At 65.0% G+C, this 47,553-nt stretch carries 32 protein-coding genes, 2 tRNA genes and 1 pseudogene (1 of these 35 running past the window's edge); 12 read left to right on the top strand and 23 right to left on the bottom strand.

Annotated features, from left to right (window positions below; genetic code table 11):
* Window positions 1-52: 52 nt before the first annotated feature.
* The 5 genes from AC1RMD_RS24660 to acs form a co-directional block, all read right to left on the bottom strand.
* Window positions 53-3,061 (bottom strand): NACHT domain-containing protein, encoded by a 3,009-nt coding sequence (locus tag AC1RMD_RS24660; protein WP_492930333.1) that lies wholly within the window; start codon window positions 3,059-3,061, stop codon window positions 53-55.
* Window positions 3,062-3,230: 169 nt separating this feature from the next.
* Window positions 3,231-3,875, bottom strand: a complete 645-nt coding sequence (locus AC1RMD_RS24655; protein ID WP_492930331.1) for a DUF4102 domain-containing protein — start codon at window positions 3,873-3,875, stop codon at window positions 3,231-3,233.
* Complete coding sequence (locus AC1RMD_RS24650; RefSeq protein WP_492930329.1) at window positions 3,868-5,178, bottom strand: tyrosine-type recombinase/integrase; 1,311 nt, start codon at window positions 5,176-5,178, stop codon at window positions 3,868-3,870. Before AC1RMD_RS24650 ends, AC1RMD_RS24655 begins: the two co-directional genes overlap by 8 nt.
* A 230-nt stretch (window positions 5,179-5,408) precedes the next feature.
* Window positions 5,409-5,499: transfer RNA gene (locus AC1RMD_RS24645), tRNA-Ser, on the bottom strand.
* A gap of 76 nt (window positions 5,500-5,575) precedes the next feature.
* Complete coding sequence (acs, locus tag AC1RMD_RS24640; protein WP_492930327.1) at window positions 5,576-7,564, bottom strand: acetate--CoA ligase; 1,989 nt, start codon at window positions 7,562-7,564, stop codon at window positions 5,576-5,578.
* Window positions 7,565-7,788: 224 nt separating this feature from the next.
* On the opposite strand from acs, the gene AC1RMD_RS24635 reads away from it, so the two are divergent.
* From AC1RMD_RS24635 to murI, 3 genes are read left to right on the top strand one after another with little or no spacing between them, the layout of a single operon-like run.
* Window positions 7,789-8,415, top strand: a complete 627-nt coding sequence (locus AC1RMD_RS24635) for a YqhA family protein (RefSeq protein ID WP_492930325.1) — start codon at window positions 7,789-7,791, stop codon at window positions 8,413-8,415.
* 28 nt (window positions 8,416-8,443) lie between these two features.
* Window positions 8,444-9,973: a fumarate hydratase gene (locus AC1RMD_RS24630; protein WP_492930323.1), complete on the top strand. Its 1,530-nt coding sequence runs from the start codon at window positions 8,444-8,446 to the stop codon at window positions 9,971-9,973.
* Window positions 9,973-10,818: a glutamate racemase gene (murI, locus tag AC1RMD_RS24625; protein ID WP_492930321.1), complete on the top strand. Its 846-nt coding sequence runs from the start codon at window positions 9,973-9,975 to the stop codon at window positions 10,816-10,818. Before AC1RMD_RS24630 ends, murI begins: the two co-directional genes overlap by 1 nt.
* A gap of 6 nt (window positions 10,819-10,824) precedes the next feature.
* Here murI and AC1RMD_RS24620 read toward each other — a convergent pair whose 3' ends face one another.
* From AC1RMD_RS24620 to AC1RMD_RS24605, 4 genes are all read right to left on the bottom strand, one after another.
* Window positions 10,825-12,975 (bottom strand): xanthine dehydrogenase family protein molybdopterin-binding subunit, encoded by a 2,151-nt coding sequence (locus AC1RMD_RS24620; RefSeq protein ID WP_492930319.1) that lies wholly within the window; start codon window positions 12,973-12,975, stop codon window positions 10,825-10,827.
* Complete coding sequence (locus tag AC1RMD_RS24615) at window positions 12,972-13,433, bottom strand: (2Fe-2S)-binding protein (RefSeq protein WP_492930341.1); 462 nt, start codon at window positions 13,431-13,433, stop codon at window positions 12,972-12,974. The genes AC1RMD_RS24620 and AC1RMD_RS24615 overlap by 4 nt, the downstream gene beginning before the upstream one ends.
* 81 nt (window positions 13,434-13,514) lie before the next feature.
* Window positions 13,515-14,843 carry an ATP-binding protein gene (locus AC1RMD_RS24610; protein ID WP_492930317.1) on the bottom strand — a complete coding sequence of 443 codons (1,329 nt, stop codon included), beginning with the start codon at window positions 14,841-14,843 and terminating at the stop codon, window positions 13,515-13,517.
* Window positions 14,840-15,505: a response regulator gene (locus tag AC1RMD_RS24605; protein ID WP_492930315.1), complete on the bottom strand. Its 666-nt coding sequence runs from the start codon at window positions 15,503-15,505 to the stop codon at window positions 14,840-14,842. Before AC1RMD_RS24605 ends, AC1RMD_RS24610 begins: the two co-directional genes overlap by 4 nt.
* A 189-nt stretch (window positions 15,506-15,694) precedes the next feature.
* Between AC1RMD_RS24605 and AC1RMD_RS24600 the strand changes: the two genes are divergently transcribed.
* The 3 genes from AC1RMD_RS24600 to AC1RMD_RS24590 all read left to right on the top strand — a co-directional run bounded on the left by AC1RMD_RS24600 (window position 15,695) and on the right by AC1RMD_RS24590 (window position 17,900).
* Window positions 15,695-15,770, top strand: a tRNA-His gene (locus tag AC1RMD_RS24600).
* A gap of 313 nt (window positions 15,771-16,083) precedes the next feature.
* Complete coding sequence (locus tag AC1RMD_RS24595; protein WP_492930313.1) at window positions 16,084-16,782, top strand: VRR-NUC domain-containing protein; 699 nt, start codon at window positions 16,084-16,086, stop codon at window positions 16,780-16,782.
* 38 nt (window positions 16,783-16,820) lie between these two features.
* Window positions 16,821-17,900, top strand: coding sequence for a type VI immunity family protein (locus tag AC1RMD_RS24590; RefSeq protein WP_492930311.1), 1,080 nt, complete (start codon window positions 16,821-16,823; stop codon window positions 17,898-17,900).
* Window positions 17,901-17,949: 49 nt separating this feature from the next.
* Here the strand turns inward: AC1RMD_RS24590 and AC1RMD_RS24585 are convergent, their stop codons facing one another.
* The gene (locus tag AC1RMD_RS24585; RefSeq protein ID WP_492930343.1) at window positions 17,950-18,597 is read right to left on the bottom strand and encodes a hypothetical protein; all 648 of its coding nucleotides are present in this window, start codon (window positions 18,595-18,597) and stop codon (window positions 17,950-17,952) included.
* A 102-nt stretch (window positions 18,598-18,699) separates the two neighbouring features.
* Here AC1RMD_RS24585 and AC1RMD_RS24580 point away from each other — a divergent pair.
* The 3 genes and pseudogenes from AC1RMD_RS24580 to AC1RMD_RS24570 form a co-directional block, all read left to right on the top strand.
* A pseudogene (locus tag AC1RMD_RS24580) lies at window positions 18,700-18,879 on the top strand (helix-turn-helix domain-containing protein); the annotation flags it as partial.
* Window positions 18,880-19,025: 146 nt separating this feature from the next.
* Window positions 19,026-19,649 carry a pyridoxamine 5'-phosphate oxidase family protein gene (locus AC1RMD_RS24575; RefSeq protein ID WP_492930339.1) on the top strand — a complete coding sequence of 208 codons (624 nt, stop codon included), beginning with the start codon at window positions 19,026-19,028 and terminating at the stop codon, window positions 19,647-19,649.
* A gap of 52 nt (window positions 19,650-19,701) precedes the next feature.
* Entirely contained in the window at window positions 19,702-20,148 is a 447-nt protein-coding gene (locus AC1RMD_RS24570; RefSeq protein ID WP_492930309.1) for a hypothetical protein, read from the top strand.
* Here AC1RMD_RS24570 and AC1RMD_RS24565 read toward each other — a convergent pair whose 3' ends face one another.
* The 5 genes from AC1RMD_RS24565 to AC1RMD_RS24545 form a co-directional block, all read right to left on the bottom strand.
* Window positions 20,149-21,963, bottom strand: a complete 1,815-nt coding sequence (locus tag AC1RMD_RS24565; RefSeq protein WP_492930307.1) for a CHASE2 domain-containing protein — start codon at window positions 21,961-21,963, stop codon at window positions 20,149-20,151.
* A 7-nt stretch (window positions 21,964-21,970) separates the two neighbouring features.
* Complete coding sequence (locus AC1RMD_RS24560) at window positions 21,971-22,819, bottom strand: hypothetical protein (RefSeq protein ID WP_492930305.1); 849 nt, start codon at window positions 22,817-22,819, stop codon at window positions 21,971-21,973.
* 21 nt (window positions 22,820-22,840) lie between these two features.
* Window positions 22,841-31,591 carry a two-partner secretion domain-containing protein gene (locus tag AC1RMD_RS24555; RefSeq protein ID WP_492930303.1) on the bottom strand — a complete coding sequence of 2,917 codons (8,751 nt, stop codon included), beginning with the start codon at window positions 31,589-31,591 and terminating at the stop codon, window positions 22,841-22,843.
* 53 nt (window positions 31,592-31,644) lie between these two features.
* Window positions 31,645-33,219 (bottom strand): ShlB/FhaC/HecB family hemolysin secretion/activation protein, encoded by a 1,575-nt coding sequence (locus AC1RMD_RS24550; protein WP_492930301.1) that lies wholly within the window; start codon window positions 33,217-33,219, stop codon window positions 31,645-31,647.
* Between the two features lie 224 nt (window positions 33,220-33,443).
* Window positions 33,444-34,955, bottom strand: a complete 1,512-nt coding sequence (locus AC1RMD_RS24545; RefSeq protein WP_492930299.1) for a mechanosensitive ion channel family protein — start codon at window positions 34,953-34,955, stop codon at window positions 33,444-33,446.
* A gap of 171 nt (window positions 34,956-35,126) precedes the next feature.
* Here AC1RMD_RS24545 and AC1RMD_RS24540 point away from each other — a divergent pair, with 171 nt between their 5' ends.
* The 3 genes from AC1RMD_RS24540 to AC1RMD_RS24530 all read left to right on the top strand — a co-directional run bounded on the left by AC1RMD_RS24540 (window position 35,127) and on the right by AC1RMD_RS24530 (window position 36,760).
* Complete coding sequence (locus tag AC1RMD_RS24540) at window positions 35,127-35,840, top strand: hypothetical protein (RefSeq protein WP_492930297.1); 714 nt, start codon at window positions 35,127-35,129, stop codon at window positions 35,838-35,840.
* A 215-nt stretch (window positions 35,841-36,055) separates the two neighbouring features.
* The gene (locus AC1RMD_RS24535; protein ID WP_492930295.1) at window positions 36,056-36,508 is read left to right on the top strand and encodes a hypothetical protein; all 453 of its coding nucleotides are present in this window, start codon (window positions 36,056-36,058) and stop codon (window positions 36,506-36,508) included.
* A 126-nt stretch (window positions 36,509-36,634) separates the two neighbouring features.
* Complete coding sequence (locus tag AC1RMD_RS24530; protein WP_492930293.1) at window positions 36,635-36,760, top strand: hypothetical protein; 126 nt, start codon at window positions 36,635-36,637, stop codon at window positions 36,758-36,760.
* 17 nt (window positions 36,761-36,777) lie between these two features.
* Here AC1RMD_RS24530 and tssA read toward each other — a convergent pair whose 3' ends face one another.
* The 8 genes in view from tssA to AC1RMD_RS24490 are tightly spaced (at most 45 nt apart) and all read right to left on the bottom strand, a layout consistent with a single transcriptional unit that may run on beyond the window.
* Entirely contained in the window at window positions 36,778-37,992 is a 1,215-nt protein-coding gene (gene tssA / locus AC1RMD_RS24525) for a type VI secretion system protein TssA (RefSeq protein ID WP_492930291.1), read from the bottom strand.
* Window positions 37,993-38,004: 12 nt separating this feature from the next.
* Window positions 38,005-38,619, bottom strand: a complete 615-nt coding sequence (locus AC1RMD_RS24520) for a formyltransferase family protein (protein WP_492930289.1) — start codon at window positions 38,617-38,619, stop codon at window positions 38,005-38,007.
* 45 nt (window positions 38,620-38,664) lie between these two features.
* Window positions 38,665-42,816: a type VI secretion system protein gene (locus AC1RMD_RS24515; protein ID WP_492930287.1), complete on the bottom strand. Its 4,152-nt coding sequence runs from the start codon at window positions 42,814-42,816 to the stop codon at window positions 38,665-38,667.
* A 25-nt stretch (window positions 42,817-42,841) separates the two neighbouring features.
* The gene (locus AC1RMD_RS24510) at window positions 42,842-43,615 is read right to left on the bottom strand and encodes a DotU family type IV/VI secretion system protein (RefSeq protein WP_492930337.1); all 774 of its coding nucleotides are present in this window, start codon (window positions 43,613-43,615) and stop codon (window positions 42,842-42,844) included.
* A 10-nt stretch (window positions 43,616-43,625) separates the two neighbouring features.
* Entirely contained in the window at window positions 43,626-44,951 is a 1,326-nt protein-coding gene (gene tssK, locus AC1RMD_RS24505; RefSeq protein ID WP_492930285.1) for a type VI secretion system baseplate subunit TssK, read from the bottom strand.
* A gap of 18 nt (window positions 44,952-44,969) precedes the next feature.
* Window positions 44,970-45,488, bottom strand: coding sequence for a hypothetical protein (locus tag AC1RMD_RS24500; protein ID WP_492930283.1), 519 nt, complete (start codon window positions 45,486-45,488; stop codon window positions 44,970-44,972).
* 10 nt (window positions 45,489-45,498) lie between these two features.
* The gene (locus AC1RMD_RS24495) at window positions 45,499-46,926 is read right to left on the bottom strand and encodes a cation:dicarboxylate symporter family transporter (RefSeq protein ID WP_492930281.1); all 1,428 of its coding nucleotides are present in this window, start codon (window positions 46,924-46,926) and stop codon (window positions 45,499-45,501) included.
* Window positions 46,927-46,934: 8 nt separating this feature from the next.
* Window positions 46,935-47,553 carry the 3' portion of a dicarboxylate/amino acid:cation symporter gene (locus AC1RMD_RS24490; RefSeq protein ID WP_492930279.1) on the bottom strand. Its footprint extends 668 nt past the window's final position, so only the last 619 of its 1,287 coding nucleotides appear in the window; its start codon lies beyond the right edge, outside the window; its stop codon occupies window positions 46,935-46,937.

The following is a 47,553-nucleotide window of genomic DNA, read 5'->3' as shown; positions in this document are numbered from 1 at the left end:
GTTCGCCATCCAGTTTGAAGACCGGGTGCCGCAGACTTAAACGAAAACCCGTTTACACAGAATCCAGTACACCCCCGGTGGTCAAACTAAATCTCGATATACGGTGAGTTAGTCCGATCGCTAGCGCACTAGTAATGGCCACCCTGTCCTTCGCAGTCCAGGGACGGTTTGTAATTGCTGCGACAACTCTGTCGACCGGGCGTCGCTCCGGAAAGTGCCCGAGCAATGTCAATGTCGCACACACAAATTCAGTCTCGAGAACGTCGAAATGGCTAAGTAGCTCCTCAAACGCACCTATGTCTCCAACACTCATAGAATAGAGAAGCGCGATGTTGCGAAGTGGTCCGGTGAGCTGGTCCAGGGCGAGTAGGTCTTGAATGCGATCACGATTGTTCGATTTGCACCAGTCGAAAATCAAATATTCGAGTCCCTTCTGTGCGTCGGCGGCCGACAAATCCTTATCACTCAATAAACGCACTATTGTGCTGGCGTCAACCGTTGAGCATGCTAAGGCACCAGCTGCGGTTGACTTACGGTGATAATCCTCTGCAGTTAGGCCTTCGATAATAAGGCGTTCTATCATGCTATCGAGATTACGCCCTGACTTGCTCCAGGCGGCGAGTCTTATTTGCAATGGCATTGCATCGTCCACCGCGACGCTAAAAGCAGTATCGCCGTCAATGCATCCGAATTTCATATGGCGTATCAGGCAGCTGATCGCATCTGCCTCTTCTCCGTCTCCTGACCCGGACTTATATCGTTCGATATACAGAACAAACACTTCGGTTCCGATGCGATCAACCTCGTCTTGAAGATCCGATATATTCAACAGTCCATTGATGTTGCCAGCGACGAGTTCTCGAAGGACCGAAATGGAAAGCGTACTGTCCCGGTTCAACGCCACTATAGTGCCTGCTCCATTGTGGAGCAGGGAGCGGTTACTGAGTTTTGCGCGGATCGCGCTATGAAGTGGCCTCGAAAAGACATCCACAATAATTCCGTCGACCAGCCTGTTAGTTTGCCAGGAGTTAGTTCCCCAAATGGTTGCAAGACGTTGGCCAATTTCCTCCCATTGCGCAGGAGTCACAAGCATGCCATTGGCTAAACACCGCCCAGTAAGCCGGAGTCCTGTATAGAACGCATCGTCGTCCTGAGCAAGTATCTGGGCAACAATTGGCGTGGAATCAGGATGCCGCTCGAGAGCGAACTGAAGTGCTTGTGCCCAAGGCCGCTTAAACATCATTTTGAGTCGTTGGGCTAGTTGGTCGCCTGGCAGCTCGATCAGTTCTCTCGAGGCGAGATACTCTTGAACGATCGGGAACGGAAATGATAGCCGTACTAGGCTTGTGCGCCGCAGTATACCTCGCCGGATCAGGGCTTCTCTTGCGACATCGGGCGAAATAGAAGGTCCCACATCCTTGGAACAAATTGAAAACAACTGCTTCGATACGCCAACAGAGTCTGTTTCTAGTGCCTTGAACGCCGCCCGTTCAACAATTCTTCTTAGGGTTTCGACGTCAAGTGAGTCGCTTTCCGTGCGCTTGAATTCGAATGGCCTGAAAAGCGTCTCGATGTACGACTCCAGCAGGTCGCTGCGTCGCAAATTTTCGGACTCGAGTCGCATTACCAGCATGAGGGCAAAGAAAATTGGGATACGAACTAAATGTGCAAGATCGGTCCGGGAAGCGATTCTCCTCAATATAGTGTCAACCAGCGTTGGCTCTCCTGGCCGATAAAATGCGACATACTGTCGAATTTCGGCATCGCGCAACGGAGAAAGCTCGACCATCGTTGCTCCGTGAAACGGAGGCAAGGCGGCGGCATCGCGCACGGTTAGCATCCATCGGATTCCTGGGTGTGCCGCACAATATACTTTTAGCCGCTCTATGACGACCGTGCGCTTCTCGCTCGAAACCTCATCAAGACCATCAACGAATAGAACCAATGCTCCCGTCGCTGCAGCCGCTTTCCAATCTATCTGGACACCGAATTCGCGATTCACATTCTGTTCGAGATAGTCACCAATCGTAAGCCCTGAATCAGAAAAGCTGGTGACCTGTATGATTGCAGGTATAAGACCACCTGCGGAGATTTTACGAGCGATTGCGTTCACTAAGGTTGACTTGCCAAAGCCGGGTCCAGCGATTACCACCATTGCATTTAACCCATTGCTTGGGAAGTTCCGAAGATCGATTTCCTCACTATCCATGAAATCGCGCCACCGAGGCAGATCGTCGTCAAAGTCGACACGCTTATTCCGGTCGAATCGTAGCCCGCGTGGCCAGAGGAACTCTGTACCTTGCGCTGGTCGGAAATCTGTCCCAGGCACTTCGATGGTCGCTAACGAACCTACGGCAGAAAGATACGATGCCAATCCCCAGCTCGACGGCGTTGTAATGGTAATTTCGAATTGGTTATTTAGCCGATCTCGAAGTCCTGCGCTGTGAAAGCGACTGCGCGTCTCTGCGCCCTCCCATGCAATCAAGGTCAGTGCCTCATATAGCCGAGCTGCGGTCACAGAAGATTCTGGTATCCAAATGGGAACGTAGTCTCGGTCGATTTCTGCCGCAGGCATAACCGTGATTTCAATCCGTTTGAAAAGCTGAAATACTTCCGTCTCTCCAGCATTTATCGCACGCGCAATGGATGTCGCAAGGTGTTGCTGTGTACTGGTCAGCCTCGCAAACCATTCTTTAGCATCAGCGCCATCAGTACGGTCGCCTAATGCTCTCAGGTCGGTAGCTGTAGCAGACGGCTCGCCCAGAACTAGCGACAGTGAGTCGTCTGGGGATAGCGGCTGGCTGTGCATCGACGCCCAAAGAGAGACCCAGGTATCTCCCGTCCGTTGCAAGGCCATCTTCACCTGGAAAAACTGGCGGGATCCATCATCAAAGTGAACGACGAAGTCGTCTACTTTGTCGGGTGACTCGATTCGCACCTCAATTGGACGATCACGGCCGTGGCGCTGGCGCGCATCAATCATTCGCCCGAGATAAAGTGCGACTACTCGGTCTTGATACCTGATGCCTGCCTGGGTAGTTGGCCCGCCGGTTTCTGTCAATTGGTTGTCCTCTCTATTTGGTTTTTAAAGTCATTTCCGTCACTCTAAAGAACGAAATAACGCAGGATGCATGTTTCATGCTGCAGCAAGTGTCGCTTATGATACCCGTTATGAGTTACTTCTCAAGAAAGGACGTTTATGGCCGCTGAATGGAGCGATTCAGTTGGCGTCAGATCAAGCGCACCTTATCGTTAGCACGACGCGCCCTGCACCTCATATCGCTCATAGCAGTGACCAATTCTTCCATGCTCATTCCACTCCGCAAATAGCTAACGGCAAGTGCTGTCGCTACGCTTTCCAGTTCCCGAGATATCTTCTGCAACCCGGATTGCTCGATCTTTCGGATGGCGGCTCGTTGGATGCTGTGTTGGGCTTCATCGATGGGGATGCGAGCCAGTGAAGGGAATAAGGTCGTTTCGAGATGGCGAATAGCGTATCGGGTCGCGCCCAGAATGCTTGACTGCACATGTCCCCACTCAGGCTCGTCAAAAATTTCGTCCAGTGGAATTGGCTTTGATGGTTGATGCATTTTTTCCCGATTGAATTCCGCGCGAGGGTCCTGCATCCGCTCCAGCATCTGGTGCGCAGTAAGCCTGTGTTCGCGCGCTTTGTCGATGGCGACTTCAGGATACCAGCCGAAAGTGAGCGTATTTTCTCGGCCGTCACTTTCGCGATACTTCATACGCCAGATCTTGCTTCCGTTGGATCGCACCTCGAGGAACAGACCGCCACCATCGAATAGCTTATACGGCTTCTCTTTCGGCGCGGCTTGCGCTATGAGCGTTTCGGTGAGGGGCACAATGCGCTTAGGCATGCTGGTCTCCCGCTCCGTCATCTCGTGTGAATTCGCTTTGGACCAACTTTAACCTTGGTCGTTTCGGCGGCGCCCCCTTTCCGCTGACCGCATCGATGTAATCAGCCCAGTCCTGCATCATCTTGCGTCGCTCAGCGAGGAACTGGGCGCGGTCGTAAGCGCTTGCGACCTTGTCCTTCGGCGCATGCGCCAGTTGCCGGTCCACGACCTCATGCCGGTATCCCAGGCGCTCCTTGATTGTGCTCATCGCTAACGCCCGGAACCCATGGCCAGTCATCTTCCCCTTGTACCCCATGCGCCCGAGCGCCACCAGTATCGTGTTGTTACTGATCGGCTTTTTGGGATCGCGCTGGTTCGGGAACAGGTGCTTGCTGCGTCCCGTGATGGCATGCAGCTCACGCAACAGCGCCAACGCCTGCCGGGACAGGCAAACGTGGTGGTTGGTCATGTCAGGATTGACGGTCAGCTTGCCACGCTTCATGCGCTGCCAAGGAATGATCCATTCGCCGCGCTCCAGGTCAATTTCGCTCCATGGCGTCTCGATCAACTCGCTGGTACGCACGAAGATCAGTAGCATCAAACGGAGCGCGATCCGCGTCGGCGCAAACATACGGGCCTCGTTCCGCTCCAGGATGGCGAGGAACTGAGGCAGTTCATCGGCATCAATGGCGGCAAAATGGCCTGTGCGTGCAGTTTTCAGCACGTCCTTCATATCGACCACAAGATTCCGGTCGGTAAAGCCGCACTGGATCGCGTAGCTGAAAATTTGCGAACACACGGCTTTCATGCGGTGCGCCACTTCGTTCGCGCCGCGATCTTCGATCTTGCGCAGCACGGCAATCAGGTCGCGATGCTTGATCTCATTGATAGGCATACGGCCGATGGCCGGGAAGATGTCCGCTTGCAAGCGCTGAATGGTGTTCTTGGCCGTTCGCTCACTCCACGTTGGCACTTTATTGCCGTGCCACTCGCGAGCAATCTTCTCGAACGTGTTGGACGCCTTTTCCTTTTCCAGGCGCTTGGCGTCATCGCGGTGCTTGGCAGGGTCTATCCCTTGCAGCAGCAGGCGGCGGGCCGCCAGGCGCTTTTCTCGCGCATCGTGCAAGGTGATTTCCGGATAAGGGCCAAACGTCAGCGTGTTTTCCTTGCCGTTGGTCTGGCGGAACTTGAATCGCCAGATGCGGGAGCCGGTGGGCGCGACGTCCAGGTACATCCCGTCACCGTCGAACATCTTGTAAGGCTTCTCGCGCGGCTTGGCGTTGCGGACAAGTAAGTCAGTCAGAGGACTAATGATCTTGGGCATGGCGACCTCCTATACAGCGTGCTGTAAAGATCAATATAGTCCGTTTTTTAAGTTTTTGGGGTAGACAAGTCGCGTCCTGCAGAGCTATGCCCTAAAACATGCGCTTTCCTAAGGTGGACGTCGGGAGACGTCCTGAAGCGCCCAGAAACAAAAAAACCGCTTAGATTCAAGATCTTAAGCGGTTTTTTTGCGACGGTTTAGACGTCTGTGTACTTCCTGAGCTATATCCTTGGCGGAGAGAGGGGGATTCGAACCCCCGATAGGCTATGAACCTATACACGCTTTCCAGGCGTGCGACTTCAACCACTCATCCACCTCTCCTGCATATCTTCCCCTTCCGGAGAAGCCGCGAATTATAGCAAACATTCCCGAGAGTACAAAGTTTATTTCCCCACCCTCAGGAAGCTTCCTTCAACTGCTCCAGAATCGCCGGATTCTCCAGCGTGGACACATCCTGCGTAATCACCTCGCCCTTGGCCAACACCCGCAACAAGCGCCGCATGATCTTGCCCGAACGCGTCTTCGGCAGATTATCCCCAAAACGAATCTCCTTCGGCTTGGCGATCGGCCCAATCTCCTTGGCCACCCAATTGCGCAGCTCCAACGCCAGCTTCTTGGCCTCATCCCCAGTAGGACGCGCCTGCTTCAGCACCACAAACGCGCAGATCGACTCGCCCGTCGTATCATCCGGCTTGCCCACCACCGCAGCCTCGGCCACCAGCGGATTGGCCACCAGCGCCGATTCAATCTCCATCGTGCCCATGCGGTGACCCGACACGTTCAGCACATCATCGATACGCCCGGTGATGGTGAAGTAACCCGTATCCTTGTTCCGGATCGCCCCATCGCCAGCCAGGTACATCTTGCCGCCCAACTCCTCCGGGAAATAGCTCGACTTGAACCGTTCAGGATTGTTCCAGATGGTACGGATCATCGAAGGCCAAGGACGCTTGACGACCAGGATACCGCCCTGCCCGTTCGCCACATCCGCTCCAGCCTCGTCCACGATGGCCGCCATGATGCCCGGCAGCGGCAAGGTGCACGAACCCGGCACCATCGGCGTCGCGCCCGGCAGCGGGGTGATCATGTGGCCGCCGGTCTCGGTCTGCCAGAAGGTGTCGACGATCGGGCACTTCTCGCCGCCCACCTGCGTGTAGTACCACATCCACGCTTCCGGATTGATCGGCTCGCCCACCGTGCCCAGCAAACGCAGCGACGACAGGTCGTAGTTTTTCGGATGCACTTTCGGATCCACATCCGACGCCTTGATCAACGAACGAATCGCCGTCGGCGCGGTGTAGAAGATGCTGACCTTGTGCTTGGCGATGGTGTCCCAGAAGCGGCCGGCGTTCGGGAAAGTCGGCACGCCTTCGAATACCACTTGCGTCGCGCCCACCGCCGTCGGACCGTAGGCGATGTAGCTGTGGCCCGTCACCCAGCCGATATCGGCCGTGCACCAGTACACATCGGTCGGCTTGATGTCGAACGACCACTTCATCGTCAGCGCGGCCCACAGCAGGTAGCCGCCGCTCGAATGCTGCACACCCTTGGGCGTGCCGGTCGAACCGGACGTGTACAGGATGAACAGCGGATGCTCGGCATCCACCCACTCCGGCTCGCATTCGGCCGGCTGGCTGGCCACCAGCTCGTGCAGCCACAGATCGCGACCGGCCTGGAAGTTGATGTTGCCGCCAGTGCGTTTGTAGACGATCACGTCCTTGATGGTGTCGCAGCCGCCCAGCGCCAGCGCTTCGTCGACGATGGCTTTCAATGGCAGGCTCTTGCCGCCGCGCATTTGCTCGTCGGCGGTGATCACGGCCACGGCGCCGGCGTCGATGATGCGCTCTTGCAGCGATTTGGCGGAGAAGCCGCCAAACACCACCGAGTGCGTGGCGCCGATGCGTGCGCAAGCTTGCATCGCGGCCACGCCTTCCACCGACATCGACATGTAGATGATCACGCGGTCGCCCTTCTTGATGCCGCGCGATTTCAGGCCGTTGGCGAATTTGCAGACTTTCTCGTGCAATTCCTTGTAGCTGACGTTGACCGACTTGCCGTCGTCCGCTTCGAAAATGATGGCGGTCTTGTCGGCGTTGCCGTTTTGCAGGTTGCGGTCCAGGCAGTTGTACGACACGTTCAGGTGGCCGTCTTCAAACCATTTGTAGAACGGCGCGTCGGCTTCGTTCAGGACTTTGGTGAACGGCTTTTGCCAGACCAGGTTTTCCTTCGCCAGGCGTGCCCAGAAGCCTTCGTAGTCGGCCTCCGCCTCCGCGCACAGCGCGTTGTAGGCTTCCATGCCGGCCACGGTGGCCTGCGCGACAAACGCCGCCGGGGGCGTGAAGATGCGGGATTCCTGTGGACCTTGTTGGGTGGTAGTGCTGCTCATACTTGTCTCCAGAGTTTGTAGTCGTTTGTCATAAACATAAACTTCATCGCTTACTGAGCCCTTACAGATTGATTATCCCCGGCGGAGGATGTAATGCCCTATGTAATTTTACCAATATTTCATCAACCATACGTAGTCATCACACGTCGCTGCGATTGCTGGGCAGCACGTGTAAAATGTCGGCTATCCCGTTAGCATGCACCAATTCAAGGAGTCCCGCCGTAATGACCAAGCCACCACCGAAGCTGCGACCGCTACCCGCCTTTATCTTCATGACGCGCTGGCTTCAGTTGCCGCTGTACCTGGGCTTGATCCTGGCACAGTGCGTTTATGTGTTCCATTTCTGGGTAGAACTGAAGGACTTGATCGGCGCCATCATGGGCAACGATGCCTCCTTGCAGCACATCCTCGCCGCCGTGGCCGTGCACGCCCCGACGCCGGAAGCGGTGGCCGCGGCCGCCGCAGCCCACGATGCACCGGCCAAGCTGACCGAAACCACCATCATGCTGGTGGTGCTCGGCTTGATCGACGTGGTCATGATCTCCAACCTGCTGGTGATGGTCATCATCGGCGGCTATGAAACCTTTATCTCGCGCATGAACCTGGACAGCCACCCCGACCAGCCGGAATGGCTGTCGCACGTGAACGCTTCCGTGCTGAAGACCAAGCTGGCGATGGCCATCATCGGCATCTCGTCCATCCATTTGCTGAAAACGTTTATCAATGCAGCCGTCTACGACCCGAAAACGCTGATCGCGCAAACCGTGATCCACGTCGTTTTCCTGCTGTCGGCGCTGGCGATCTCGTACACCGACCGCATCACCACGCTGACCCACCAAGATTCCCACTAAGCAGTCCACTCACTCACGCGAGAACATCATGACCATCATAAAGCAAGAAGACCTGATTGAATCCGTTGCCGCCGCGCTCCAGTACATCAGCTACTACCATCCTGCCGACTATATCCAGCATCTGGCGCGCGCCTATGACGCTGAGCAAAGCCCGGCCGCGAAGGATGCGATCGCGCAGATCCTGACCAATTCGCGCATGTGCGCGGAAGGCAAGCGTCCGATCTGCCAGGATACCGGCATCGTCAACGTCTTCCTGAAGATCGGCATGGGCGTGCGCTTCGAGGGCTTCTCCGGCACTGTCACCGACGCCGTCAACGAAGGCGTGCGCCGCGCCTACAACTTCGACGACAACAAGCTGCGCGCGTCGATCGTGGCCGACCCGCACTTCGACCGCAAGAACACCAAGGACAACACGCCGGCCGTGGTCCACATGGAACTGGTCGAAGGCAACACCGTCGACGTCAAGGTCGCTGCCAAGGGCGGCGGCTCGGAAAACAAATCCAAGATGGTCATGATGAATCCTTCCGATTCGCTGATCGACTGGGTGCTCAAGACCGTGCCGACCATGGGCGCCGGCTGGTGCCCGCCTGGCATGCTGGGCATCGGCATCGGCGGCACCGCCGAGAAGGCGATGCTGATGGCGAAGGAAGTGCTGATGGAAGACATCGACATGTACGAGCTCAAACAGCGCGGCCCGCAGAACAAGCTGGAAGAACTGCGCATCGAACTGTGCGATCGCATCAACGCGCTGGGCATCGGCGCCCAGGGCCTGGGCGGCCTGACCACCGTGCTGGACGTGAAGATCCTGACCTACCCGACCCACGCCGCATCGAAGCCGGTCGCGATGATCCCGAACTGCGCCGCCACCCGCCACGGCCACTTCGTGCTGGACGGCTCCGGCCCCGCCTACATGACGCCGCCTCCGCTGTCGACCTGGCCTGACGTCAGCTGGGCGCCGGACACCGAAAAATCCAAGCGCGTCGACCTGAACACGCTGACCAAGGAAGAAGTCGCTTCGTGGACGCCGGGCCAGACCCTGCTGCTGAACGGCAAAATGCTGACCGGCCGCGACGCCGCGCACAAGCGCATCCAGGACATGCTGGCCAAGGGCGAGCAACTGCCGGTGGACTTCAAGAACCGCGTGATCTACTACGTCGGCCCGGTCGATCCGGTGCGCGACGAAGTGGTCGGCCCGGCCGGCCCGACCACCGCCACCCGCATGGACAAGTTCACCGACATGATGCTGGAACAAACCGGCCTGATCGCGATGATCGGCAAGGCCGAGCGCGGCCCGGTGGCGATCGAATCGATCAAGAAGCACAAGTCGGCCTACCTGATGGCGGTCGGCGGCTCGGCCTACCTGGTGTCGAAGGCGATCAAGGGCGCCAAGGTGCTGGGCTTTGCCGACATGGGCATGGAAGCGATCTATGAGTTCGACGTGGTGGACATGCCAGTGACCGTGGCGGTCGACGCCGCCGGTACGTCGGTGCACGAAACCGGTCCGAAGGAATGGAAAGCCAAGATCGAAGCGCTGAACGTTCCGATCGTTACCGCCTGATGCACGCCGCCCGCTCTCCCGGTGCTCCCATCGGTGTCTACGACTCCGGCGTGGGCGGGCTGTCGGTGCTGCGCCACATCCGGGCGCAGCTGCCGGCTGAAGACTTGATCTACTTCGCCGATTCCGGCCATGCGCCCTACGGCGAAAAAACCGAACAATACGTGGTCGACCGCGCGCTGCTGGTGGCCGCCTTCCTGCTGGAACGCGGCATCAAGGCGCTGGTGGTGGCCTGCAACACCGCGACCGTGGCCGCCATCAAGGCGGTGCGGGCACGCTATCCCGATCTGCCGGTGGTCGGCGTCGAACCCGGCCTGAAGCCGGCCGCCGCCGCCACGCGCAGCGGCAAGGTCGGCGTGCTGGCGACGGCGCGCACGCTCAAGGGCGAAAAGTTCCTGCTATTGCGCGAGCAAATCAGCGCCGCCACCCAGGCGGAGTTCCTGCTGCAACCATGCGTCGGCCTGGTCGACCAGATTGAACTGGGCGACTTGCACACCCCCGCCATCGCCGCGCTGCTGGAACAATACGTGGCGCCGCTGCTGGACCAGGGCGCCGATACGCTGGTGCTGGGCTGCACCCACTACCCCTTCGTCAAGGCGGGCATAGAACGGGTGCTGGACGATCACGGCCACCCCGACGTCACGCTGATCGATACCGGCGACGCCGTGGCCCGCCAGTTGGTGCGCCTGCTGGACGCCGCCGGCTTGCGGCGCGCCGCGTCCGACGCCGGCGCCAACGATACGTCATCCCATGTCACCGGCTATACCACCGGCCACGCAGCGGCACTGGAAGCGGCGTTTTCCTCGCTGCTGGGATTGCAGCCGGCGGTGCACGCTATCGCTCCCTGATACGCCTCACAAACTTAATCCCGCCCTGGACAAGGGCAGCGTACGCACGCGCTTGCCGACGGCCGCAAACAGCGCGTTGGCCACCGCCGGCGCCAGCGGGCCCACCGCCTCTTCCCCGACGCCGCCCGGCGCTTCCTGGCTGTCGAGCAGGATCACCTGCACCGGCGGCATGTCGGCCAGCGTGATCAGGCGATAGTCGTTGAAGTTGGACTGTTCGACCGCCCCCTTGCTCAGCGTGATCTCGCCATAAAACGCCGCCGACAGCGCGAACGCAATCCCGCCTTCAATCTGCGCCCGCACGCTGCCGGGATTGACCACGACGCCGCAATCGACCGCCGTCACGATGCGGTGCAGCTTGACCTTGCCGCCATCGACCGACAGCTCCACCACATGCGCGACCACGCTGCCATTGGCGGTATCGATGGCGAAGCCGCGATGGCGGCCAGGCGCCGGACTGTCCCATCCCGCATGCTTCGCCACCGCCTCCATCACGCGCCGCTCGCGCGCCTCGGGCTTCATCATGCGGCGCCGGTAGGCCAGCGGGTCCACCTTGGCGGCCGCCGCCAGTTCGTCCACGAACGATTCATAGGCGTAGATGTTCTGCGACGCCGCCACCGCGCGCCAGTAGCCGACCGGCACGCCGGCATCGATGGTGCTGGCGCGCAGCATGGTGGCGCCAACGTTATAGCAGGCAGGCACCGGCGTCAGGACGCTGGTGTCCACCGTCAACTTCTCCTTGGGCCGTCCGTACAGGCTGGAATGATCCAGCAAGGATTCGGCCGCGCTGTCAAAACGCATGGCAAGCGGCATGCCTTGCGCGTCCAGTTCCGCCTGCAAATGCACGGCGGCGGCGGGACGATAGAAATCGTGGCGCATGTCTTCCTCGCGGCTCCAGATCAACTTGACCGTGGCGCCGGTGGCCTTGGCGATGGCGGCGGCCTGCAAGGCGAAATCGCACTCGATGCGGCGGCCGAAACCGCCGCCGGACAAGGTGGTGTGGATGGTCACCGCCTCCGGCGCCAGTCCCAGCGCCTTGGCCACGGAATCGCGCGTGCCCGATTGCGATTGGGTCGGCAGCCACAGCTCGGCCGATTTGGCGTCCACCCGCGCGGTGCCGTTCATCGGTTCCATCGTGGCGTGCGACAGGAAGGGAAAGGTATAAACCTGGCCGACGCTGCGCGCAGCGCCCTTGGCGGCGTGTTCGTAGGCGGCGACGATTTGCTCCCTGGTCTTGCCGGCCTTGCGGCTGACAAACACGCCGCCGCCGGCCGTGGCGGCGGCCAGCAGCGCGGCATCGTACTCGATCGAATCGCGTTGCGGCGCCTGCTTCAGGTCCCACACCGGCTGCAGCACCGCCAGCGCCTTCCTGGCGCGCCAGTAGCTGTCGGCCACCACCGCCACCGCGTCGTCCAGCGGCACCACGTGCCGCACGCCTGGCATGGCCAATGCCGGCGCCGGATCCACGCGGGACAGGCGGCCGCCAAAGTTCGGGCATTGCAGGATGGTGGCGATCAGCATGCCGGGTTGGCGCACGTCGATGCCGTATTGCGCGCTGCCGTCCACCTTGGACGGGATGTCGAGCCGCGCCATCGCCTTGCCGATAAAGCGCCAGCGTTCGCGCGGCATCAGCGTGACTGTCTCCGGCACCGGCAGCTGGGCCGCGGCGATGCACAGGGTCGCGTAGGCCAGGCGCCTGCCGCTGGCGCGATGCAGTACGTAGCCGGCGTCGGTGTCGCAGTCGGCGGCGGGCACCTGCCACAGCCTGGCCGCCGCGTCGACCAGCATCGCGCGCGCCTGCGCGCCGGCGCGGCGCAGCGCCTCGAACTGGCGCGAGATCCCGCCGCTGCCGTAGGTCGCGTACTCGCCCCAGCCGGCATTGAAGTGCCGCTCGTCGACCGGCGCCATTTCGATGCGCACCAGGCGCCAGTCCAGATCCAGTTCGTTGGCGACGATCTGGGCGATGCCGGTACCGCTGCCCTGGCCGATTTCGCTGGTGTTCGACAGGATGGTCACGGCGCCATCGGGCTCGATGCGCAGCCAGCCCGCCAACGCTGTCGCCGCGCCGGAGCCGGCCAGCGACGGAACCGCAATCATCAGCGCGCTGGTGCCCAGGGCTTTGAGGAAGTCGCGCCGCTGCGGACGCGGCACGGCGCTCATGCTGTTTCTCCCAGCGGCATGCCGGCCGCGCGTTTGATCGCGCGCCGCACCCGGTTGTAGGTACCGCAACGACACAGGTTGGTCATCGCTTCATCGATCTGGGCGTCGCTCGGCTTGGGCGTGGATTTCAGCAGCGCGGCGGCGGCCATCAGCATGCCGGACTGGCAGTAGCCGCACTGCGGCACCTGCTCCGCGATCCAGGCCTGCTGCAAACGCTGCCCGCCATTGCTGGCCAACGCTTCGATGGTGGTGATGCGGCCGGCGCCCACCGCGCTGGCCGGCAGCAGGCAGCTACGCACCGGCTGGCCGTCGACGTGCACCGTGCAGGCGCCGCACAGGCCTGCGCCGCAGCCGAACTTGGTGCCCGTCAGGGCCAGCGTATCGCGCAAGGCCCACAACAGCGGCGTGTCCTCGTCCAATTCCACGTGGTGTGCGCTGGCGTTGACGTTCAGGGTGATCCGCATGCTGCTGTCTCCGTTTTTTTGTTCAGGAGCAGCCAGCTTGGCGCGGCAGGATTAACGCCGCATTAACAATGTCATTTAACTTTGGCGCGGCAGCGACAGGCGCGCTTCCAGGCCGCCGTCCGGATGGCGGCGCAGCGCCAGCGCGCCGCCCACGCGTGTGGCGATGGCCTGCACGATCGACAATCCCAGGCCGCTGCCGCCCTCGCCCCGGCGCCAGAAGCGTTCGGTGGCGCGCGCCAGTTCCTGCTCCGTCATGCCGGGGCCGGCGTCGCGCACGATGAAGCAGGGCTGCTCGCCGCAGGCCTCCAGCGCCAGCTGCACGCAGCCGTTCGGCGGCCCGTGCCGCAGCGCGTTGTCGAGCAGGTTGCGCAGCGCGGTCACGGCCAGCGCCTGCGGCATCGCCAGCCGCAGGCCGCCGCCCTGGTCGTCCAGCACAATGCGCTGCGCGTCCGGCGCGGCCGCATCGCGCATCGCCAGTTGCGCCACTTGGGCGGCGTCGGCGGCTTCTTCGTCCTCCCAGCTGCACGGGCCTTCGACGCGGGCCAGCGTCAACAACTGCTCCATGGTGTGCTGCATGCGCGCCACGCCTTCCTGCGCGTGATCGAGCGCCTCGGCGGCATCCTCGCTGCGGCTCAGGCGCAGCACTTGCAGATGCAGCTTGATGGCGGTCAGCGGCGTGCGCAGTTCATGCGCGGCGTCGCTGGTGAAGCGGCGCTCGCGGCTGAAGGTGGCGGCGATACGGCGCAGCATGTCGTTCAGCGTCGCCACGAGGGGTTGCAGGTCGCGCGGCGTGGCGGCCTCCGGCACCGGGTCCAGCGCGTCCGGCGCGCGCTGCGCCAGCAGCTGGCGCAAGCGCTCCAATGGCAGCAAGGCGCGGCCCGCACCCAGCCACAGCACCAGCAGGCCGCCGACCAGCGCCACCGCGAACGGCAGCGCCGCCGCCAGCATCACGGTGCGCATCAAGTTCTGGCGCTCGGCCACCAGGTCGGCGGTGGTGATGACCAGGCCGTGCGCGGCGACGCTGAAGGTGCGCCACGGGCGGCCGCCGATCACGCGTTCGGAAAAGCCGCGTCCCGAGGTCGGCAGGCTGGCGGCCGGCGCGCCCGGCGTGGCGCCCACGACCTGGCCGCGCACGGAGCTGATCTCGCACACCAGGCCGTTTTCGCCCAGCGGCGCGGCGATGGCCAGCGTGCCCAATGACGCGCCGCGCGCGGCGGCGGCCTGCCACAGGGCCGGATTCTCGGCCACCAGGCCGGACACCATCCCGGCCGCCATCTCCAGCCGCTGGTCCAGCGAGATGCGCAGCTGCCGCTCCAGGTTGTGCTGCATCCACCAGGCCATGCCGCCCCACAGCAAGCTCAGCGACACGCCGATCAGCAGCAGCAGCCGCAGTCGCAGGCTCACGGCGTGGCCGCGCCGACGCGGTAGCCAAGGCCGCGCACGGTCTCGATCAGGCCGCTGTCCAGTTTGCGCCGCAGGTGGTGGATGTGGACGTTGAGCGCATTGCTCTCGATGTCTTCATGGAATTCGTACAGGCTATCCTTGAGCTGGTCGGCGCTGAGGATGCGGCCCTGGGCGTTCAGCAGCGCCGTCAGCAAGGCCAGCTCGCGGCGCGACAGCGCCACCGGCGTACCGCGCAGCAGCACCTCGCCGCTGGCCGGGTTGACGCTGACGCAGCCATATTCGATCAAATCGACGCTGCGGCCGGCGCAGCGCCGCGCCAGCGCCTGCAGGCGCGCCACCAGTTCGTCGAGGTCGAAGGGCTTGAGCAGGTAATCGTCGGCGCCGGCGCGCAGGCCGCCGACCCGGTCGCCGATGGCGTCGCGGGCACTGAGGATCAGCACCGGCTGCGCCATGCCGCGTGCGCGCAGCTGGCGCAGCAAGGTGACACCATCGCCGTCGGGCAGGCCGAGGTCGAGGATCACCACATCGCACTGCAAGGTGGCCAGCACCGCCTCGGCCTGGGCCACGGTGCTCACATGGTCGACCGCCATGCCATGCGCGCGCAAGCCGGCCAGGATGCCCAGTGCAATCAGTTTATCGTCCTCCACCAGCAAAATCCGCATCGTTCCTCCCGTGCGCCATTGTTGCCACTGGCGATTAAGGCTATGTTAACACTCACTGCGGAGGCTTGCTATTTGAACAAAATAGCATTTATTCAGAAAACCTTGCATTTAGATTTGCACGTTTTAAAACTGGCTTGTATAATTCGGCACCTGTCTACGAAACAGTAGACAAAGTGAAGTAAGTCAGTGGTGGCTGTAGCTCAGTTGGTAGAGTCCAGGATTGTGATTCCTGTTGTCGTGGGTTCGAGCCCCATCAGCCACCCCACAGAATACGTAGGAAAATCAAAGGGTTACGCGCTTGTCGCTGTAACCCTTTTTTGCATTCTGCGCTACACGATTGCCTCTCAACGGCCCCCACCCCGACTCTTGATCTCCCGCAACTGTGGGCTATCCTACGACAGGTAAATTTCTATCCTGCGCCTTTATCCGATACGTCCTTTCCCCTGAGCAAAACTGACCTTGGGAGTTTTCATGGGCATGCCTCGGGGCGGGCCTCATCGCCACCAAGGCTACACGGATTGGGTGGAGCGCGACGTCAATGAGATGTTGGCGTTTGACTTGACTGAGCAAGGACAGAAATGACCGATCCAACTCGCCCATCCGCGCCGTTGGCGACTGGCGGCATGTCCACCGCCGGCACCACCACGCCGGTCAAGATTGCTCCGCCGCGCCTCGACCCTCATGATAAAAAGGTACTGTGCTCGGCCATATGCAAATGCAAGGATACGCCAGGCATCGGCAAGGATGGCCGCTCGCTCAAGCAGTCATGCGTATCAGCCCGGCTCAAGGCGCTGGACCGGGCGCTCGATCACCGTAGTGCATACAAATCAGAAGTGAATTACGATATGACGAAAAAGCCCCCGATGCCGATCATGAGTCCTGATGTAGAAACCAAGGGACACGACTGGCTCCCAGGTTGGATCAAGAAGCGCTGGGACATAGCCGACGCTCAAAGTGTTGAGCGCCCAGAGTTCCGGCCTGGTAAGGGATTGATACGCCGGCCTGATGTGGTCATCGTCAACGACCCTATGAAGCCGCCTACCCAGGACAATATTAAGCAGGTAGTCGAAATCAAGTTTCCGCCGGATACAATAAATGCCCAGCAGGAGCTTGAATATGCAAAGATTGCCGGTTCCAAGGAGAAACTGGAGGTTTTGCGGCCTGAGAACTGCAACTGCGACCAGCCAGAGCCGGAGTCCGCGAAGATTCCAGTCGAGCAACTAGGCAAGGCAGCAGCAGTTGCCGGACGACTCTACATGCTGCTGACGAAACGCTAGCCACCACGCGGGATTCCGGCGAATTAAAAGGAAATGCCATGAGTGAACTTCCACTTGACCCAATACAGTTGCTGCGTGAAGATCAAGAGAAGATGCGGGTACCCGGCGGCTTACTGACGAAACAAGGACCACAGGACTACGTCGGCAGCGTCCTCGCAATTACTGGCACGCTGTACTTTAAGAACGCACACCTACCCGTAGTCCGCGAGGCAATCTGCGCCTGTTTTGACGAGTATGAGGCCGTTGCCAAGTCCCATTTGACTTGGCTGTGGCGAGAAGAGCCGTTGGAGGGGCCAGACAAAATAGCCTACGCCAAAGCCAAGCCCATGCGCGAGATGATGAAGCGAATGGATGAAGATGATTTGGTGAGCTTCACCTATACCAGCGGCGAGCAAGCCCACGACGCAGGAGACTGGGAATTTCAAGTCTCAGGCATTCGCGGCTGGCAGGCCAAGATGGGGACATGGGGCCTTTGCTCCCTTCGCTTCAGTACGCCAATGTTGTACGGCGAAGTACACCCCGCTGCCATCCAAACCATGTTTGTCAGTTTCGCCAGGCGATTGCAGGCAGTGCATGGCCACAGCGGATATGGTCTGGTACTTTCCGCAGTTCGATCCGAACAAAATGAACCGTTTGAGGCATACCTCGCCGATAAACTGAATGGCTTGGACGTAGGAACACCGGTCTGGGTTTCGGAAGCTGCGGTGAAAGGCATCAAGACCGTGTCGTGGCTGACCGCCATCGATTACGATATGGTGCAGAAGATTGGCGGGCTATCGGCCATTCGCTCTGAGCTGCCCATGGACTGGTTTGCGTTATACGATTATGGTGCCGGTCTCGTTATTCAAGCTGGACCGAAACCGGAGGCTGGGCCGGCCGATCAGCCCAAAGCTGCGCTGCTGGTACTACCGAACATGCTATTAAAGGAACTTCGGACGCCGGAGATAGGATCGCTGCATCATGGCTCGAAAGATGGCGAGCCGCGCCTGACTGGCTGGGCAGCGGAGCAATGGATCAAGCGCTTCGACATCGACGATGCGGAACTGATGGCCTACAAGGACAAGCTGCTAGACGAACCCAAGCTGACCGATGCTACGACGCTACCAGATCGACTGTGACGCCGTCCCTACAATTTCGCGTCATCGTCAAGCATCGATGGCGTTCGATCTAGCGCGGCCAACCGGCGCCCAAGGCCCGCGCGTCAGTCGCGACTGTCAATTTCCTCGCGTCCTCGCTTTGACGTTTCATTATCATCACCGCAGCAATAATTGCTGTGATTGAACCGATCGCCTGAATCCATGCGGCACCGACATCGCTCCAGAGCGGTGACCTCGACATAAATTCGATGAAGGCAAATGAACCAAAGGCGATGATCAAAAAGAGTAGCATCGTAGCAGTGGCGCGACTAATTTTGTCTTGTTCTGTCATGACCAGTTCTCTGCAAGGAATTGCCAATAATATCAGACCCAGCCCTTGATCCAATCCCAACGCCAAGATGCCAGTCGAACAGGCGTACCAAGCCAGGAAATGCAATGAGCGAACATTCTGAGACGATGCGCATCCCTGGCGGCCTGCTGACCAAGCAAGGCCCGCAAGACTATGTAGGCTGTCAGCAGCGGTTGAAAACTGATACACGGGAGTGCTGCGGATTTGCTGCTCTGCCGGTGACATGTTTGCGTACGCCGGGGTGCAACTCCCCTTGTTCGTATTCCCGATGCCAACTCTTGAGCGCATTTTTAGTTGGATAGCCCGGCTGTCGAATTGTCGGCCCCGTACGTTTTCCCAGCTTTTAATGCGCTCTTCGTATGAGTACATGAACTACCTCCAAGTAGTCCAAGTATTACGCAGCCCCCCCCCACCCCAGCGATTGAAAACTGATACACCGTTTTGAGAAGATGGCTGCTTTGCGGAGCAGCCTTGAAACCCAACGAGGTGTATGTGGAAATTCAGTTGTTGAGCAAGCATGGGTTGAGTCTGCGGCGGATCGCCGCCGAGGTGGGGTGCGCAGTGAACACTGTGCGGCGGCACTTGGCGCTGGAGTCCGTGCCGAAATACGAGCGCAAGGTCAAGCGAGTGACCAAGTTGGCTGCCCATGAGGATCCCAGGCTGCAGCCGCGCGCGATAACTGCCAGTTGAAGATGTGCTCGGGTAAAATCGATATCCAAACAGCCATGTAAGAGCGATCGCCGCAGGTTCTCTTGCGACCGCTAGGGCCCATCAATCAGCATAGGGAGTAGAGCTTGATCCAGCTTGACAGCCAAATCGTTTCGGATATCGCGGCGCTTGAAGGGATTTACGGAACGCCTGCCGCAGCGTCGTTAAAAAAAGAAGTGGCATACATTCATCCGCACTATCGAAAGTTCATCGAGGCGGCGCCGTTTGCCCTCCTGGCAACAAGCGGATCGGACGGTCTCGATGTGTCTCCCCGAGGTGACCCCGCTGGTTTTGTCCGGGTCCACGACGAATTAACCTTGCTCCTTCCCGATCGTCGCGGGAACAAGCGAATCGACAGTCTGCGGAACATCCTGCTTGATTCCCGGGTCTCTCTCATCTTTTTGATACCCGGGATTGGAGAAACGTTGCGGGTCAACGGCACCGCAACGATTCAAGTCGATCCTGGCTTGCTGTCGTCCTTCAGTATCGACGGCAAATCGCCGCTTTCCGTATTGGTCGTGAAAGTCAACGCGGTGTTTTTCCAGTGCTCGCGCGCGATACTTCGTTCGCATCTCTGGGACCCGTCCAGGCATCGGAATCGTGGGGATTTGCCGAGTCCCGGAACAATCGTGGGGGACTTGAGTAGTAACGAGATTGACGGCCAAAAATATGATGCCGATTTGCCCTGGCGGTTATCAACAACTCTTTATTGATCTCGGCAGCGTCGCCGACTCGTACCCGTAATGCCGATTTGTCCCGGCAAAGTTGCACAGTTCAACAGTATATTTCTCGATTTCCCGCAACAAGATCGACCAGCGCTTCGCCGGCAGCCAGCAATACAGCACCCAGCACCTGACCCTCGACTCCACGCCGTTCGGCAAATTGCTGTCGCGCGAACTGGGCAAGGGCAAGAAAGAGGTGGAAGTGAACATCAGCGGCAAGATCTCGCTCAACAGCATTCCGCCGCGCGTCGACAAATGGATCACCGCCGTGGCCGAACAGGGCGAGGTCACGCTCAAGCCGAGCGACCCCGCGCTCAAGCCCAGGTTCATTCTCGCGCTGCTGCCGGTGGTGTACTCGTTCATCAAGCAGGCCAACGCCGAACGCGCCATGAGCAGCGCCAACCAGTACAACGCCCAGGTGATTTACCACATCGACAAATCGGGCGAGTCGGTCATCGACAAGATCGTCTTCATCAAGAAAAAAGAGTGATCATCCGGGCTGGGGCGGCGCCCAGCCCAGCACATGCACCGGGCTGTGTCCCTTGATCTCGCGCAGGCCGAGGTCGCTCAATCCCGTCTCGCCTTCGAGCCGCTCGGCCACCGCCAGCGAACACAGCACCGGCATGCCCACCTCCTTGCACAGGCTTTCGATGCGCGCCGCCACATTGACGGTGTTGCCGATCGCCGTGTACTCGTGGCGCTCCGCCGAGCCGATATAGCCGATCACCGCCATGCCGCTGTGCAGGCCGACGCCGATGCGCAGCGACGGCGCCCCCGTCAACGCCGACTCGGCGTTCAGCGCCGCCAGTTCGGCCAGCATCTCGCGCGCCGCCGCCAGCGCGGCCGCCTCCGGACTAGCCATCGCGTTGGGCGCGCCGAAGAACGCCATCATGCCGTCGCCGATGAATTTATCGACGGTGCCGCCGTGGCGGTGCACCACCGCCGTCATGCGCGCGAAGTAGCGGTTCAGCAGGGCCACCACCTGCTCGGCGGGCAAGGCTTCGCTCAGGGCGGTGAAGCCGCGCACGTCGGAAAACAGTACGCAAACGCTGAGCTTGAGGCCGGACTTGCGGGCGTCGATGCCGCCGTCGAGGATGCTCTGCATCACCTGCGGGCTGACGTAGCCGCCAAAGCAGCGGCTCAGGCGCTGCCGTTCGAGGAACTGCTGCCACGACTGCCAGCCGGCGCGCGCCAGCAGCGCGATCCAGCCGCCCAGCAACAGCGCGGCCGGCGCCAGCCACACGCCGCGCAGCAGCAACGCCGTGCTCAGCGCGCACAGGCCCAGCGACAACAGCAACAGCAGCGCCAGCTTGCGCCGCAGGCGCGCGCCGAACCAGAACAGCGCCATGACCGCCGCGCCGGCCCAGATGCCGCCTTGCGCCAGCGGCGCGATCAGGCCACCGTTCAGCATGCTGCGCACCGCCTGCGCGTGGGCCAGCATGCCCGGCACCCGCGTGGCGCCGGGCAGCCACGCCGCCAGCGGCACCGGCAGGTCGACCAGGTCGATATCGTCCAGCACCGCGCCCAACAGCACGGCCTTGCCGGCGAAACGGCGCGCCAGCTCGTCCTGCTTGCCCTCGCGCGCCAGCTGCAACACTTGCTGCAGCGGGATGTACTGGAACGGCGCGCCCAACTGGTAGTTGATCAGCCCGGTCCACGGCTGGCGCACGCCGGCCGCCGCCGCGATCTCGCTCGACAAGGTGAACGGCGTGCGGTCCGGCTGCAGCGCCGCCTCGGGATAGCGGCGGATGCGGCCGTCGTCGTCGGCCGCGAACAGCGCCGATGCGTTGCCGCGCACCGCCTCGCCCTGGCTGGCCAGCACCGAACCGTAGTCGAGCTGGATCTCGCGGAAGTGGCGCCGGTCGTGGTCCCAGACCTTGGCCACCACCACCGGGCTGGCCTGCATGGCGCCCAGCAGACCGGCCAGCAGGGTGCGGTGGAAATCGAACTCGGGATCGCTGCGCGACTGCAGCTGGTCGTAGCGCTTTTCCGGCAGCACCAGGTCCATGCCGATCACCAGCGGGCCGGCGGCGCCGACGCCGCGCAGAAATTGCGCCAGATAGCGGTGGCTCAAGGTGATCGGCTCCTCGACCCCGTCGAGGAAGGCTTCGTTGATGCCCACCAACACCAGGTCGCGTTGCACCGGCTGCGGGAACCAGGCGCGGTTGACGGCGAACTGCAGGTCCAGCAGGCGGGCGTCGATGGCCGGCGCCAACGGCAAGGCGCAGGCCAGCGCCAGCAGCGCGCAGGCGTAGCCGCGCCAGGCCGTCCAACGGCGCGCGGCGGCGAGCGGCAGCGCGGCCAAGGGCGGCCTAGCGCGCCAGGCTGCCGGCCTTGCTCAGGTCCGGCCGGCGTGCCGCGATCTCCTGCCAGATCGCGCGGGCGTCGTCGAGCATCTGGCGGTTTTGCAGCAGGCTCGCGTACAACACCCATTCATCGATCGGCGCGCCGGCGCCGGGCCGCAGCGCCACCAGGCTGGCGTGCTCGGCCTCGCTGGCCACCTGGAACTGGGCCATCGCCTGGCGCACCTCGCCGTCCACCGCCGAGGTGTAGGCCACGCTCCAGCGGTAGCTCTGGCCGTACGCCAGCGGCGCGGACGGCGGCGGCTCCCACGCCGAGGCGTCGGTCTTGGCCTGCGCCACCACGCCGCCGTCGGCGCGCTCCAGCGTGAAGGTGTACGAGGTGGCCTCGTTGGCCTCCCAGCGGAATTGCGGACGGGTGCCCAGCGCCAGCGTGCCGTTCTTCGGCCCCAGCAACGTCAGGTCCAGCATGATGGCCCGCATCTTGAACGCCGCCGGCCCGGTGTTGGGGCTCAGCGCGGCCAGCACGACTTTCTCGGCCAGCGACTTGGTCGCCAGCGCCGTGCCGCTCAGCACGCGGATCGCGCCGGGGTCGACCTCGGCCAGCACCGGCCCGGTCAGCTGGTAGATCAGCTTGGCGCCGTAGTGCGACACCGAAGCCTTGGCGCCGGCGTCCAGCCGCAGCTGCTCGCCCGGCTTGACGTAGTTCAGCAGTTGCAATTTGCTGCGCTGGGTGTTGCGCACGATCTCGCCGCTGCCCTGCACGTCGAGCACCATGCCGACCACCTCCTCGGCGGCGGTGGCGGGCAGGCTCGCGAGCACGCAAGCGGCGGCCAGTAAAAACACACGGATCAACGACATCATCCCTCCTCGGCCGGAGCCTTATTTGTAGCTGCGCGTCTCGAACAGATAATCGCCGCCGGCCGCGTGGCCGGCCGACACCGCCGCGCCGTACTGCGGCACCTGTGGATAGGCCTCGGTCACGCCGGCCTTGGTGGCGTCGAACACGGTTTTGCCGGTGTCGTAGCGGGTCACCCGCTTCATCGCGTTCATCAGGCTCCAGGCGAAGATCGAATGGCCTTCGACGCCGTCGTCGGCCACCGGTTCCTCGCCGCCCGAGGACATCACCACCACCGAGCGGCGTCCCAGGATCTGGCCGGCGTCGGCGTTGGCGTCGACCGTCTGCCCCTCGGCGAAGGTGCCCGAGTAGCAGCTGTCCGACACCAGCATCACCTGCCGCGCCGGCACGCTGGCCAGCAGCCTGGAGACGTCGCTGGTCGAGATCCAGTTGGCCGGGCTGTTGCCGGCGCCGTCGGACGGAATCCAGTAGCCCTGCTTGCCGCTCTTGGCGTTGCCGGTCATGTAGCCGTGGCCGGCGTAGTACACCGTCAGGCTGTCCTTCGGCCCCAGTTCGCGCGACATCGCGCCGATGCCGTTGACGATGTCGGCGCGCGTCGCGTCGCGCAGCACGTGCACCTCGTAGCCCATCTTCTCGGCCATCAGCCTGGCCACCGCCTCGGCGTCCGGCACCGCCGAATCGAGCGCCGGAATGCGCGCGTCCTGGTAGCGGTTGATGCCGATGACGACCGCCACCTTGCGTTCGATCTGCGGCAGGAAGGACGCGCTGGGCAGGCGCAGCGCCGGACGCGGCGGCATCGCCTGCAACTGCGCCTGCAGTTGCGCCTGGTTCGGCACGCACAGGCCGCCGGCGCCGCCGGCGCATGGCGGCAGGTCGGCCGCGTGGACGTTTTGTTCGAGGATCTTCAGCGCATCCTTGAACACCGCGGTCTTGTGCTCGTGGCGCAGCACCGACAGCTCGGCCAATTGCTCGGCGCTCATCGCCGCCGTCGCCGTCGCCGCGAAGGCCTTCAAGGTCTTGGTGCGGCGCGCCTCGTCGCGCTTGGCCACCACCAGGGCCGCCGCGTCCGCCTTGGCCTGCTTGGCCTTGGCCTCCTCGGCCTTGGCCGCGGCGGCGACCTTCTGCGCCTCGGCCTTCCTGGTCTGGATCGCCAGCTGGCGGTCCGCCGTCGCCTTGCCGCCGACCGCCGCCTTGACCAGCTCGGGCTTGCCGCTGGCCTCGGCGCGCTGCACCTGCGCCTCCTCCTTGCGGCTGCGCGCCGTGGCCGTCTGCGCCAGCGATTCCTCGCGCTTGGCGCGCGCCTCGAGCACGCTGGCCTGGGCCTGGCTGCGCCGCGCGTCGGCCTGGTCCTTGGCCTGGGACGCGGCCAGCCGCAGGTCGTCGGCCTGTTCCTGGCGCACCCGGCTCTCGGCCGTCTTCTGCGTCACCTCGACCCGCTTGTCGCCGGCCACCCGCTCGGCCGCCGCGCGCTGCTGCGGCGACTTCGCCTCGCGCGCCTGCGCCAGCGCCTCGCTGCGCGCCGCATCGGCGATCTTGGCCTCGGCGGCGGCGGTGCGCGCGCGCGCGTCCACGCCCAGCGCCTCGGCCTGGACGCTCTTGGCGCCGGCCTCGCTCTGTTTGGCGCCGGCTTCCGCCTTCTTGGCGTTGGCGTCCGCCACCTTGGCTTCGAAGCCGGCCCGGCGCGCCTCGGCGTCGGCCTTCCTGGCCTGCGCCAGCACCTTCAGCGCCGGCGTCGCCGCGCCCTGCACCTCGGCTTCGGCCTTGCGCGCATCGCTGTCGGCCTGCTTGCCATCGGCCTCGGCGCGCTTGGCCACCGCCTCGGCGCGCTTGGCCTGGGCCTCGACCTTGGCCGCCTCGGCGCTGGCCTGTCTGGCCTCGCCGGCGTCCTTCTTGGCGGCCAGTTCGGCCTTGCGCGCGCCGGCCAGGTCGGCCTTGGCGGCGCCGCTGGCCTCGCGCGCCTCGCGCTTCAATTCCTGGGTCGTCTTCTTGTCGTCGGCGGCCTGCGCCAACTCCTTCTCGCGCGTCGCCTCGCGCTTGCCGCCGAAGCCGGCCTTGGCGCCGGCCGCGCCGCCGGCCGGGCCGTCCTCGGTCTTGGCTGGCGTCGCGGCCGAGGCCGGCGCCGCCGTACTGTCGGCCACCGCCAGCTTGGCGTCGTAGGTCACCGGCGCCGCCGTGGCGCCCGTGCCCGGCAGCGCGCTGCCGCCGGTGCCGTCGCTGCTGCGGGCGCACATGGCCGGGTTGTTGGAGCAGGTCGACTGGACCGCCGCGTCGGCCACGCGCAGGTCGACCACCGGGCTGCCCTCGGGCAGCAGGAAGCGGAACGCCGCCGCGTTGGCGCTGTCGTACACGGCCGGACTCCAGCTGTAGCCGTGCGCGGCGATCAAGTCGTAGCTCAGGGTGCTGCTGCCGGCCGGGTCCAGCGCGGCCGCCGCGGTCTTGCCGAGCGCGACAATCCAGTTGCCGTTCGGCGTGACCAGGCCGCCGCTGTGCACCCTGTAGGCCTCGCCGGCGTAGACCTCGGCCTGCAGATTCTTCGCGCCCAGCACGGTCCAGCCGACCTGGTCGCCGCCGGCCGGCGCGTTCGGCTTGTAGTTCGGCAGCAGCGTCGCGTTCGGCGCCGAGCCGGTGGCGTTGATGGTGCCGGTCAGGTCGACCGTCTGGCCGCTGGCGGCAAACGTCGACGTGTCCAGGCTGCCGTCGCCGCCGAGGTCGATCAGCACCGCGCCCGGCGTCGGTTTCGGCGCCAGATTGCTCGCGTGCGTGGCGATCACGGCCGACGCCGCGCCGGCGATCAGGCGCGTGCCGCCGCCGACCGCCAAGCTCAGCTTGCTGTTGGCGCCGTTCGCCAGGATCAGCGCGTCGCCGCTGCTGCCGCTGCCGCCGGTCAGGCTCAGATTGCCGCCGACGGCCAGCGTCAGGTTGCCGTCCGGGTTGATCGCCGCCACCGCGCCCTGGTCGCGCGCGAACGCCGTGGCCGGATCGGCCGGCGCCTGCAGGGTTACGCTGCTGGCGCCGCCCGTCATGGTCAGGTCGCCGCTGACGTTGACCAGCACATCGCCCTGGCCGGTGCCCAACAGCGCGCCGCCGTGGGTGCTGCTGGTGCCGCCGCCGTCGAGCGTGATCGATTTGGCGTTGATGGTTTTCAGCGCGCCGCCCGGCCCCGCCTTCTTCTGCGAGAACGAGGCGAGCGCCGCGACGTTGGTCATCATCGCGCCGTCGGCCGTGTTGTAGTAGCCGCCGCTGCCGCCGGTCAGCGTGATGGCCGCGTAGTTGGCGGCGCCGCCCGAGCTGGTGACGGTCTGGCGGCCGCCCTGGCTGAGATCGGCGAGGATGACGGCGCTGTTGTCCGAGCCGTTTCTGCCGCCCGCCAGGTCCAGCGTGCCGCCGGCGACGAAGTCCAGGATCTGGTCGCCGCCGCCGAAGGCGTAGATGGCCGCCAGATTGTTGCTGGTGCTGCAGCCGGGACAGTAGCCGCCTGCGGGATCGCCCGCCAGCAAGCCGTCGCCATTGCCGCCCCGTAGCCTGACCGCGCCGCCGCCGTTGATGACGAACTTCTGCGCGCCCGGACCAAACTGATAAATGACCGCCTTGTTGTTGGCGCTGCCGCCGCTGCCGCCGCCGCTCATCGTCAACTCCGAGCCGGCGCCGGTCAGGTTGAAGGTTTGCGTGCCGGTTTGCGCAGAGATCGTCACGTTGCGATCGCTGCCGTCGGCGCCGGCCATCAGGTTGAGGCGATGCGCGCTGATGATCTGCGCGCCGTTGCTGATCCCTTCGGCAGGCGCTTGCTGGATAAAGACATTGGTCTGGTCCGCCGTCCCGGCGCGCATGCTCAACGTGTCGCCGACGGTAATGCTCTGCAGGACGCCGGCGCTGATGCCGGAGCTGGAGCCGGTCGAGGCGCCGCCGGCGATGGTGAGGTTGGTGGCCGCGATGGTTTGCTTGCCGCTCCCATACAGACGGGCCCAGTTGTTCGTGTCGGCGGAGTTCGCGCTGGCGCCGCCTCCCACCATGCTCACATTGTCAGCCTTGATATTCTGGTCCGACACCGTCGTGCTGTTGCCCAATCCCAGCGCATGGATGCGCGCGTGATTGCTTGAGCCGCCAGCCCCCCCGATCAATCTCAGCGTGGGGACCGTGACGTTTTGCGTGCCGCCGTTTGCGTTGGTGATGATCTGGGCCATATTCTGGTTGCCGCCGGCGCCACCGGTCAAGGTCAGGCTGGAGGCAACGATATCCTGCACCAGTCCGCCCTGCACGACATCGTTGAACAAACTGATATGGGCGCGGTTGCCGGTTCCGGACGCGCCGCCGTTGAGGGCGATGGCATCGGCATGGATGGTCTGGTTGCCACGGCTGGTCAGGTTGGCGCTGTTGCCGCTTTGCTGGCTCGCCGAGCTGCCGCCGTTGAGCGTCAGCACGCCGGACACCGTGACGCGCTGCTCGGCGCCGCTGTTCACGTTGGCGTGGTCGCCGCCGCCGCCCGAGCCCCCGCTCAAGGTCATGCTGCCGGCAGTGATGGTTTGCGCCGCCCCGGCGTTGACAAACGCGCCCTGGTTCGCGCCCGTCCCGCCGGTCACGGTCAGCGCGTCGCGCACGGCGATGCTCTGGTCGCGCTCGGTGCTGACGCCGGCGCCGTTGCTACCGTTGGCGCCGCCGTTGATGCGCAGCGTATCGGCATTGATGGTCTGGCGCGCGTTGCCGCCGATGATGGCGTTGCTGTCCAGGGCTTCGCCGCCGGTGACGCTGATCGCGCCGCCGGTGATGACCTGGATCGCCGCCACGGTGTTGGTATCGTCGTAGGACCAGAGGTGGGCCCAGTTGCCGTTGGCGCCGGAGCCTCCCTTGATCGTCAAGCTGCTGGCGGTCACCCGCTGGGTGACGCCGGCGCCGGTCGCATGGAGGCCGGCGAAGTTTTCCGTGCCGCTGCCGCCCTGCATGACGACGCTGTCGGCGTTGATCGTCTGCGTATGGCCGGCGCCCTTGTTCATGCTGAGGTTGGCATGGTTGCGGTCGCCGCCGACGCCGCCGGTGATGGCCAGCGTCTTGACGGTCACGGTCTGGTTGCCGTCGCTGCTGATATCGACCGCGCCGCCGCTGCCGGACGCGCTGCCGGTCAGCGACAGCGACGCGGCCGTGATGCTTTGATTGCCGCCGACATTCATCGATGCGTTGCCACCGTTGCCGCCCTGCAAGGCGATCGCGTTCTGCACGATCAGCACCTGATCCTGGTTGGTGTTGATAAACGCGTTCAGATTGCTAGCGCCGCCGCCCTGCAGCAGGACGCTGTCGGCCGTGACGCTCTGCGTGCCGTTGCCGCTGATGAAGGCATCGTTGTTGACGCCGCCGCCGCCGCCGGTCAGCGTCAAGGCGCCGGTGGTGACGGTCTGGGTCGGCGTGCTCGTCAGGCTGTCGTCGTAGGCCCAGAATTGTCCGTTGTTGTTGCTGCCGCCCGCACCGCCGGTCAGGCGTATCACCGGCGCCGAAATCAGCTGCCTGGAGCCCTTGCCGTTGGCGAACACCCCGGCGTTGTTATTGGTCCCGGCGCCGGCCAACGCGATGATGCTGTCGGCGTCGATTTTTTGCAGCTTGCCGGTCCGCGCGCCATTCACATTCACCCCGGCGGAATTGTTGGTGCCGCCTTGCCCGCCCGTCAGGCGCAGCGTCTTGACGGCGATCACCTGATCGCTGTTGCTGCTTACATCGGCGTGGTTGTTGCCGCCGGAGTCGCCGGCGGTCAGCACCAGCGAGTTGGCGCTGACGCTTTGCTTGCCGTCGGCGTTGATCGATGCCGCGTTGTACGCGGCCGCATCGGTGGAGCTGCCGCCGCTGATGGCGATGGTTTGGTTCGCGCTGACGGTCTGGTCCAGGCCGGTGGTGATGCGCGCGCCAGCGCCACTGCCGGCGCCCGAGCGCAGCGTGATGTTGTCGGCGACGATGGTCTGCGCCGCCTTGCCGCCTATAGAGGCCTCGCTGAGCGTGCCGCCGCCGCCGGTCAGTGAGATGTTGTTGGCCTTGACGATCTGAATCTGGGGAACGACGTCAGCCGCATCCCACGCGCTGACAAAGGCGCGGTTCTGCTTGCCCGTGCTGCCGCTGCCCCCCTTCAGCACCAGGTCTGTGGCGGTGATGTTCTGCACCACGCCGGTGCCGGCCGCGCTCAGCCCGGCCGTGTTGTTGCTGCCGTCCTGGCCGCCCTGCAGGGTGATGCTGTTGGCTCGGATGGTCTGGCTCTGATTGGGCGGCACCGCGATATTGGCGTCGCTATACAGCGCAATTTCCGCATTGTTATTCGTGCCCGCGCTGCCACCGGTGATGGTGATGCTGTCGGCGATGACCGACTGGTTGCCGTAGGTATAGATATTGGCCGCCGTCCGGCCGGCGCCGCTGCTGCCGTTCACCTTGATCGCACCGCTGACGTTGATACTCTGGCCGCCGCTGCCGTCGCCGATGAAGGCGTGCGAGGCGCCGTAGTTGGGCACGGCAACGGTGGTGCTGCCGGCATTGAGGGTGATCGAGTCGGCGTTGATGGTCTGGCTGCCGGCCGAATCGAGCGAGGCGTTATTGCCGCGTGTGTCGTCGCTCACGCTGCTGATGCCGCCGTTGACGGTGATCGCGCCCGCCGTGATTTTTTGCGTGGCCGACGCCTGCGCCGTAGCGCCGTCGGCACGGATCTGCGCAACGTTGCCGGCGCCGCCGGCGCCGCCGTTCAGCGTCAGGCTGACGCCGGCGCCTATCGTCTGGGTGACATTGAGTCCGCTGGTGTTGATGGACGCGCCGTTGAACAGGCCCGCATTGCCGGCGGTCAGCGTGATCCGGTCCGCGCTCACCGTCTGCTTGCCGCCCGCGCTGGATGGCAACCAGATCGTCGCGCCGCCGCCACTGCCGGCGAGCAAATTGATGTCGCCGGCCTGCACGGTCTGGTTGACTCCCGCGACCAGGCCGGCGCCGACATTGACCGCACCGGCGGCATTGCTGCCCAGCAGATTGATGCGATTGGCATGGATCGTTTGCTCGCCCTGCGTGGTGATTTGCGCCGCGCCGCCCGCCGCCGTCAGATCCAGGTTGCCGGTCGTGGCGATCGACTGGGTGCCGGAGACCAGCGCCATGTTCAGGCTGGCCGCAGCCGTGCCGTCGGCGCTGCCGATGCGGATATTGCCGCCGGTGCTGGTCAGGGTCTGGCTGGCGTTCGACATCAGCACGCCGCCGATGACGATGCTGCCGGTCAGGCTGGCGCCGGCGCTGTCGACCATGCTGGTGCTGCCGTAGGCGCCCGACGCGTCCAGTTTCAGGCCGACCACGCCGGTGTCGATACTGGCGCCGCGCCCCACTTCGATGTAGGGCGCCTGCACCGTCAAGGTCAGGCCGGCCGGTATCGACGGGCTGACCGTGGCGCTGCCGCCGCTGGGCAGGAAGGTGACGAAGTCGCTGGCCTGCAGCGTGCCGTTGGTCGCCGCCAACAGGTTGCCAAGCGTATTGAAATCGGTCGCGCCGGCCGCCGCCGGCCCGCTGCACTCGCCGGCGCTGCTGGTGTAGAAGCAGAACACCGCCGGATCGAGCAGCCAGTTGCCGGTGCGCCCACGCGCCGCCAGGGTGTCGACATAGCCCTTGGCCAGCAGCGTGTGGCCGGAGGTCTCGACCAGGCCGCCGTCGCCGCCCAGCGCGCCGCCGCGCGCGCTGATGCTGCCGGCAAAGTTGGTGCGGTCGCGCGACCATAGCACCACCTTGCCGCCGTCGCCGCTCTGCCCCGCGCTGGCGTCGATGCGCGCGCCGGCCGCCATGTCGACCCGGCTGGCGTTCTGCAGCGCCGCGTTGTTGCCCTGGTAGTCGCCGCCGACCAGCACCGAGCCGCCGCCCAGGCTGCCGCCGGCGTCGATCCGCGCGCCGTCGCCCAGGCTGACCGTGTCGCCCAGCAGCTGCACGCTGCCGCCCACGCCGTCGCTGTTGAGCGCGCTCACGGTGGCCGTCACGCTGGTGGCGCCGCTGGCCTTGAGCACGATGCGTCCCTGGGCGTCGCGCGCGCTGCTGTCGGCCCGCGCCACGCCTTGCATGTCGATCAGCGCGCCGTAGATGTCGATCCGTCCGCCCGCCGCGTTCAGCTCGCCCAGGTTGAGCGCCTTGCCGCCCGTGTCCAGGGTCACCGACAGATTGGGCGCGCCGCTGTCGGCCAGGCTGACGCGCTGGCCGGCCGCCAGCAGGATCTGCCCGCCCGGCGCGCGGATCACGCCGCCGTTGCTGACGTCGCCGCCGACCAGGTAGACGCTGCCGCCCAGCGGCGTGGTGATGGCGCCGAAGTTGTGCACGCCGCCGGCGCCGCCGGCGAAGTTGTATTTGCCGGCCAGGAAGTCGGCGTCCGACAGCCGCAGGCTGGAAGCGACCAGGCCGGCCACGTCCACCGTCGCGTTGGCGCCGAACAGCACGCCGTTGGGATTGACCAGCAACACCCGCCCGTTCGACTGCAGCGCGCCGAGGATCTGGCTGGGATCGACACCGGTCACGCGGTTGAGCACGGTCGACTGCGCGTTCTGCTGCAGGAAGCGCAGCAGCTCGCCGTTGGCCACGTTGAACTGGCGCCAGTCGATGATGGTGTTGGGGGTGTTGGTGACGGTGAAGACATTGCCGTTGACGGCGAAGCTGGCCGTGCCGGCGCGCACCGTCGGATCGAGCGGCCCGCCCAGCGCCGGTGGCGCCAGCGTCAGCACCGTCAGCAGGACGGCGCCGGCCTGGACGCAGGGATGGGGGAATAGCGTACGGGTCAGGAATGCGAGGCGCAACATAGCGGAATCTCCGGCAAGGTGTTTAACGCAAGGTGTGACGCAGAGTGTGACGCTTAGAACGAATACTGGAATACCACGTGGACGAAGCCCGTGTTGGACCGGCGCGGCGCGTTCGCGCCCGGCGCCGTCGCCACCTGGGCCGCGCCGGCGTCGCAGCGCAGGCTGACGTCCTTGTCGAAGGTGTAGCGCAGGCCGAGGCCGAGGCTGGCCAGGTGGCCGCTGGCGATGGGCGAGGCGTCGCTGTTGCGCACCCAGCCGGCGTCGTAGAACAGCAGTGCGCGCAGGGTGTGGCGCGCGCTCAGGTGCAGCTTGGGCGCCAGCTCCGGCGTGTACAGCTCCAGGTTGGCCGAGGCGCCGCGGTCGCCGGCCGCCGTGCGCTCGTCGTAGCCGCGCACCGAGGCCGCGCCGCCCACGCCGAACTGCTCGCTCGGGATCAGCGCGTCGCCGCTGTACTGGACGTTGACGGTGGCGCGCCACTGCCACTGGCCCAGCGGCCGGGCGTAGTAGGCGCTGGCGCGCCAGGCCTGCCAGCTGCGCGGATGGGTGCCGTAGTGCTCCTGCTGGCCGTGGCGTCCGCCCGGCAGGTTGTGGAAGTAGCCGATGCCGCCGCCGGCCTGGTAGCCCGGCGTGGCCAGCTGGCCCAGGTAGCTGACGCTGAGCGGGATGTCGGTGATGGTGCCGCAGGCGGCCAGCTCGATGCCGGCGATGCTGCAGTTGTTGTTGAAGTCCTTGTAGTCGATGCCGTAGATCAGCTTGTGGCGGTACTCGCCACGGCTCGCCAGCGCCTGGTTCAGCCGCGCGCCGGCGTACACGCCCTTGCCCGAAAAGAACAACGGACCGGCCGGCGACACCGCGTTGCTCTTGCTGTCGGAATAGGCCGCCACCAGGTCCAGCGACAGGCCCTGCTGGTAGAACGGGATGCGGTAGCCGGCCGTCACGCTGGCGGCCTTGTCGGGCTGCTGCACGCTGGTCATCAGCTGCACGCTGAGCACGTGGTCGCGCCCGAACAGGTTGGCGTGCTGGTAGCCCAGGCCGAGCCGTTCGCGCCCGGTGGCCGGCGCGCCGGCATTGTCCAAGCTCACGGTGAACTTGCCGACGCGGTCCTCGACCACGTCGATGCGCGCATCGACCTCGGCGGGGCTGGCGCCGGCGGCGAAGTTGACCGCCACCTGCCGGGCCGGGTTGTCGTTGGCCAGCAGCACGGCCGCGACGATGGCGTCGGTGTTGGGCGGCTCGCCCTCGCGCAGCGGCGGCAGGCTGGCGCGCACATTGGCCACGCTATAGACCTTGTTGCCCTGGACTTCGACCTTGCCCAGCCTGCCCTCGCTCACGCGCAGCACCACGGTGCCGGCGCCCAGGGTTTGCTCGGGCGCGTAGACCTGGACGATGGGATAGCCGGCGGCGACATAGGCCGCCTTGACGGCGGCGACGGCGCGTCCGACGTCGTCCATGCCGCGCTGCTTGCCGGCGAACGGCGCCACCAGCGCCTGCAGGCGCTCGGCGCCCAGCAGGCTGGCGCCCTCGAAGCGGAAGCCGCTGATTTCGAACGGCGCAGCGTCGGCTGCGGACGCGGACGCGGTTAACATCACCATCAGCGGCAGCAAGCCGGCTGTCATGCACTTCTTCATGTGTTCTCCCAAGCGCCGGCGCGGCGGCGCATTGCTTCAAACAATCATTCGGAAAGACTATCGCGACGACAATATTAGTATTTTCTTATGGAAATTAAGTTTCATTTTAATAACTATATCGCAGGGTAGCACTATTCATCGGGGATGGGAGGACTGGCGCGATCTTTTGTCGCTCCAGCATCACAGTCGCGGAAATTGTGGACCCGGCGTGGCGCCGGCCGGATTTATTTCAGCCTGAAAAACCGCCGTATGCTCGCCACATAGTTGGCTTGCTGGGCTTGTTCAGGCTCGACCTGGTCGCTGCGCAGGGCGCTCAGCTCTTCGTTGCGGTCGCTGAGCACATGGGCGAATTCGTCGGCCAGCTCGGGACGCTCATGCAGGATGGATTCAAAATTTTCCTTGTCCAGCCGATAGCACAGCACATCGGTCTTGGCGGTGACGGTGGCGCGGCGCGGCGCGCCGGTCAGCAGGCCGATCTCGCCGAACACGTCGCCGGCCTTGAGCGTGGCGCAATGGAGGCGCTCCTGCCCTTCCGCCTCGAACCACACCTCGGCCTCGCCGCCGACCAGCAGATACAGCCAATGCGCCACCGCCCCTTGCCGGGTGATGATGTCGTCCTTGACGAACGGCGTGTTGCGCAGCGCCGCGGCAAGCTTGGCCAATTCCTCTTCGGTGAGGCCGGAGAACAGCGCCACCTTGCCCAGGGCCCGCTTGCGCAAGTCCATTTCCGCCGCCAGCCGGACGCTCGAACGGCGCTCCGAATCGGCGTTCAGGCGGATGTCCATGCAGGGATGGGCCAGCGACAGACTTTGCCGCTGCAAGGCGCTGTAGAAGTGGATGCGCACGGCGGAATCGGTGCCGTCGTCGTGGGCCGGATGGGTGAGCCAGTAGCGCACCGCGTAATGTATCAAGCCTTCGCGGTAATCGATGACGATGCATTCGGGCGGCCGGGCCGACGAGATATGCTCGATATGGGTCTGGCGCAGCGCCGTCTGGACGGTGGCGATCACTTGCTGCGGCGGCACCGCATCGTCGATCCAGAAGTTCACCCAGCGGCGGAACTCCGGCTTGCTCTCGCGGCTGTACACGTCCACTTTCGATTTCATCAGCACGCTGTTGGGTATGACGATCAGGCTGCCGTTGTTGGTGCGCACGGCGGTGTGGCGCCAGTGCACTTCGACCACCTGGCCGCGCACGTCGTCGAGCTTGATCCAGTCGCCGATGCGCACCGAGTTGTCCACCTGCAGCGCGAGGCCGCCGAGGATATTGCCCAGCGTTTCCTGCATCGAAAACGCCACCACGCCGGTGATCACCGCCGAGGTCGTCACCAGGCCGCTCAGGTCCAGGCCGGCCAGGCGCAGCCAGACCAGGGTCCAGACGATGTAGGTGATCACCAGCAGGATGTCTTCCATGATGCGCGGCGGGTGCATGCGCAGCGCCGGCAGCAGCACGCGGAACGCGGTCAGGCCCAGGATGCGTATCAGCAGCAGGCCGAAGCCGAGCATGGAGGTGCTTTCGAGCAGGCTGGCCGCCTGGCGCTGGTCCATGTCGATCATCAGCTTGCTGGAAAGGCTGAGTAGCAGGCACAGGCCGCCGAACAGCAGATTGTGGCGGAACATGTGCGGGCTGTCCGGATCGGAACGGGTCAGCAGCAGCTGCATCACGCTGCAGAGGAGGACGGCGGCAACCAGGCCGGCGTGCCAGGGATTGATCCACGGGCCATCTATCGTCAGCATCCCGGCTCCTCATTCGTTGCTACCTTGCATGTATTGTGAACTGATCCCTACCCATGCGCAACGTGATAACCAGCTAAACGATTTAAACCTTTTTAGTGAGCAACAAGGCGCTTGTTTTAAATTGCTTAGAAATAAATAATATAATATCGGCAAAACCCTTGCAGGAGTGAGATGAACTGGACCACCGCACTACTCGGCACGCTCTTCCTCAGCAATATTGCAATGGCCCAGACGGCGCCCGAGCAGGAGGTCAGCATCGTCGGCTTCAAGCATCCCGAACAGCGGTCTTACCAGTCTTTCGTGCGCGCCCTGTCCGCCGCCGAGCACTACAACGCGCTGGCGCCGCAGGCCGAACTCGGCTTCCAGCTGCTTTCCAAGCCGGCCGGCAAAGACCTGACGCTGCGCTTGGTCGGCAATGCCGCCGAGCGGCCCATTCCGCTCGATCCGCAAGGCTACTTCCGACTGGAGAAAAAGCCCGCCATCGACGACGAGAAGGCGGACCTGGTGGCGTCGGCCAAGGCCGGCGCGGCAAGCTTCAAACCGTCGGCGCGCACGCCCGGCCTGCCGCCGTCCACCCGGCGCCTGGGCGATTTGCGGCTGGAATGCGAGATGCTTTGGGCCTTGGACAAGGACGAGCTGCCGTTCCTGATCAGGTCGACGTTCCAGCTTGTAGGCGGCCTCTGCCATTCAGGCAAGATCGAAGTAAGCTTTCACGAGCCGGCCAAGCTGCGCAACGCTACGCTGGTCGAGGACGATCGCACGTTGAAGCTGTCGGTGCAGGCAGGCCGGCGCGGCTACATCGTCCCCGTGCACGACAAAAGCTGGAGCAATGAAGCCAGGGTCGTGTTCGAACTGGCCGAAGATGGCAGCACCATCCCCCGCTAGATTTGTCATCGATACAACGCGGCCACGAAGTAAACCCCGGCAGCCAGCACGCCGCTCACCACATACAACCGCATGACTCACAGCCTCGTTGCACGCAACGCTGCCCGTTACAATATTTTGTCGTGGCAGTTGCCTAATGGAACTAGATTGACGCTACAATGAACGTCTGTGCATCCGCCTGCAACGCCTCCCCCTTTTCCAGATTAAGCCCAGCCATGTCCCAAGAGAGAACACCCCTGCACGAAGTCAGTACCTATAGCAAGGACACGCCGGTAGGTTGTCCCGACATCAACGGGCGCGCCGCCGTGTTCGTGCCGACCGCGCTGTTCGACGTGAACGGTTCGACCACCATCCGCAAAGGCGCCGGCATCGTCGGCTTCGGCAACGCGGACGGTTCGCTGACCGTCTACTTCGAAGCCAACCGCTTCGACGAGAGCAGCCTGCACAAGTGGGAAAACAAGGCCCGCAAGGCCTACGACCGCATGGTGGCCGGCGCGCCGACCGTGTCCAAGGCCAAGATGGACCCGAAGATGGTCGAGCAGGTCGGCTACATCGACGGCTCCGGCATCCAGCTCAAGCACCCGGAACAATTGCATCACTGGCTGGAAGTGTCGAACGCCCTGGACACCGCGCCCGCCGACGCCATCATCGTCTGGAAAACCAAGTAAAAGTTAGCATAAAGATAGAGACGGGCAGTAGTCCTACAAAGTGTCGGACGTTCGGCTGATGCCCATCATGCAACTCCCGGGATATTCTGGACTCACTGGAAGTCCAACACCACCTGGGAGTTTGTCATGGCACGCTATCTCCATATCGCCTTCGGCGCGTTGTTGCTCAGCCTGGCCTGCGCATCGACCTACGTGTTGTGCTCGGAAAACGCCTTGCAAGACCAAACCATCTCGCTCTACCACCTGCGCTAAGGACGTGGCCTCAGGCCTCACTCGCGCAAGCCCAGCATATTCACCAGGCGGTTCAAGTCCCCCTCTTCCCGGATGATCTCGGCCATCAACTCGGGCAGCGGCATGCGCCCCCAGTTGACGGCGCGCCGCAGCAGATACGGCGTCGGGCTGTGCGGCTCCACCAGGCTCAGATAATCGGCGATCGCGCCCAGCGCGGCGTAGGCCTCGTCGCGGCTCTTCCAGCCTGACAAGGCCACCGCCGGCGGCGCCAGGCCCGCCGCCATGCCGATCACTTCCTCGCTGCCTTGCGGCGCTTCCGGGGTCGTCATTTCTTCTTCCTTTTGCTCGGGGGCCAGTTGTTGCAGCACGCGCTCCACCGCCACCAGCGTCCCCTTCAGTTTAGACAGATTCGGCGCCTGCGCGCCTAGTTGCAGGTCGACAAAAACCAACATGGTTTCCAGGCAGTTCAGGCAGCGATGCACCACCTGCAGGCGGTTGGCCAGCTCGCGCCCCAGCCGCTGGTGGGCGTAAGCGATCACTTCGATGCGGGTCAGCGGCGCTTCGCCGTCGGCGTTGGCGTGGGTCTCGCCCGGCAGGCCGGCCAGCTCGCGCGCCGTCATGCGCTCCCAGTCGGACAGGCTCTGCGCCGGCGGCTTGCGGCCGTTGATTTTCAGGATGGGAACATGCACCCGCACCGTCGCCGCCAGCGATTCGTTGAGCCACTCCAGCGGCGCGACGCGGGCGTCGGCGTCGCCGTCCTGGATCGCCGGATGCAGGCTGTCCCAGAACTGCCGCAGCAGCCGGTCCACCAGGCTCAGGCCGCGATACAGGCCGTCGATGCCGTACTGCCGGGTCCACGCCTCCAGCAGCCAGGCGGCGATCTGCAAATCCTTGGAGCGGCTGCCCAGCATGCTCTTGCAGCGCGCCTCGATCAGCGCCCAGTCGGCCTTCTTCAGCGGCCGCTCCCATTGCCCCATCGGCAGGCTGGGATCGTCCTCCTCGCGCGCCAGCCGGATCTCGGTGAAGATCGGGTCGTAGCGCAGCGCCGGGCCGCTGGGCTGGTCGCCGGCTATGGGCTTGAGCAACTGTTCCAGCTCCTCCTGGTGTTCCATGCTCATCAGGGAGAGCGGTATCGGCAGGCTGGGTGCGTTCATAGGGGCGCTCGGGGTCTCGGGACTGGGTGTTCGGTCATCGGAAATCAAGTGGCGCGCCTTGTCGACCAGGTTGAGCAGATTGTCTTTGATGGTCGCCATGCGCGGTTCCGCCTACGGTAGCATCTTGCCGAGTTCGCGCGCAAAAAACTTGGCGGCCAGCGGCGAAGTGAGCTTGTGCAAGTCCACCACCGTGGCGCCGGTGGGCACATAGATCTTTTCCGACAGCGCCCGCAGCCGCCCGGTATCGAAACCGTCGTCGACTTCATGCATGGCGATCAACACGTGGTCGGAGCCGTTGTCCAGCAAGGCCTGGAAGGGATTGGGGCCGGCGTAGTGCGACGGCCAGCCGTCGTCGATGCAGGGGTGCAGGTTGTAGAAGCCCAGCCTGGGCCACTCGAACAGGCGGGCGTCGATGCGCTGGCCGAAGGTGGCGGCGATGCACAGGTCCGGCTTCCACTGCTCCTGGTACAGCCGGCAGAACTCGTCCGTCTTGACGCGGCCCTTGTACGGCACGATGCCGTGCGACAGCGCCAGCCGCTCCACCATCACCTCCTCGGCCGGCGTGTGCGGATAGGCCCAGACCCGGCGCCCGCGGCTGACATGGTCCGATTCCACGTCGTCGGTGGCGACGCCGACCACCCGCACCCGCTGCGCCAGCGGCCCCTTAAGCAATTCGCTCAGCACATGGAAGCCGCGATGGAAGCTGCCGAACATGGCAACACGCACGAGGGGTGGCAAGGATAACATGGGGAAACCTCAGTAAAATCCGGCCTACCACGCCGGCGCCTTGACGGGGAACACCGGCGGCCACACCAGCGGCGTGCGCTTGCCGGCCGCGCTCACGGTCAGCCGCACATACACCTTGGCGCGGCTGTCGCGGGTGGCGATGCGGCCGTCGCCGACCGCGCTCAGCGGGAACTCGAACTTGAGCAGCTGCGAGCGCGCCCCCGAAGCGGGCGCCGCTTCGGCCTCGCGGTAGGACGACACCAGACTGAACAGCGCCCACGGATCGTCGAAACGGTAGCTGACGGTGCGCTCGTCGACCGCCATGCCGGCATGGCCGGCCTCGGCCCTGGGGATCACCGGGCCGTCCTGCGCCAGCCGCAGGGTCAGCACCACCGGCAGCCCGGGCTCCCAGCGCAGCGGCCGCGCCGTGTCGCGCTGGTGCACGCTCTGGCCGCCGATCGCCAGCGACCAGTCGATGATCTTGTTGCCTTCGCTTTCGACGGCGCTGTTGGCGCGGAATTCCACCATCACGTCCAGGCCGGCGGCCTGGCCCTCCTCGGCCGGGTACAGCGGCGCCAGGAACTCGCGCACCTTCTGCATCTGGTCGTCGACCTTGCGCACCGTGCTGGCCGGCGACGGCCGCGTGGCGTCGCGGTCCGAGGCCAGCGCCAGCACATGGGCCTGGTCGAACAGCTTGAGCACCACGCCCACTTCCTCGACATCGGCCGGCACCCGCTCGCCCGGGCCGCCCTTGCCGCCGGCGTCCGGCGTCAGCGCGCGGAACGGCGCGCGGCTGGCCAGGCTGGCGTTGAAGGCGTCGGCGAAGCGGGTCCAGGTGTCCTGGTAGCGGGTCTGCGTCAGGTCGCGGCAGCGCGAGTACAGCCCCGCCTGCAATCCCTGCATGCGCTCGGAGAACAGGTCGCCGGCGCGGCGCTGGGCCGCGCGCGCCGACAGCTTGTCGAGGCAGTTGTCGATGCTCAGCTCGGCCGCGCCGGACAGGATGAACTGCTCCAGGGTGGTCAGGCTGCTGCTCGGGCTCTTCAGCTTGTAGCGGCCGAGGTCGGCCACCGTGGCCTGCCAGCGCAGCACCGACGGCTGGTCGGCGGCGCCGCCGCCCAGTTGCCCCAGCAGCGCTTCGGCGCTCTTGCCGGCCGCTTCGATGAAGGCGATCTGCTGGCCCACGTAGGCGTGCAGCCCGCCCGTGTCGGACGCGCCGAAGGCGTCCAGCAACGGGCCCTTGGCGCCGTTCCAGGAACGGAAGGCGCGGTCGCGCGGCACGAACAGCTCGGCGCGGGTCAGCGTATCGTCCAGCTGCTGCAGGCGGCTCAGCGCATCCTGCGTCAGCACGGCCGACAGATGCCCGGCCACGTGGACGCCGCCGTTCTCCTGCAGCCAGGCGCGCACCCGCAGGGCCTTCGCGTGGTCGGCCTCGTTGATCGGCGCCGGCAGGCCGCGCGCCGAGACGATGTAGGCCTGCGCCAGGATGTCGCGCGCGGTGTCGGCCAGCGCGGCGTCGGCCAGGCGCGCGGCCGGGCCCTGCAGCATGGCCGGGAACTTCGGCAGGAACTCGGTCTGCACCCGCTTGCGGGCGTCGGCCAGCGCCAGCACCTGGTCCAGCCGCGTGGCGTCCCAGCTGACGGTGGCGCCGGCCGGCACCTCCGGCAGGCGGCCGATGTGGCTGGACTTCATGAACGGCTGCGACAGCAGTCCGTTGAGCGCGTCCAGCAGGGCCCGGCGGTCGGGCGCGAAGGTCCACGAGGATTTGGCGTCCGACCATTCCAGTCCCTGGCTCAGCCCCAGCGCCTGGCTGTCGTCGGCCATCGGCGCGTCCCACTGCGCGCTGAACCAGCGGAAGCCGTCCTCGGCCTGGACGCGCGCGCCGTCGGCCGCGGTCTTGCCCAGCAGCGAGATGCCCTCCACCTGCAGCAGCAGGTTGGACCAGGACGGCCCGAGGTCGAGCTTGTCGCGATGCATCCATCCGCCGGTGCCGGTCAACAGATAGCTTTCCTGCGCGTGCAGCGCGCCGCGCAGCGCCTGCCAGGGAACGATGTTGGTCTCGGCTTTCGGGTCGCCCTGGTACAGCGCGGTCAGGCTTTCGTTGATGCTCTGTTCGGCCTTGAGCAAGCCGTTGTTGCGGAACAGCCGGCTGGACAGGGCCTTGACCGCCAGCCCGAACGAACAGGCCGAGGCTTCCTGCATCGGCTCGACGATCAGCGTCGGCTCGCTCTTGGCCACCTTGCGGAACAGTGCGGCGGTGCGCGCCAGGTTGCCGTTCATCTCGTTGTTCAGCAGCACCCGCACCACCAGCGCCAGATCCTCGCCGGACGGCTTGCCGGCGTCGGGCGACTTGAGCCGCATCATCGCCTGCACCGCCTGGTCGAGCTGGGCGACCGCATCGACATAGGTGCTCAGCGTGCCATATTCCAGCGTGCTGCCGACGTCCAGCCCGGCGCCGGTGGCCCCGAGCTGCTTGATGGCCATCGGCGCGGCGCACAGCCCGCCGATGATCAGGGTGCCGGTGCGGGCGTCGAGCGGCTTGCCGGTCAGCTGGCTGACATGGGCGTAGGCCGAGCGCCGCAGCGGGTCGAAGGCATTCTCGGCGAAGCCCTTTTCCATGCGCAGCTGGACCCGGTCCTGCAAGTCGTCGAACCACGGCCAGGAGCCCGGCATGAACGGCGACCACAGACGGGCATTGGAGAGCAGCTCGATATTGGTCAGCGCATCGGTCGCGCGCTGCTGGCTCCGCTTTGGATCGACCACGTGGTGACTCTTCTCCAGCCGGCTCAACCTGGTGTCGTGGCTCAGCGTCTGCAGATAGGTCACCACGTCGGCGCCCAGCGCGTGCAGGCGCACCGTCGAGAACACCTGTCCCAGCACCCAGATCGCCGGCAGCGCCACGGCGCACCAGCGCGCCACCCGGTTCATCGCCGGACGGCGCATGCGGTGCAGCGACGAGGAACGCACCAGTCCGGCTTCGGCAAAGATCTTGCGCTCGAAGATATCGCGCAGGAAGGCCGGCACCGCGCTGTCCCGTCCCGCCCGGTAGGCGGGCGCATCCGCGGCCAGCGACGGCTCGGCCCACTCCGGCAAGGCGGCGGTCGCCGCTGCGGCCGGCTCGACCGCCATGAAGCCGTCGTTGTCGGCCGGCGCCGGCGCCTGGCCTTCGCCCAGCAGCGCCGCCTCGTCGCTGCAATCGCCGGTCAAATAGACGCCGCGCAGCAGGAACGGTTCGTGGTAGGCGCTGGGCCGCATCAGTTCTTCGGTAAACATTCTCAGGCCGGCGCGCAGGCGCTCGACCTGGTTCGGCAGCAGGAAGTATGCGCTGCTGTCGGTGTCCGACGGCTCCAGCGCGCACAGCTCGGCGCAGCTGTCGGACAGCGTGCGGCCGATCTCGTTCATCGCCGTTTCCATCCACTGCGCCTGGAACGGCGCGACCAGCTCGTGCGGCGACGACCAGCCCAGCATCGAGCGGCGCAGCGGTTCCGGCAGCGCCGCCGCGAAGCGGGCGAAGCCCGGGATGGTTTCGCAATCGGTGATCGCCAGGTAGATCGGGAAGCGCAGCGCCAGCCGGTTCTGCGCCAGCCACAGGCGGCGGTGGATGGCCTTGGCGCGCGCGGCCAGGTCCAGCTGGCCGGCGCCCTCGATATCGAGCAGCGCGCTGGCCGGCAGCGCCACCACGATCGAGTCGAACGGCCGCTCGGGACGGTAGTTGCGGCACAGGCCGAGGAAATCGTCCCAGGTGGTGTTGGCCATGGCGTTGGCGCCGGCGGCGTCGGCGTCGGGCGTGCCCAGCGAGTCCGAGTGCAGCTGCACCGCGATGCCCTGGTCGAAGAAATTCCAGCTGATGCCGTGGGCGCCGGCGGTCAGCGTGCTGTCCGCGCTGAGCGCGCTTTGCAGGCCCGATTGCAGCAGCGGCAGTTCGCGCCCGGCGCTGCCCTCGTTGAGCACCAGCGTCCACGCCAGGCTGTAGCGCTCGGAGCGGGCCGCGATATTGTTTTCGATCAGCTCGACCGCCACGCGGAACGATTGCTTGAGCGAATCGGCGCTGATCTGGCGCGGCTTCTGCTCGGCCGGCTTGTCGGCCTTTTCCGCGCCCTTCATCGCCGCCCAGATGACGACGGCGAACAGCAGCATGACGAGCAAGGTCAGCACCAGCAAGGTGGCTATGGCCGTGTTATCTGACAAGAAGTTCAACACTATGCGCTCATCCCGTAAGGTTAGGTCACACGGTTGCCGACAGCGCGGCGCGCACCGGCCACGATTGCCACAACCACAGCAGTTCAGACAGTCCCAGCAAAATCAGCAGCGCCAGCACGAACATCAGCCCGCTGCGATTGAACTTGGGCAGGCGCCGCGCCGCCAGGTGCGACAGCGTGCTGGCATAGGCCTGCTCGGACAGCGTGCGGTCGCGCCCCTGCAGGTCGGCCGGCCGCAGGTACACAAACTGGAACAGCTCGCGCCGGTACTCGGCGATCTTGTCCTGCTTCTGGCCGCGATAGCGGCCCTGGAAGCCCAGCGACAGCAGATACAGGTACAGCCGGCCGACATTGCGGCGCGCCGCCTCGCGCTCGCGCAGCAGCTGGTCGAGGTCGTCGAACACGCGCTCGCCGGCAAAGCTGGACTTGAACAGCGTGGTCTCGATCAGCACGTGGCGCCAGTGGCTGCGTCCGGCCCATTCGGTGTTGAGCAGCACCTCGTCGGCCAGCGCCGCCTTCAGGAAGCGGCCCTGCGCCTCGGCCTCCATGCCGGTCTTGCCGACGATGCGGCGCGCCTCCAGCGACTGCAGCTCGATCAGCTGGCACAGCTGGCGGCTGAGCGCCTCGGCGGCCGACTTGGCCTCGCCCTCGCCGACCCGCGTGGCCGCCTGCGCCGAGCGCGACAGCACGTCATAAAAGTCGCGGAACTGCACCGAGGCCAGGTCCACGCCCTCGCCGGCGGCGCCGCTCCAGGCCGGCGCCGCGCCGTTGCCGGCATTGCTTGCACTGTTAGATAACATGCTCACGGCATCATCCCTTTATGAACAACACCACTTCCTGCGGGCGCTGCGCCTGCAGGCTTTCATTGGCGTTGCTGATCAATAAAGCCTGATCGGCCACGATGAATTCGTCCGACACTTCCACGCTGAACAGGGTGTAGCCGGCGCTGGCGCGCAAGCCCAGCTCGGGCGCGGCGTCGATGCGGCTGCGCGCCGCGCCCAGCACGCGGCGGTCGGTCAGCGAGGTCCACACCGTCTGCGAGCCCACCACCGCGCCCGCCATCCATTGCGTGGCTTCGCGGTCCGGCTGGCCGCGCAGGCCGACCACCAGTCTCGACCCGATCCAGTCCGGCTGCATCGCCAGCGAGAACGCCTGGCCGTCGTAGTTGAACACGCAGGTCTTCCATTCCTGGCTGACTTCGCCGACCAGGTCGGTCAGCGCGCCCAGCACGGTGTCGAAGGCCGGGCCGCTGTCGCCGTGGTCGTAGGCCGGCGGCATGATGGGCACGGCGCCGGGACGCAGCGTCGCCAGCGGCCCCAGCTGCGCGCACAGCGCCAGGTACAGCGGCAGCGGATGCACGCTCGGGTTGCGCAGCAGGGCTTCCAGCACCGGCAGGTTGAGGATCAGGCTGGCCAGGCGGGCCTTCTGCTCCAGCATATTGATGCGGTCCTCGGTGCGCGAGGACGGCTGCGCGGTCTGGCGCGCCAGGAACACCGCCTTGTTGCGCATATGGGTGGCCAGCTGCTGCGAGCGCTGCAGCAGGCCCGACGCGGGCGGCAGCTCCAGCATCGCCGGCAGGAAGGCGCCGCGCCGCACGATCTCGTTGCCCTTGTTGACCGTCATCAGCCGCAGCGCGGTGTAGGCGGCCGACGGCACCGGTCCGGCCGCCAGCGCCAGGTTGACCGCCATGCGCGGCACGTCGGCCGGCAGCGCCTGCGACACCTCGTCCTCCACCGTCGGACTCTCGACGCCGCGGAACATGGCCGGCTGGCCGGGCTGGCGCAGCGAGCGCGTGTTGCCCACCACCAGGTACACCGCCAGGTCTTGCTGCGCCATCGCCTCGGCCCACGGCGCCAGCTCCAGCTCCAGCGGCAGGCCTTGCGCCAGCGCGCTGTCGTAGGTCACGGCCATGCCGTTGGGCAGGATCGCCTGCAGCTGCTGGATGCGCAGCAGGCCGGTGGTCAGCAGCGCCTCGTCGATGACGAGCTCGCGCACACCCCAGCCGTAGGGGTTGGTCGCCATCGACTGCCAGGCCAGCAGCGCGTCGAGCCGCGCGCCCTCCTGCTGAAAGTGCTGCGGCGTCAGCATCATGCCTTCGTGCCACTGGATGCGATGTGAAAGTTGAGGTACGGTCATTGAGCGGCTTCCATAAACTTACTGTGCCGCGCCGGACTTGGGCTCGCTCGCCACAAAGCCCTGCGCGTTGAGTTGCACCACATATCCCGAGGCGTTCAACAGCAGGCGCGCGCGGTGCTCGCCGGCATTGGCGTAGCCGGCAAACACCAGCGCGGCCCAGGCTTTCTGGTCGCCCCACTTTTTATCGTTCAGCTTGATCGTTTGGGCCGGCACCAGCTCGTAGGGGTAGACCGTCAGCGCTTCCGGGAAGGTGCGCTGCAATTCCGCGCGCGAGGCGAACCATTTCGAGGCCGGCATGGCCAGCAGCGAATCGAGGACGGCCTGGTCCTTGACCAGCACCACGTCCACCGCCACCGCGCTATTGCTGTTGGCGTCGTCGGCGGCGCGCAAGGTCAGCGCCTTCCAGCTGGGCGAGGCCATGCTGGGGCCGAACAGCGCGCGCGTGGCGCCGCAGCCGGCAAGCAGGCCCGGCAGCACAGAGAGCAGCACCAACGACAGCATGCCACGGCGGGGAATCGAGGTCTTCATCAGTTGCATAAGTCAGTCTTCAAAAGGCCTTGCGCAGGCCATAGCCCACGCCGGCGCAAAACACTGTGAACAGAGCAATCAACATCAGGAACAACACGAACAGCGCTTGCTTGCGGGTGAAGACGAGCTTCAGCGTGGACGGATGCCACACTTCGGAATCTTGCTCGTTATTAATATACAGACCATCCGCCACCAAGGCAATCAGAGCCGATGATATAAGAAAGGAAAGTAAATTCCTCGGTCCCTCGCACAACACTTCGACCAGCATAAACACCGGCAACACCGCCTCCAGCGGCAGGCCCAGCGAGGCCATCACGAAGCCGCCGAGCAGCACCGACTTCACTCCTGCAATGCCCACCGACCACAGCGCGGCGGTCCAGGACAAGCCGCAGATCAAGGCGATCTCGGCCGCCGTCAGCGCGTGGTGGTACAGGTTGGCGATGAAGATCGCCAGCACCGCGAAGAACATCGCTTCGCCGGCCTTGATGAACACCGGCGCGATCGGCGAGACCAGCTCCACCATGCCACGGCTGAAGCCCAGCCGCACGCTCATGCCATGGATAAAGCCCGGCACCGCCGCCACCGCCACCGGCGAGAACAGGCAGACCGTGATCGGCTCGCGCAGCGCCAGCAACACCAGCCACGGCGACTTCTTCAGCTTCCAGCAGATGATGGCGATGGCCGCCGCGCACACCGCGAAGGCGGCGGCGAAGAAGGTCGCCAGGAAGCTGCCCAGCAGAACGATGGCCTCGACCCCGGCGCTGGCGGTGGCGGCCGCCGCCAGCACGAAGGCGGCGGCCGGCAGCAAGGTGTTGAAGCGGTTCACCAGCGATTCCAGCGCGCGGTACACGCCCTCGAAAATGCCGCTGAGCTGGGCCGAGCGCTGCGGATCCTGCACCGCCACGGCGGCGCCGAAGCACAGCACGCCGATCAGCACCGACGGCAGCGAACCGTAGGCCAGCATGCCGAAGAAATTGTCCGGCACCAGCGCGGCTATGTCCCACGGTTCGGCGGCGCCGTCGTCGCCGCCGCCGCGCATGGTCATGGTCAATTGCGATTCCGAGCGCAGCGCCAGCTTGCCCAGCGCCGCCGTCTGCGCCGCCGACATGCCGGCGCCGGCCGAACTGGCGCTGGCCACCAGCACCCCCACCACCGCGCACAGCAGCATGGCCAGCAGCGCCATCGCCGCCAGCCGCGCCAGCCGCGCGCCGGAGCCCGGCTCCGACGGCAGGCGCTGCAAACCGAAGTAGACCGCCAGGATCACGAACGGCAGCGCCGCCATCTGGATCAGCGACAGGTACAGCATCGACACCGCCGCCAGCGGCGCGGCGCTGCCGGGAAACAGCGTGCCGATCCAGCCGCCCAGCAGCATCGCCCCCAGCAGCGTGGCCGGATGCTGGAAGATCTCCCTGATCTGGAACATGGCGGGTTTGGCGAGGGTCTGCATGGCCGGGCCTAGAGCTTGACGGGTGCGGCGCAGATGGTGGCCACGGCGGCGCAGCTGCCGATCACCGTGACCGCCGTGCGCGCCATGGCGCAGATCGGATCGACCGCGATCAGCAGGATGAAGGCGGCCTCGAACGGCAGCGTCAGATAGCTGCAGATGGTGCCGACCAGCGACACCGTCACCACGCCCGCCATGCCGGCCGAGGCGAAGCCGGACAGCACCGACACCAGCACCAGCACGCCCAGGTCCAGCGGCGACATGGCGCGGCCGTACAGCGCGGCGATGAACAGGGTGCTGCAGACGAAGTAGGCCACCGCCCCGACCCGCAGCAGCGAGATACTCAACGGCACCAGCAGCTCGACCCGCGCGCGCGCGAACTGCAGCTGGTCGACCAGGCCGCTGACCATGGCCGGCATGCAGGTGGCGCTGTTGTTGGTGGCCACGCCGAGCGCGAACGGCTCGCGCATGGCCGCCAGCACGGCGCCGTAGGGCACGCCGGCGCGGCGGCCGATCAGCGCCATCGCCAGCGCCATCAGCAGGCCGGACACCAGCAGGAACAGGAGCACGAAGCCGGCCATCGCCGCGATCGGCTGCAGGCCGGTCTGCGCCACCTGGCTGGCCGCCATG

This window comes from Duganella sp. GW822-FHT06D06 (genome assembly GCF_058799615.1).
This window is presented reverse-complemented; position numbering and strand designations above follow the sequence as displayed.

Coding starts and splice junctions, on each gene's coding strand:
- AC1RMD_RS24655 (WP_492930331.1), bottom strand. CDS start 3,875: ATGCCTAAGCGCATTGTGCCCCTCACCGAAACGCTCATAGCGCAAGCC.
- AC1RMD_RS24650 (WP_492930329.1), bottom strand. CDS start 5,178: ATGCCCAAGATCATTAGTCCTCTGACTGACTTACTTGTCCGCAACGCC.
- acs (WP_492930327.1), bottom strand. CDS start 7,564: ATGAGCAGCACTACCACCCAACAAGGTCCACAGGAATCCCGCATCTTC.
- AC1RMD_RS24635 (WP_492930325.1), top strand. CDS start 7,789: ATGACCAAGCCACCACCGAAGCTGCGACCGCTACCCGCCTTTATCTTC.
- AC1RMD_RS24630 (WP_492930323.1), top strand. CDS start 8,444: ATGACCATCATAAAGCAAGAAGACCTGATTGAATCCGTTGCCGCCGCG.
- murI (WP_492930321.1), top strand. CDS start 9,973: ATGCACGCCGCCCGCTCTCCCGGTGCTCCCATCGGTGTCTACGACTCC.
- AC1RMD_RS24620 (WP_492930319.1), bottom strand. CDS start 12,975: ATGAGCGCCGTGCCGCGTCCGCAGCGGCGCGACTTCCTCAAAGCCCTG.
- AC1RMD_RS24605 (WP_492930315.1), bottom strand. CDS start 15,505: ATGCGGATTTTGCTGGTGGAGGACGATAAACTGATTGCACTGGGCATC.
- AC1RMD_RS24595 (WP_492930313.1), top strand. CDS start 16,084: ATGACCGATCCAACTCGCCCATCCGCGCCGTTGGCGACTGGCGGCATG.
- AC1RMD_RS24590 (WP_492930311.1), top strand. CDS start 16,821: ATGAGTGAACTTCCACTTGACCCAATACAGTTGCTGCGTGAAGATCAA.
- AC1RMD_RS24585 (WP_492930343.1), bottom strand. CDS start 18,597: ATGTACTCATACGAAGAGCGCATTAAAAGCTGGGAAAACGTACGGGGC.
- AC1RMD_RS24560 (WP_492930305.1), bottom strand. CDS start 22,819: ATGTCGTTGATCCGTGTGTTTTTACTGGCCGCCGCTTGCGTGCTCGCG.
- AC1RMD_RS24555 (WP_492930303.1), bottom strand. CDS start 31,591: ATGTTGCGCCTCGCATTCCTGACCCGTACGCTATTCCCCCATCCCTGC.
- AC1RMD_RS24550 (WP_492930301.1), bottom strand. CDS start 33,219: ATGAAGAAGTGCATGACAGCCGGCTTGCTGCCGCTGATGGTGATGTTA.
- AC1RMD_RS24545 (WP_492930299.1), bottom strand. CDS start 34,955: ATGCTGACGATAGATGGCCCGTGGATCAATCCCTGGCACGCCGGCCTG.
- AC1RMD_RS24540 (WP_492930297.1), top strand. CDS start 35,127: ATGAACTGGACCACCGCACTACTCGGCACGCTCTTCCTCAGCAATATT.
- AC1RMD_RS24535 (WP_492930295.1), top strand. CDS start 36,056: ATGTCCCAAGAGAGAACACCCCTGCACGAAGTCAGTACCTATAGCAAG.
- AC1RMD_RS24530 (WP_492930293.1), top strand. CDS start 36,635: ATGGCACGCTATCTCCATATCGCCTTCGGCGCGTTGTTGCTCAGCCTG.
- tssA (WP_492930291.1), bottom strand. CDS start 37,992: ATGGCGACCATCAAAGACAATCTGCTCAACCTGGTCGACAAGGCGCGC.
- AC1RMD_RS24510 (WP_492930337.1), bottom strand. CDS start 43,615: ATGTTATCTAACAGTGCAAGCAATGCCGGCAACGGCGCGGCGCCGGCC.
- tssK (WP_492930285.1), bottom strand. CDS start 44,951: ATGACCGTACCTCAACTTTCACATCGCATCCAGTGGCACGAAGGCATG.
- AC1RMD_RS24500 (WP_492930283.1), bottom strand. CDS start 45,488: ATGCAACTGATGAAGACCTCGATTCCCCGCCGTGGCATGCTGTCGTTG.
- AC1RMD_RS24495 (WP_492930281.1), bottom strand. CDS start 46,926: ATGCAGACCCTCGCCAAACCCGCCATGTTCCAGATCAGGGAGATCTTC.